Here is a 56,809-nt window from a genome sequence, read left to right on the forward strand (position 1 = left end):
GCAACAACGTGCGCCTGCGCGTGCGCGTGTTCTGCCCGGACGACAATGCGCCCACGCTCTGTTCGATGATGGATACCTGGCCGGGCGTGAACTGGTTCGAGCGCGAGGCGTTCGATCTCTTCGGCATCGTTTTCGAAGGCCACCCCGATCTGCGCCGCATTCTCACCGACTACGGTTTCGTCGGCCACCCGTTCCGCAAGGATTTCCCGGTCACCGGCCACGTGGAAATGCGCTACGACGAAGAACAAGCCCGCGTCGTCTACCAACCCGTCACCATCGAGCCGCGCGAGCTGACCCCGCGCATCATCCGCGAGGAGAACTACGGTGACCGCTGAAATCCGCAACTACTCGATCAACTTCGGCCCGCAACACCCTGCCGCGCACGGCGTATTGCGCCTGATCCTGGAGCTCGACGGCGAAGTGGTGCAGCGCGCCGATCCGCACATCGGCCTCTTGCACCGCGCCACCGAAAAGCTTGCCGAAACCAAGACCTGGCTGCAGAACCTGCCCTACATGGACCGGCTCGACTACATGTCGCCGCTCTCCAACGAGCAGGCCTACTGCCTGGCCGTGGAAAAGCTGCTCGGCATCGAAGCGCCGGTCCGCGCACAGTACATCCGCGTGATGTATGCCGAAATCACCCGCCTGTTGAGCCACCTGCTGTGGCTGGGCGCGCACGGCATCGACCTCGGTGCGATGACGATGTTCATCTACTGCTTCCGCGAACGAGAAGACCTGCTCGACATGGTCGAGGCGGTTTCCGGCGCACGCATGCACGCGGCCTACTTCCGTCCCGGCGGCGTTTACCGCGACCTGCCCGATTCGATGCCGAAGTACGAAGAATCGAAGCTGCGCAACAAGGCCAAGCTGCAGCGCATCAACGCCAACCGCGACGGCTCGCTGCTCGATTTCATCGAAGACTTCACCAACCGCTTCCCGGCCCGCATCGACGAATACGAAACGCTGCTCACCGACAACCGAATCTGGAAACAGCGCACCGTCGGCATCGGCGTGGTCGATCCGGACCGAGCCAAGGCGCTCGGTTTCTCCGGCCCGATGCTGCGCGGCTCCGGCATTGCCTGGGACTTGCGCAAGAAGCAACCGTATGAAATCTACGACCGGCTGGATTTCGACATCCCGATCGGCAAGAACGGCGACAGCTACGACCGTTATCTGGTGCGCGTGGAAGAACTGCGCCAGTCGAACCGTATCATCCGCCAGTGCGTGGACTGGCTGAAGAAGAACCCCAGCCCGGTCATCACCGAAAACCACAAGATCGCCCCGCCCAAGCGCGACGCCATGAAGTCGAACATGGAAGAGCTGATCCATCACTTCAAGCTCTTCAGCGAGGGCATGCACGTGCCGCTGGGCGAAGCCTATGCCGCCATCGAACACCCGAAGGGCGAGTTCGGCATCTACCTGCTTTCCGACGGCGCCAACAAGCCCTACCGCATGAAGATCCGCGCGCCGGGCTTCTGCCATCTTTCCGCGCTCGATGAGCTTTCACGCGGCCACATGCTGGCCGACGTGGTCGCGATCATCGGCACGCTCGATATCGTTTTTGGCGAGGTGGACCGCTGATGCCTCAACTGCTCTCCAATGAAGCGCGCGCGCTGATCGACCGCGAAGTAGCCAAGTATCCGGCCGAACACAAGCGCTCGGCCGTCATGGGCGCGCTGCGCATTGCCCAGACCGAACACCGCTGGCTCTCCGAAGAACTCGTCGCCGAAGTCGCCGACTATCTACAGATGGCCCCGGTCGCCGTGTACGAAGTCGCGAGCTTCTACAACATGTATGACCTCAAGCCGGTCGGCAGGTACAAGCTCACAGTCTGCACCAACCTGCCCTGCGCGCTCTCGGGCGGCGTCACGGCTGCCGAATATCTCAAGCAGAAGCTTGGCATCGGTTTCGGTGAGACCACGGCGGACGGCAAGTTCACGCTGGTCGAAGGCGAATGCATGGGCGCTTGCGGCTCGGCACCGGTGATGCTCGTCAACAATCACAAGATGTGCGCGAGCATGACCCCGGATGAGATCGACAAGAAACTGGGAGAACTCGAATGACCGTTTACGTCAAAGGCATCGTGTTCGAGAACGTCGATTTCGACCTGCCCCGCTGCTGGAGCATCGACCAGTACATCCAGCGCGGCGGCTATGCGGCACTGAAAAAGATCGTTGCCGAGAAGATCGCCCCCGAAGCCGTCATCGAAGAGGTCAAAGCCTCCGGCCTGCGCGGGCGCGGCGGTGCGGGTTTCCCGACCGGCTTGAAATGGACTTTCCTGCCCAAGGGTTATGTCGGCCAGAAATACCTCGTCTGCAACACCGACGAAGGCGAACCGGGCACCTTCAAGGACCGCGACATCCTCGCCTACAACCCGCATGCAGTGATCGAGGGCATGATCCTCGCCGCGTGGGCAACCGGCGCAACCGTCGGCTACAACTACATCCACGGCGAAATCTTCGAGCTTTACCAGCAATTCGAAGCCGCCATCGAAGAGGCACGCGCAGCAGGTTTCCTCGGCGACAACATCCTTGGCAGCAGCTTTTCGTTCCAGTTGCATGCGCATCACGGCTATGGCGCCTATATCTGCGGCGAAGAATCGGCGCTGCTCGAATCGATTGAGGGCAAGAAAGGCCAGCCGCGCTACAAGCCGCCGTTCCCGGCTGTGGTCGGTCTCTACGGCAAGCCGACCATCATCAACAACACCGAAACCTTTGCCTCGATCCCGTGGATTCTGCGCAACAGCGGCCAGGAATTCCAGGCACTCGGCAAACCCAACAGCGGCGGCACCAAACTGTTTTCGGTATCCGGGCATGTGAACCGCCCCGGCAACTACGAGATCCCGCTCGGCACACCGTTCGCCGAACTGCTGGACATGGCCGGCGGCATGCGCGGCGGCAAGAAGCTCAAGGCGGTGATTCCGGGCGGCTCGTCCGCCCCGGTGCTGCCCGCCGACATCGCGATGAACCTCACCATGGATTTCGACGCCATCGCCAAGGCCGGCTCGATGCTGGGCTCCGGCGCAGTCATCGTGATGGATGAGACCGTGTGCATGGTCAAGGCGCTGGAACGGCTCTCGTACTTCTATTTCGAGGAATCCTGCGGCCAGTGTACGCCTTGCCGCGAAGGCACCGGCTGGCTCTACCGCATCGTGCACCGCATCGAACACGGCGAAGGCCGCCCCGAAGATTTGGAATTGCTGGCCAGCATCGGCGACAACATTGCCGGGCGCACCATCTGCGCCTTGGGCGATGCCGCGGTGCTGCCGGTACGCGGCATGCTCAAGCATTTCCGCGACGAATTTGAATACCACATCGCCAACAAGCGTTGTCTGGTTGGTTGATAAGGAAAAACCTTCCACCACAAAGAACACGAAGGACACAAAGGGAAAGCAATTCGACTCCAAAGCAAAATTGCTTGAAGACGGCGTTACCCCTCACGGTCAACGCTAAAACTTCCAGTTTTCTTGGTGATCTTTGTGTACTTCGTGGTGAGACGGTTTTTTGATCTGAATATTGAGAAACGGATAGCCGATCATGCTGGAAATTGAAATCGACGGCAAAAAGACCACGGTGGCTCCAGGCAGCACGGTCATGGATGCGGCGCGCGCGCTGGGCGTCCATATCCCGCATTTCTGCTACCACAAGAAGCTCTCGATTGCGGCGAGCTGCCGCATGTGCCTCGTGGAAGTCGAGAAAGCGCCCAAGCCGCTGCCGGCTTGCGCGACTCCGGTCACCGCCGGCATGGTCGTCAAGACCCACTCCAATGCCGCCGTCACCGCCCAGAAGGGTGTGATGGAATTCCTGCTGATCAACCATCCGCTCGACTGCCCGATCTGCGACCAGGGCGGCGAATGCCATTTGCAGGACATCGCGGTCGGCTACGGCGCGGGCGAATCGCGCTACCGCGAAGAAAAGCGCATCGTACCGAACAAGGATCTCGGCCCACTGATCACGACCGAAATGACGCGCTGCATCCACTGCAGCCGCTGCGTGCGCTTTACCGAGGAAGTCGCCGGTTATCAGGAACTGGGCTTGGCGCATCGCGGCGAGCATTCCGAAGTCATGCCCTTCCTTGGCAAAACGGTGAACTCGGAAATTTCCGGCAACGTGATCGACCTCTGCCCGGTCGGTGCACTCACCAGCAAGCCGTTCCGCTACACCGTCCGTGCTTGGGAATTGTCGCGCCGCAAGTCAATCGCCCCGCATGATGGCTTGGGCTCCAACCTGATCGTGCAGGTCAAGAACCACAAGGTCATGCGCGTATTGCCGCTGGAGAACGAAGCCATCAACGAATGCTGGCTCTCCGACCGAGACCGTTTCTCCTACGAAGCGCTGAACTCGGCCAGCCGTGCTACCAAGCCGCAGGTCAAGAAAGACGGCCAGTGGATCGAAACCGACTGGCAAAGCGCGTTAGAACTCGTTGCCGGCAAGCTGAAAGACACCGTTGCCGCGCATGGCCGCGACAGCGTGGCTGCGCTTGCCACGCCGAACAGCACCGTCGAAGAGTTGTTCATGCTGCGCAAGCTCATGGCGGGTTTGGGCGTGGAACAGGTGGAAACCCGACTGCGCGCGGCTGATTTCCGCCTGCACACCGCCGGCGCCACCTGGCTCGGCCAATCCATCGCCGAACTCGCGCAAAGCGATGCCGTGCTCGTGATCGGCTCGAACATCCGCAAGGAACAACCACTGCTGGCGCAACGCCTGCGCCAGTCGGCCAAGCGCGGCATGAAGCTCTCCGTGCTCAATCCGGCCCGCTACGACCTGCTGGCTCCGCTCGCAGGCGAACTCATCGTGCGTCCGGATCAAATGGTCGAGGCATTGCTTACTGTACTCAAGGCAGCCTGCGAAGCCGCAGGGAAAACCGCTCCAGCGCATATCGATCTTTCCAGCATCGAAGTCTGCGACGCTTCCCGCTCGATTGCCGCCACACTCACCGCCCATAGCGCCATCCTGCTCGGCAATCTCGCCGCACACCATCCGCGTTATGCCGAACTCCACGCCGCCGCCGCAGCACTGGCCGAGTTGAGCGGCGCCAAGCTCGGCGTGATGAGCGAGGCCGCCAACACGGTCGGCGCGCAACTGATCGGCGCGGAAACTAGCGGCAATCTCTTCGCCAGCCCGAAAAAGGCATTGATCCTGCTCAACGCCGAAGTGCAATTCGATTGCCACAACGCGACCGAGGCTCTGGCTGCCGTGCGCGCTGCCGATTTCGTCGTCGCGCTCAATCCGTTCGCGGATGGCGTGAAGGATTACGCGGACGTGATCCTGCCCGTTGCGCCGTTTACCGAAACCTCCGGCACCTTCGTCAACATGGAAGGCCGCGCGCAGAGCTTCAACGGCGTGGTACGCCCCTTGGGCGAAACCCGCCCGGCGTGGAAGGTGCTGCGCGTGCTCGGCAACGTGCTGGGCTTCAATGGCTTTGACTACGAAAGCTCCGAAGCCATTCGCGACGAAGCTTTGGCCGGCGACATCGCGCCGCGCCTGTCCAACGCACTGAAAGCCCCTGTCGCCGTGAAAGCGCAAGCGGCTTCGGGCCTCGTGCGCCTGGGCGAAGTGCCGCTCTACCAGCTCGACGCACTGACCCGCCGCGCACCGGCGCTGCAGGCGACTGCCGACGCTGCCGAGCCGGCGCTGCGAGCCAATGCCGCAACCCTGGCAGGATTGAGCCTCAAGGCAGGCGATTCGGCCTGCGCCGCGCAAGCCGGTGGCAAGGCGCTGTTGTGCGTACGGGAAGACACAACGCTGCCCGACGGCGTGATTCATATTGCCGGCAGCCACCCATTGACCACCGGACTGGGCGGCCTGTTCGCGCCCGTCACCGTAGAGAGGGCCGGATGATGGAACTGCAACAACTCCTGCAACTGCCCCTGCAGCTCATGACGCAGTATCTGGGCACCGATCTCGCCTTCGTTGGCTGGTCGCTGCTCAAGATCGTCTGCGTTATCGGCCCGCTGATGGGGGGCGTCGCCTACCTGACGCTGGCCGAGCGCAAGATCATCGGCATGATGCAGATCCGTATCGGCCCGAACCGCGTCGGCCCGTTCGGCCTGCTGCAACCGGTCGTCGACGGCGTCAAGCTGGTTCTCAAGGAAATCATTACCCCGTCCGCTGCCAACACCGGCCTCTTCTATCTCGGCCCGGCGATGGTGATGATCCCGGCGATGGCGGCCTGGGCCGTGGTGCCGTTCTATCCCGGCTTCGTTGTCGCCGACATCAACGTCGGCCTGCTCTACATCATGGCCATCACGTCGATGGGCATTTACGGCGTGATCATCTCCGGCTGGGCATCCAACTCGAAGTACGCCTTCCTCGGCGCAATGCGCGCCGCTGCACAGGTCATCTCCTACGAACTGGCGATGGGCTTCGCGCTGATCGGCGTAATGATGGTTTCGGGCAGCCTGAACCTGACCGAAATCGTTGAGCAACAGGGACGTGGCATTGCCGGCGGCTCGATCCTGTCGTGGAACCTGATCCCGCTCGCTCCGCTCTTCGTGGTGTATTTCGTTTCCGGGCTTGCCGAAACCAATCGCTGCCCGTTTGATGTCGTCGAAGGCGAATCTGAAATCGTGGCCGGCCACATGATCGAATACTCGGGCATGACCTTCGCCCAGTTCTTCCTGGCCGAATACGCAAACATGATCCTGATCTCGGCCATGGCCTCCGTGCTGTTCCTCGGCGGCTGGCTCTCGCCGTTCCCGGCCAGCATCCCGGTACTCGGTGCGCCGTGTTTCCTCTGGTGGGTTGCGAAGGTTGCGTTCCTGCTGTTCTGCTTCCTGTGGTTCCGCGCCACCTTCCCGCGCTACCGCTACGACCAGTTGATGCGGCTGGGCTGGAAAGTGTTCATCCCGGTCACGCTGGTCTGGATCGTGCTAATCGGTGCCTGGATGCAAACCCCGTTCTCCATCTGGAAATAAGGATAGGCTGACATGGAGAAAATTTTGCGACTCATCAAGACCTTCCTGCTGTGGGAACTGCTGCAGGGGCTGGCTGTGACCTTGCGCCACCTGTTCGCCCCCGCAATCACGGTGCAGTACCCGGAAGAAAAAACCCCGCTCTCGCCGCGTTTTCGCGGCCTGCATGCGCAGATGCGCTACGACGACGGCGAAGAGCGCTGCATTGCCTGCAAGCTGTGCGAGGCCGTCTGCCCGGCCATGGCCATCACGATCGAATCCGCCGAGCGCGAAGACGGCTCGCGCCGCACCACGCGCTACGACATCGATCTCAACAAGTGCATCTATTGCGGTTTCTGCGAAGAAGCCTGCCCGGTCGATGCCATCGTGCAGACGCCGATCTTCGAATACCACGGCGAAAAACAGAGCGACCTGTACTACACCAAGCCGATGCTGCTGGCGATCGGCGACCGTTACCGCGATGACATCCTCCGCTGCAAGGCGGCCGATGCCAAATACCGCTGAGGTTCCAACATGACTCTTGCCCTGTTCTACCTCTTTGCCGCCATCCTCGTCCTTGCCGCGCTGCGCGTGGTGACGGCCCGGAACCCGGTGCACGCAGCGCTGTCGCTGGTGCTGTGCTTCTTCACCGCCGCGATGCTGTGGATGCTCATCAAGGCCGAATTCCTCGCTATTTCGCTGGTGCTGATCTACGTCGGCGCGGTCATGGTGCTGTTCCTGTTCGTGGTCATGATGCTCGATATCAACTTCGAATCGCTGCGCAAGGGTTTCTGGCGTTTCTTCCCGGTTGCCGGCACGGTCGCCGCCATCATGCTCGGCGAAATGCTGCTGGTGCTCACCAGCCGTTACGCCAACCTCTCGGCTGCCCGCCTGCCGGAGCCTGCCGCCGGGTTCAACAGCGCCAAGGCGCTGGGCAAGCTGCTCTACACCGAGTATTTCCTGCCGTTCCAGCTCGCAGCCGTCTTGCTGCTGGTCGGCATGATCGCCGCAATTGCCCTCACGCACCGCCAGCGCAAGAACACCAAGTTCCAGGATCCGGCCGACCAGGTCGCGGTCAAGGCCGCCGACCGCGTGGTCGTGCTCAAGATGGAAGCCGAAAAGCCGGCCCACGCCGAAACGGATACCACCCACACCGGGGAGAAAGCCTGATGCTCTCGCTCACCCACTACCTTGGCCTCGGCGCCGTGCTGTTTTCGATCAGCGTGTTCGGCATCTTCATGAACCGCAAGAACCTGATCGTGATGCTGATGGCCATCGAACTGATGCTGCTCGCCGTGAACATGAACTTCGTCGCGTTTTCGCAGTTCATGGGCGATCTGCACGGCCAGATTTTCGTGTTCTTCATCCTGACCGTGGCCGCCGCCGAATCCGCAATCGGCTTGGCGATCCTCGTGGTGCTGTTCCGCAACCTGCGTTCGGTAGAAGTGGAACAACTCGACAGTCTGAAGGGATAAACCGATGACCATGCAGACAATTTACCTCCTTATTCCACTCGCTCCGCTGCTTGGCGCGCTCATCGCCGGCCTGTTCGGCTGGGCGATCAGCCGCCGCGCAGCCCATGTCGTCACCATTGCCGGGGTTGGCATCTCCTTCCTGCTCTCGGCCTACGTGCTTAAAACACTGCTCTCCGGCGGCGACAGCTTCAACGGCAGCGTCTACACCTGGCTGACCGTGGCCGGGCTGGAATTCAACGTCGGCTTCCTTGTCGACCGCCTGAGCGCGATGATGATGTGCGTGGTGACTTTCGTGTCGTTGATGGTCCACGTCTACACCATCGGCTACATGCATGAAGATCCAGGCTACGCGCGCTTCTTCAGCTACATCTCGCTCTTCACCTTCTCGATGCTGATGCTGGTGATGAGCAACAACTTCGTGCAGCTCTTCTTCGGCTGGGAAGCGGTCGGTCTGGTGTCGTACCTCCTGATCGGTTTCTGGTTCAAGCGCCCGACGGCGATCTTCGCCAACATGAAGGCCTTCCTGATCAACCGCGTGGGCGATTTCGGCTTTCTGCTCGGTATTGGCCTGGTGCTGGCCCACTTCGGCTCGCTCGATTACGCCGAAGTGTTCAAGGCGGCCCCCTCCGTACAAGAGGCTACGATCACGTTATTCCCCGGACATGCCTGGTCCCTGATGACCGTGACCTGCGTACTGCTCTTCATCGGCGCGATGGGCAAGTCGGCGCAGTTCCCGCTGCACGTCTGGCTGCCCGATTCGATGGAAGGCCCGACCCCGATCTCCGCGCTGATCCACGCCGCGACCATGGTCACGGCCGGCATCTTCATGGTGGCGCGCATGTCGCCGCTGTTCGAGCTTTCCGACGCCGCGCTGAACTTCATCCTGGTCATCGGCTCGATCACGGCGCTGTTCATGGGCCTTCTGGGCATCATCCAGAACGACATCAAGCGCGTGGTGGCATATTCCACGCTGTCGCAGCTCGGCTACATGACCGTCGCGCTCGGTGCTTCCGCCTACCAGGCCGGGGTATTCCACCTGATGACGCACGCTTTCTTCAAGGCGCTGCTGTTCCTCGCCGCCGGCTCGGTCATCATGGGCCTGCACCACGACCAGGACATCCGCAACATGGGTGGCTTGCGAAAATACATGCCGATCACCTGGATCACGTCCCTGATCGGCTCGCTGGCGCTGATCGGCACACCGTTCCTCTCCGGCTTCTATTCCAAGGATTCGATCATCGAGGCGGTGCATTTCAGCAAGCTGCCCGCCGCCGGATTTGCCTACTTCGCCGTCATGGCCGGCGTATTCGTGACTGCGTTCTACTCGTTCCGCATGTACTTCCTCGTCTTCCACGGCAAGGAGCGTTTCGGCAAGGCCAGCCACCATGGCGACCATACCGACGAGGAAGAAGCCACCGACCATCATCACGGCTTGACGCCAGGTCAGAAGCCGCACGAATCGCCGTGGGTCATCACCCTGCCCTTGGTACTGCTCGCCATTCCGTCCGTAATCATTGGCGCCGTAGAAATCGAACCCATGTTGTTTGGCGACTTTTTCAGTGATGCCATTTTGATTTCCGGCAACCACGAAGCCATGGCCAAGCTGGGCGAAGTGTTCCGCCTGCATGGTGGCGTAACCGGCATGGGCACCCACGCTTTCATCACCCTGCCCTTCTGGCTTGCTCTAGCCGGAGTGGCCTTGGCCTGGTTCTTCTACCTGAAGCGACCGGATATTCCGTCCGCGATCCGCAAGGCTGCCGGCCCGCTCTACTCGCTGATGGAAAACAAGTACTACATGGATCATCTCTACATCAATGGCTTTGCCGCTGCGGGTCGTGGTATTGGCGTGATCTTCTGGAAGCTCGGCGACACGATCCTGATCGACGGCCTGTTGGTCAACGGCTCGGCCAAGGTTGTGGAATTTGGCGCGGGCCTCGTGCGCCGCATCCAGACCGGCTACCTCTACCACTACGCTTTCGCGATGATCGTCGGCGCGATCATCCTGCTTTCTTGGTGGCTGGGCGGCATTTTGCCGGCCCTGCGCTGATGAACTGAACGGAACAGAACAACATGACAGGACATCTTCTCAGCCTTGCCATCTGGCTACCCGTCGTTGCGGGTATGCTGGTACTCGCCACCGGCAACGACCGCCACGCCAACGTCGCGCGCTGGCTGGCGCTTGCAGGCGCACTGGCGAGCTTCCTCGTAACGCTGCCGCTTTATACCGGCTTCCAGTCTCTGCACGGCGGTCCGCAGTTCGAGGAAATGCGCCCGTGGATTGCCAGCCTCAACATCAACTACCACCTGGGCGTGGATGGCCTTTCGATGTGGTTCGTGCTGCTCAACAGCTTCGTCACACTCATGGTCGTCATCGCCGGCTGGCAGGTGATTCAGGAACGCGTGGCGCAATACATGGCGGCCTTCCTGATCATGTGCGGCCTGATCAACGGCGCGTTTGCCGCGCTCGATGCGATGCTTTTCTACGTGTTCTTCGAAGCGATGCTGATCCCGATGTATCTGATCATCGGCGTCTGGGGCGGGCCGCGCCGCGTCTATGCCGCGCTCAAGTTCTTCCTCTACACGCTGCTTGGCTCGCTGCTCACACTGGTTGCCCTGATCTACCTCTACCAGAAAGCCGGCGGCAGCTTCGAGATCGCAGACTTCGTGCGCGCCGAATTGCCACTCTCCGCCCAAGCCCTGCTGCTGGTCGCGTTCTTCTTTGCCTTCGCGGTGAAAGTGCCGATGTGGCCAGTGCATACCTGGTTGCCCGATGCCCACGTCGAGGCGCCGACCGGCGGCTCGATGGTGCTGGCCGCGATCACGCTGAAACTCGGCGCCTACGGCTTCCTGCGGTTCGCATTGCCGATCCTGCCCGATGCCTGCCGTGAATACGCCTGGCTGTTCATTGCGCTCTCGCTCGTCGCTGTGATCTACATCGGCCTCGTGGCGCTGGTGCAGACCGACATGAAAAAGCTGGTCGCGTATTCGTCGATCTCGCACATGGGTTTCGTGACGCTGGGTCTGTTCATGTTCGCCAAGGGCGAGCTCAACCAGTACGCAGTCGAAGGCGCGATCATCCAGATGATCAGCCACGGTTTTGTCTCTGCCGCGATGTTCTACTGCATCGGCGTGATGTACGACCGCGTACACAGCCGCAAGATCGCCGACTACGGCGGCGTGGCCAACCGCATGCCGATCTTCGCCGCCTTCATGGTGCTGTTCGCAATGGCCAACTCCGGCCTGCCCGGCACTTCGGGCTTCGTCGGCGAATTCATGGTCGTGCTCGGCGCGGTACAGGTGAACTTCTGGTATGCGTTTGCCGCGGCCACCACGCTGATCTTCGGCGCTGGCTACACGCTGTGGATGGTCAAGCGCGTGATCTTCGGCGAGGCGGGCAACGCGCATGTGGCCGAGCTGAAGGACGTCTCGCCGCGCGAATTCCTCGTGCTGGCCGTACTGGCCATCAGCGTACTGGGCATGGGCCTTTACCCGCGCCTGTTCGGCGATGTACTGCACGAATCCACCAACGACCTGATCCGGGCCGCAGCAGTCAGCAAGCTCCCGAAAAACAATTTGCCGCTGCCGGGCGCCGATGCCGCCGATCTTTCCGACAGCCCTCTTCCGAACAAGGTTAAACCATGAGCTGGACACAACTTAATCTTGCCGTCGCCACGCCGGAAATCTTCCTGCTCGTTGCTGCGCTGATCGTTCTGTTGAGCGATATTTTCCTCAACGAACGAAACAAATCCATCGCCTATGGCCTGACGCTCGCCGCATTGGCAGGCACCGCATACCTGTTGCTGCAATCGGCGGGCCAGTCTCCCCGTCCGGGCTTCAACGGCATGTTCATCGCCGACCCGCTGTCGCAGGCCGCCAAATTCGGCATGGTGATTGGCGTGGCGCTGATGCTGGTCTATGGCCGCAGCTACGCCCGGCTGCGCGGCATTTTCCGCGGCGAACTGTTCGCGCTATCGCTCTTTGCCCTGCTCGGCATGATGGTCATGGCTTCCGGCGCGAACTTCGTCACGCTGTACATCGGTCTGGAGCTGCTTTCGCTCTCGCTCTACGCGCTTGTCGCCATGCAGCGCAACAACGTGCACGCGACCGAAGCGGCAATGAAATACTTCGTGCTCGGCGCGCTGGCATCGGGCCTGTTGCTCTACGGCATGTCGATGGTCTACGGTGCGACCGGCGCACTCGACATTCCGACCATCTCGCAGCGCATCACCGTACACGGTGCCAACAACCTGCTGGCGATCTTCGGCTTGGTATTCATCGTCACCGGCATCGGCTTCAAGCTCGGTGCGGTGCCGTTCCACATGTGGGTGCCCGATGTCTACGACGGTGCCCCGACACTCCTGACCCAACTGATCGGCTCCGCCCCGAAACTCGCGGCCTTTGCCTTCACCTTCCGCCTGCTCGCCGAAGCGCTGGCCGGCTACAAGCCGGACTGGAGCAGCATGCTCACGATCCTGGCCGTGCTCTCGCTCGTCGTCGGCAACGTGGCGGCCATCGCCCAGACCCGCCTCAAGCGCATGCTGGCCTACTCCACCATTTCTCACATGGGCTTCCTGCTGCTGGGCTTCATGGCTGGAACACGCGATGGCTACGCAGCAAGTTTCTTCTACGCCATGAGCTACATGCTCACTGCCGCCGCCAGCTTCGGCATGATCATGCTGCTCTCGGGCAAGGATTTCGAGGCCGACCAGATCGCCGACTTCAAGGGACTGGCCAAACGCGACCCGTGGTTCGCCGCCATGATGCTGATCGTGATGTTCTCGATGGCGGGCATCCCGGTCTTCGTCGGCTTCTTTGCCAAGTTCGCGGTGCTCAAGGCCGTAATCAGCACCGGCGCGATCTGGCTGGCCGTGCTGGCGGTGGCCTGCTCGCTGATCGGCGCGTTCTACTACCTGCGCGTGGTCAAGGTGATGTATTTCGACGAGCCGGAAAACCAGGCCCCGATCGCTGCAGCGCCGGACAGCCGCATCCTGCTCTCGGTCAACTGCCTGCTATTGCTGCTTCTGGGTCTACTGCCGGACCGGTTGTTGACGGTATTGACCGAGGCGGTGCAGCGCTCGATGCTGCCCTAGCAATTTAATGGCACTTTCCGCTTGATCTGCTCAACCTGCCAATTGCAGCTTCCACAAAGCCGCAGTTGGCAGTTTCTCGTTAAGCGGCACAGGTACGGGCTCAAACCCATTCATGCGGCTTGGCTATCCCTCGCGACATCCGTTGTATCTCGAAGCAAACGGCGCAGCAACGCGTTCGTAGCTACTACGCTCACAGAGCCAAGAGCAATCCCCCCGGCTCCATCCAATATGTAATGCCAGCCAAGAACAACGGTTGCGCTCCAGACCAGAAGAACCCAGGGCACCGTCACGACCAGGGTCCAGCGTTTTGCTGCGGCAAGCCAGTATGACGTCACCGCGACCATGGCCACGTGCAGACTGGGCATGGCCGAAACGCCTCCCAGCAACACTCCGCCGTGCTCGATGGCCTGCTCAGGTGGTTGAGCCATGACCGATGAAACAAGTTGCATGGCTTGCCGGGTAATTGAATGATCGAGATAGCCAAACAATTCCGGCTTGAAAAAAGCCGGCCCCATTACGGGATTGACCACGCCCAACAGGCGCCCGATATAAAAGAGGACGATCATTGAAACGCAATAATACAGAACGAGGCGTGCGCCCCTGCCCAGCAACACCAGTACAAAGGCCGCAAAAAATTCGATCGGCCAACAACCATGATAGAGCGTGTCCCAAGCCGTGACATTGATCGGCAACCGGGTGAGCCACAACAGCACGTCCTTTTCGATTTCCCACAGATACGGATCGCGCCAACTGGTGACGGGGCCAAGCAGCTTCAGGCTGATCAGTGTGATGTTGGAAGTTCCCAGCAAAGCAAATGCCGTCAGCACGATCAGAACCAACGGTGTCAGTCCGCATGTGAAAAAACGGAATTTTCTTACGGTCTCAACGGTGATTCGCCCGATTCCCGAGAACATCTGCCGACGCTGCAAATTCTCGCAAATCACGCCCAGCAAAATCAGCGCCCCATCCCAAATCACACCGAAAAAGACCAGAAAAAAGAATGCAGCCACAACGACAAAATGGCCATCGTTGAACCACAAGCTGAAAGGCGCACCTACAAACTGTGAAATCAAATAGGTCAAAGACATACAGATGGCATAGGTGCCAAACACAATCCGTAAACATCGACCGTCCAGATTAGTTTTTTCAGCCACCTTCCCACCCTGTAAAAATCAATCCGGTAACCACTTGCGAGCCGCCCACACATTCAACATGGCTATTGCGACCCCCGCCACCACATCTGCCGGAAAATGTGCGCCCACCGAAACACGAGAGATACACACCAGCCACACCCAAACCAGCATTGCATTTTTCCCGGCGCGGGGAAGCTTGGACATGAGCGATGCCGCCATCAGTACAATGTAGGCCGCGTGACCGGAAGGGAAAGAATGATTTGCATCCGAGTTACCCAGCAGCGTGATTCCCTGCCCCTCCAAGACCGCCCAAGGGCGAGGAAAATCCAGAGCAACCTTGAGAGCAGGAACCATGACCATGGATGTCACGATATAGCATAGGGAAAAAACCACCACATTGCGCACAGGCATCAACTCGGGCTTCTTCCATGCCAGTAAAAGTGCGGCTGCCATGTAATAAGGAAATAGTCCGGGATGCCCAAGCCACGAGGCCGCAAGCATGACTTGGTCCAAGACCGGGGCATGTATCTTGTTGACCCATAAAAACAGGGCTTTGTTCAAACCAAACCAGTCATAAAAAAAGCTGTCATATTGATTCATGCTTGCTCCACTTCACCCACAGCGGCGCCAGAATATTGACATAATCATCGGTCCATACGTCCACGTCAGGAAGTCCATCAAGCTCCCCCAGCACAGTCCATTTCCCATCCGCCGATAGCGGCGCCAAGCGATCCGGTTGCCGGGCCAGTACGACAACCCAGGGATCGATATTCAGCCGTCCGGCGTCCTTGCCTGGCTGCAGGGTTGCGGCGGCAGCCAACCCGCGCGCCTTGGCGGCGGCCTTGAGAATTGGCCGCAAATCGTAATAGCGATTGGAAACATGGAACACCAGTACGCCGTCCTCCGCAAGACGAGACAGGTAGACATCCAGCGCTTCCAGCGTCAACAAATGCGTTGGCACACCGTCGCCGGAAAAGGCATCAATGAAAACAACATCATAAGGACGATGCCCCTTGAGCGCTTCACGGCCCAGGTTCAGGCGCGCATCGCCCACCTGGATGCGGACTTGGGCAGGCGTATTTTCCAGATACGAGAACCAGCGGCGGGCAAGCAGTTCCATATCCGGGTCGATTTCAAAGATGGCGATATCTTCGCCAGCGCCAAACCAGGGCGTCGCCCCGCCGGCACCCAACCCTACCATGGCCACGCGCGCCGGACGGTGACGCACCGAGACCGCCTGCTCCAGCGCCCCGCCCGCGTAGTAGTAGCCCAAAGGCTCGTGGTGCCGTTCCGGGTTGAGGTATTGCAAGCCATGCAGCGTTGCGCCATGGACCAGCATCCGGTACGGCGCGCCCTCCTGGGACTGGCGGTCGATAATTCTGGAAAGACCATAGAAATTGCGTAAAGAATAAACTTCCGGGGCATACCAGAATGACATGCCAAGCGCCGTGCAGCCCAGCATCAGCAGCGCCAAGCGCCCTCCTCCTTTCAGCAAGGTCGTGGCTTGCCACCAGGCAAGCATGCCCGGCTGCCAACTGGCAAAGACGACAACCAGTACAGACAAGGGATACTCCAGTAACCCGGTAAACAACAGCGGCGCCACCAGGCTCACCAGCAAGCCGCCGATCCAGCCTCCGACGGCAATCGTCAAATAAAAGCCGGTTAATTGGACTGGATGCGGACGCAAGCCATAAAGCCGTTCGTTGGCAATGACGCACAAGGCATAGAAGCCAAGCAGGATTAAAGGCAACGCCCAAATACCGAACCCCGCGAAACGGGCAGCCAAAAGCGCCAGCAGCGCCATCTCAATCAGCCAGAAATGGAGGCGGGAAACGATAGCCCCCTGCCGGTCGCGGAAAGCAACGATGAAGCTCCCCAGATACAGCGCCAACGGCAGCACCCAAACCATGGGGAAGGAACCCACTTCCATGGCAATCACATTGGTGGCTGCGAGCAACAGGGCCGATGGCCCGGCGCTCAAGGCCAGCCAGTGCAGAACGACCAACTTGCCTGGCCGGGAAACGGCATCTTCATCGGTCCTGCCGGCTTCACACCGAGGTTTCAGCAGCATCCAGGCCCATGCCGTCACCCCCATATAGAACAGATAACCAAGGCTCCATGCCCAGCGTTGCACCGTCACGCCGAACAGCGGTTCCACCAGAAATGGATAGGAGAAAAGTGCGGCCATCGCGCCCAGATTCGATATGCCATAGAGGAAAAAAGGTGGCGAACGACCTGGATTGGACGACGCACCATACCACCAGCTTTGCGCCACCACCGCGCTGGTACTCAGAACAGCAAACGGCAGGGAAACATGCACCAGTAACGCAGCAACCAAGGTGACAATCGGCGCCTTCGGTGCAACTTCAGAAACAAAGCCCAGCGGCCACTGAAGCAAAGGCAAAAACAAAAGCAGAAGGTGCCAAGCGCCGATACGTGGCGCCAGCAGATGGGCATACAGATAACCCAACAACAGCAACGCCTGAAACACCATCAGGCTAACGGTCCATACATGCACCGCACCGCCGAAAAACGGGGTCACCAACCGGCCGACAATCGGCTCCAGGCTGAACGCCAGGAACGCGCCAAGAAAAACCATCGCGCCAGCGGCGAATCGCAGCAGCCGATTTTCTCCGGCCAACGCCGACGCGGCTTCGACAGGATTCGCCGTGGTCATTCAGCACCTCTTTCTGGCCGCCCCGTTACGCCATTTGCTGGCAACCCAATATGGGTTTGCACATGGCTATTGGTTCGAAGTAGCCTCACTGACTGCGAAATAAAAACCGCCTCTGCATTGGGCGAGTAGCGCATGCGTTTGGCCTCATTCCCGCCGAAAATCAGGATGTAATCGTAGTGGCTTTTGAGCCTCTCGTATGTCGGCGGAGACGTGCCTGGCGCATCGGTTCGGGCCAACGCGGCGAGCGGAACATACGGAATCTGGTAGGCGACTCGAAATGGCTGGAATGGCCAAATGTAGAAATTCGATAGAAAAGCCGCGCGATCGATAATGCTCCAGGCCCCTGCGTGGGGTGAAATGGACAGCGACTCCGAACGCCCGTCCAGCACGACAGAGGCAACCGTCGCCCCTTCCGAAATCCGGGCCAGGGCAGTCCTGATACGCTGATATTGCGTGTCCCGCGATACCCACTCTCTGGCTGTTTCCGCGCTGATCAGCGCCACGGCCACGGCGATCACGCCCAGCACTACCTTAGGCCGCAACCTGGTGTTCTCACCAACTTCCAGACCACACCACACCATCAGGCCAAGCGCCGGAATCAGCCGGATATCGACCATGTTGGAACCGAATCCGGCATGCGGAAGCACGATGATGGCGAGCGCGAGCATGCCGGCCATCCACCGAACGGGCATGGCCAGCTTCAGTATCCGTTCGCGAAAGCCGACATAGAGCGCAAAAACGAGGAGAAAACCGAATACGGACTGGCCCAGCACGTAACCAGAAATACAGATCGACGGCGAAAGCGCCAGGATCGTTGCCTTGTGGGCGAACCAGACCAGCGCGGCTTGCAGCCATGAACCCGTGAAGGGTACCGGAACATAGCTTCCGGCTGAATTCGATACCAGCAGGTGAAGCAGCGCCACCGGAATAAACTGCAACAGGGCCAAGAACGGGGCCTGCCATGTCGACCGGCCGATAAGGCCACGCCGGGCGCGGGCGCATCCCAGCTCATAGCCCAGCACGCCAACGGCATAAACGCCCAGCGCGCTCAGGTGGCAGAAATAAATCAGGACGCAGCCTGCCGCAAACGCCATCCAGAGCCAGAAACCAGCACGATGGCGGGCGCAGATCCAGGCAGCAAGTAGCCAGAACGCCAAACCAAGACCAAACAGGTAGTTGAATAAACCCATCTGAAACATGGCGTTGTGGGCGAATAGCAGCACGCCCAGCAACAAATAACTGACCCGGCCCGTCACGGCACGGCCCAATGCCACGGCACCCGAACTCACCAGCAGCGTGGCAAACGAGGCAAACAGCTTGAGCGCAAGTGCTGCGCCCATCCATCCGGCCAATAGGGGCACCACGATGTCCATCGCCAGATTGGTGCCCATTTGAAACGGTCGAAGTGCGTAGTAGCGCTGCAATATCCCGGATTCCGACCAATGCATCAGCACATGCATTCGTGCCAGATGGTTGGGGAAGTCCATGATGTCTGGATGCTGCACCCAATACAGCGGAACCTGCGTCACGGCAAACAACGCAAGAAACCAGGCGATAAATTGCGGAGCAGCCGGCATTTGTTGAACCTGTATCTTCAGTGGGAAGGGCTAGTAGTCAGTCACACAGATTCTGCTATGTTCGGCGTGCCCCGCATCCCCATTCGCGCTGTCGCTTATCCTCGCCATAGCCATGCTATGGCTGCGGTTCGCTTCGCGCGCATGGGGCGCGGATGCGCGCCTCGGCATCCACGCAAACCTGCGTGACTGACTACTAGATTTCGCGATCAATGATGTAACGCGGTCGAGCTTTGCTCTCCATGTAAATCTTCGCGACGTATTCGCCGATCACCCCCAGGCTGAGCAACTGGATGCCGCCAAGAAAGAACATCGGCACCAGCGTCGACGCCCAGCCGGGGACGCCCACGTTGTTGACCAACCGCTCCCACAAGGTCCAAAGCCCGCCGGCAAAGCTCAAGACCGATACACATAGCCCGAACCACATGATGGCGCGCAGCGGCGCCACCGAAAACGAAGTCACGCCTTCCAGAGCAAAGGCGACCATCTTCTTCAATGGATATTTGGTTTCGCCAGCCAAACGCGCACTTCGGTCGTAATGAACGATGGCGCTGTCGAAGCCCAGTTTGGGAATGATTCCGCGCAAAAAAATGTTGCGCTCACGGTACTGCCTCAGCACATCGATTGCGCGGCGCGACAGCAGGCGATAGTCGGCGTGGTTGAAGACGATCTCCACGCCCAGACGAGCCAGCAGCCAATAATAGCCCTCTGCGCTGAAGCGCTTGAAGAACGTGTCGGTCGTACGGCGACGGCGCACGCCATACACCACATCGGCGCCCCCCCGGTGCGCGGCCAGCATCGCGCGCATTGCTTCGGGATCGTCCTGCAGGTCTGCGTCAATACTGATCACCGCATCGCCTGGCACCGTGAACAGCCCGGCCAGAAGCGCGTTCTGATGCCCGCAGTTGCGTGAAAGTTTGATGCCGTGCACCTGCGGGTTCGTGGCGGCCAGTTCCTCGATGAGCGGCCAGGTCCGGTCGCGCGAACCGTCGTTGACAAAGTACAGCGCACTATCGTCGCTGACCTCGCCTTGCGCCTGCAGATCGGCCAGCAATGCAAGCAGGCGTCGTGCGGTTTCAGGCAGTACCGCTTCCTCGTTGTAGCAGGGCACGATGATAGCCAGGCGTGTCATGTTCGCTCTCCTTCCATGCGGTTGAGCCGGTTTGCGAACACCCACCAGCGGCAACCAAGATAGCCGACCACGGTATAAGGCAGCACCGCACCCGCTTGAGCCAATACGGCACTCACCCCCCAGCGCATCAATCCCAGCAATACCGCAACGTTTATCAGCCAAGCCAGCAGCATGACCGATGCAAACCGGAGTACGTGTGGCAGCAACGGGCCGCGCTGGCGGAAGGTCCATTGCCGATTCAGCCCGAAACTGAGCATGAGCCCAATGGCATAGCCGGTTGCATTGGCTGCCACTTCGCCCAATCCCAACGCACGCGCGCCATAGATGAACGCCAATCCTGCGAACGTATTGGCCATCCCCACCACGACAAAGCGCCAAAAGGTGCGGCGCGGGTGGGCTGTTGTCATCTCTGCGCGCACAGCCGGTACTGCGCCCCCAGCGGCAGGCGCGTCAGCATCCGTTCCAGGGGACGCAGGGCACTCAAGGCACCGGGAAAGAAAATGCGGTACGCCAGCGAAATACGATCGAAACCGGCAGCCCGTAGGCGCTCATGCAGCGTCCCTGCCCGGATCAGCACCGCGTTGGCATCGAACGGGCAGGTATTCACGGCATGTCGCGTCAGCGGATTCAACGGGTTGTGCTCGAACACGAACAGACGCCCCTCATCGGTCAGCACCCGACGCAACTCGCGCAACAGGGGGATGTGATCCTCGCTATCGATGTGATGAAAAACACACGCCGCGAAGGCTACATCGAAGCTGCCCGCCGGAAAGGGAATCGTGACCCCATCGAAGATGCAGTAATCCGCAGAGCCCGGATGGCGCTCTCGGGCAATATCCAGCGAACGCTGAGAGACGTCCAGGCAGGTAAGCGATGCCTCTGGAAAAGCCTCGCTCCAGTGGGGCACCGAAGCGCCGACGCCCGCGCCAAAGTCCAGGATGCGACTGGGAGGCTGTTCGGTACACAAGTGCGCCACATCCTGCACCTTGTAACGGGCAAAGTACGCGGGCGTTTCACCGGAGAGCCGGATATTGCTGGCATGTTGCTGTTCATACTCATCGGCGAAACGGTCGAATTCTGCTTTATCCATGATGGCCCTCTAGCGAGAAGTGCCGTTGCTGTCGCGAACATGGACTACCGCAACCGCATCCGTATACACGCGCCGCCAACCCGGCAAGCGGTCGAGCAATGCCAGCGCCGGCGTACCCGGATCAAGCAAGGTCCAGCCGATGCGGTAGTCCTCCAGCAGACGCGGCAAGCTCTGCGACTCACGCAGTTGCATGGCATCGACATAACGTTTCATCAGCGCATCGCCGTACATGTCGGCGCGACCGTCAACGAACACCGGCACCCCACGATAGATCAGGTATCCACCGAAATGGTAGGCGTTGAGAACAGGGCCTGAGGCTCCCGCTTGCATGGCGGCTGCTACGGCAGCCTCAGGCGTGGTTTTGCTCATGGGCGCAAAGCGGTTCGATTGCAAAAGCATCCCGACCAGCAATGTCGCCAGCAATCCGGCGGTGGCAATTGCGCCCCATCGAGCGGGCGCCGCAAGTGCACGGAACACACGATCAACCGACTCAGCATCGCGTTCGTTTCCTTTCGTAGCGAGCCACTGGCGTGCCAGGGGGGCGGCGATCAGGAAAGGCGTCACCAAGCCGAGTACAGCCACATGGCGCTGGTGTTTGAGCGCGAGATGGGTCAGCCCCAGCATGAGCAGCAGGCGCAGCCAAGGCAGGCGCATGCGGCCCGCGCACCCGATAGCCAGCACCAGAATCAACCAGAGTTCCAGCATCTGAAGGCGATGAAAATTGGGCGAAAGCCACTCTTGAATTACATCCAGAGCTACGGTCATATTCATTAACTGGAATGGAAACACAAGTCCATGCCAACCCCATGGCGTAAACATCGCAACAACGACTGACAAACCCACAAAACTCCCCCAGAGCCTTGCCGCAGCACGTCGGTGTCCGGCCGGGCGGGCCAGTACCGCATCAAACGCCAGCGCCGAACCCAGTGTGATTCCGAGGGTAAAGCTGCCATGCAAATTGGCCCACAGCGGCATCAACAGCAGCAGCCACCAAGGTGGATTACGGCCATGCTCGCCCGCATTGACGAGCGCACCCACCCAGACGGCCAGCACCGGCCAGACAAGAACATGAGGACGCGCCAGCAGATGGCTCATCATCATGCCGGCAGCAAACGCCGTGAACAGCAAGGCATGCACCGGCTCCATGCGCGCCAGCAGAAAACGCGTCACATAGGCCAGCGTACCGGCAAATACCAATGCAACGAGAACAACCAGCCCTGCCCACCCAGCGGCTTGGTGCACGCCGGTGAGCACCAGCTCGGACAACCATTCGTGCGCGGTCCAGGCCACGCCGGGCATTGAATGCGAAAACGGATCGCTCTGCGGCACGGTTTGATGCTCGATCATCCAGCGCCCGACTGCCAAGTGCCAGTAGGTATCGCCGTCGGCCAGGATGGCATTGAAGCGCATGCTGCCGAGCACGCCGACGACGGTCAAAAAAGCAACCAGTAAGGGCCATGACACGCCGAAGGTTCGTACGGAGGAAGGTGCGGAGTTCAACGCACTGTCAACGTCAGGCATAAGTTGATTACTCTCGCAAGGAGGTCTTAAGCCAGTCTAGGTTCTGTTGACGTGGGTTACAAATCTGCGCTGAGTCGCTTTTTACCTGCCTCGCAGTCGGGCTGCTGTACCGCAACATTCTCCTTGCATAAAACGTAAAGGGGGCTAGCGTAAAAATGTGCAGGAGACTTATCCCGCCTAAAAGAACGATAAAGCAATGCATTCGTTTTACCACCCAGGGAGACTGTAAACGTTGTCGCACAACGTTGTTTTTCATTCCATTAAGGAGAGCATCATGAAAACCTTGAGCACAAGTATCACTCGCTTCTTGAAAGAAGAAGAAGGCGTAACAGCCATTGAATATGGCCTGATCGCTTCGTTGATTGCTGTGGTGATCATTACTGCCGTGGCATTGGTGGGGACAAACTTGAATGCTGTCTTCAGTTACATTGCCGGGAAGCTGACCACTCCGTAAATGGTTTGCTCCACGCAGGATATGGCTCCTACATTTTCTGCGTGGGGGCGGTCTTTTTTGGTTAATCGCATACCAAGAGGCCTCGCTATGAAAAGAATCTGCTTGTTCCTGCGCACTTTTTGCAAGGATCAAGAAGGCGTAACCGCCATCGAGTATGCGTTGTTAGCCTCCCTGATCGCGGTAGCCATTCTGGGCGGCCTGATGGCATTGAGCAGCTCGCTGCAAGAGATGTGGACCAGGATCGCCGACTGTGTCTCAAACCCGTCAGGCTGCGCGTCGTAATCGCGAATTTCGCGGTTCACGGGAAGCTCAACGGGAAACCCAATCCCGTCGGGAGGATAGATGGATAGCGTGAAGGCTGGCGTACTGGGGCTGCTGCTAGTGATCGCAGCCTGGGGCGACATAAAGCGTCATCGCATTCCTAACATCCTGATCCTGACGGGATTGGTTTTGGCCATTCTCCTTGGAGCTTGGCAGGCCGGGTTTCCCGGCTTACTGAGCGCAGGGGGAGGTTTTGCCTTGGGATTAGCAGCATTTTTACCTTTTTACCTGCTGCGCGCGCTAGGTGCAGGCGATGTCAAATTGATGGCCGTGGTTGGCGGTTTTCTGGGGCCAAGCGGATTGCCGGGTGCAATCCTTGGCACTTTTCTCGCCGGCGGAGTGATGGCATTAGCGCTGGCACTACATGCCGGCAAACTTGGCCAGATGCTGAAAAACATCAAAGCCATGCTGACCAACGGCATGATCGACGTAAGTCTCAAGCAAATGCCGATCATGGAAGCCGGACCGCAATCGGTCGGCAAATTGCCCTATGCCGTGGCCATCGCCACAGGCACGCTGGGGTTTCTGGTTTTACGCTACATCGGCTGGATGTAAACAGCTTCAAAGTTCGGCCAGCATGCCGTTTGCAGATTTTTGAGTGCACAGCAGCAAAATCTGGTCTAGCGTGAAATAACGATGAAATTCCAGAACGGCAGATGACAAAAAACTGTCTGCTGTCGAAATAAAAACACACAGGTGGAGAAAATAATGATGATGTCCACCAGAAACATATGGCGAGAGGAAGTTGCCGAGGCCAGCCAAGCCCCAACCCTGATCCCCCCGCAACCCCGCAACGTCGGGGATACCGGCCTGAACTTTCTGTTCCAGGTAGAGCTGCTGACCAAAGTCCTGTTCATGCGCGGTCAGTTGCGTCTGGTTGAAATCGCCGATCACCTCAAACTGTCGATCGGCGTACTCGAACCGCTCTTGGCCTTTTTGCGCACCGAGCGCTTGTGTGAAGTCTCCCGCAGCAGCGGCACGGATACCTCGACTTCCTACACCCTGACCGACTTGGGGCGCCTGCGCGCTGAAGATTTCCTGCAAAAAAGCCAGTACGCCGGCCCGGCCCCCGTCAGCCTGGAAGACTATATCCGGCAAATCCAGCAACAATCCGTTTCGAACATGGTGGTGACGCATGACGACATCGTCAAGGCGTTCGAAGGGATAGTCGTAAAGGAAAACATTCTCAAACAGTTTGGTGCGGCCATGAACTCGGGGCGTGCGATTTTCGTTTATGGCCCTGCCGGCAGCGGCAAGAGTTTCATTTCGGAACATCTGGTCGGTCTACTCTCCGGCGATGTGGCCGTTCCCTATGCCGTGGTCGTGGATGAAGCCATCATCCAGGTATTCGATCCGCTGGTGCACAGGCCAGTCCCGCAGACCGAGGCCAATATCAGTCTGGACGGCAAACGCGCCTGCGATCCGCGTTGGGTGCGATGCCATCGTCCCGTAGTCACCACCGGGGGCGAGCTCACGCTGCCGATGCTGGACCTGGATTTCGATACCAGCACGCGCTTTTATCAGGCCCCTCCGCAGGTCAAAGCCAACAATGGCCTGCTGATCATCGATGACCTTGGCCGCCAACTGACACCCGTGCTTTCACTGCTCAATCGCTGGATCGTGCCGCTGGATCGGCATGTGGATTACCTGGCACTGCATACCGGCAAGAAATTCATGGTGCCGTTCGACGTGATCGTGGTCTTTTCCACCAACATGAAACCGCAAGATCTGGCCGACGAAGCCTTCCTGCGCCGCTTGGGTTACAAGATCTATGTCGGCGCGCTTGAAGAACAGGACTATCGCAACATTGCCAGACAAGTCTGCACGGAAATGGACGTGCCATTTTCCGAAGACGGCCTCGATTACCTGCTGCAAGAACTCCACCACAAGGAAGGCCGGCCCCTTTTTGCCTGCATTCCGCGCGACATCATCGGCCAGGTTCGGGATATCGCACGCTACAGCAACAAGCCACCGGAAATGACACCGGAATTTTTGGATTGGGCCTGGAGCAATTATTTTGCAAGGGACTATGAAAAACCGACTTGATGAGTTTGCGCGCACAGGTCGCTCAGGCGGGCGCACCAACAGGCAATCACCTGTAGCAGTAAAACCCGTCTCGAACGACCGGTGTACAGCAACTTCACTTGAGAAAGTTTCCCGGAACACCTGAGATCTCAACGATTAGCAAGGGGAAGAGAGATGAAAAACACGAGAGCAGTGATAATGATCGCGGTCTCGCTGATCATCGGGCTGGCTGCCGTTTTCCTGGCATCTAACTGGGTCAGGCAGCAAGGATCGCTCACCACCAGCAAAGTGGTCGTTGCCGCCAAGGATCTGAGCTTGGGCACACGCCTCACCCCTGAGACGTTAACCCTGGTCGAATGGCCCCGAAACAGCATTCCGCCCGGCGCAATGCAGGGCGAAGAAGCGCTGGGCAAGATGCTCAAGGATCCGACTTCCCTGGAACCGCGTGTACTGAAGGTCACCGTACTCAAGGGCGAGCCGATTCTGGAACCCAAGCTTGCGCCTGTCGGGACGAAAGGCGGACTATCGGCCGTTATCGGCGAGGGCAAGCGCGCCATCACCGTCCGGGTCAACGATGTCGTCGGCGTGGCAGGCTTTGCCCTGCCAGGCAACTACGTTGACGTGATCGTCAATACCGAATCCGAAAGCGCCAAGGGCAACAACACCAAGGACAAGACGATCTCCAAGATCGTGCTCGAACGCATTCTGGTGCTGGCCATCGCGCAAGAGGCTGGGCGGGATGAAACCAAGCCCAAGGTGGTCAATGCCGTTACGCTGGAAGTCACGCCGGATCAAGCTGAAAAACTGGATCTTGCACGCAGCATCGGCTCCTTGTCGCTGGTTCTCAGAAATCAGGTGGATGCCTCTCCGGTCACTACGGCGGGCGCATTCAAGCGCGATCTGCTAAGCGGCACCCCTGAACAGGCTGCCGCTCCGCAACCCCAAAGCGCAGAAAAACCTGTTGTAAAAAAAGTCGTTCCTCGCAAACCGGCCACCATCAAGGCTCCGGCCAGAGACAAGGTGGAAGTGATCAAGGGTACGACCAAATCGAGCAGTGAGTTCTGACAGTCCAGCGGTGCTGGAGCTAGCCTCCCACCTGTAAATCAGATTGCTCGCAAGGGTCGAATTCTTAAAGTCTTTGAATCGGGAGAGTTGAAATGGGCAAACAGGAAATGCAGTACACCATGCAGCCAAAGGCCGGCATCAAGGCTCTGGCCGTTGCACTGGGAATGAGCTTGTGGTTGACCTCGCCCCTGCAAGCGGCCGAACCATCCCAGGCCAAACCGGCCAAGAAGCCAGCCGCAGCCAAGCGCACGGCACCGGCAAAGGAAGCATCCCAGATGCCAAGCGGCCCGATTGAGTTCGCATCTCACATCACGGCCACTGTGGGCAAGTCGACACTATTGCGACTACCCGCACCAGCAACCCGCGTTTCGATAGGAAGCCCGGATATTGTTGACGTGGTTCTACTCAACCCTCGCGAGATTTATCTACTCGGCAAGAAAGTCGGGGCAACCAACCTGACGCTGTGGAGCAAATCCGGCCAGAGCACCATCGTTGATGTTGCGGTGGGGCTGGATACCGCCTCTTTGCAAGCCAGGTTGCAGCAGCTCCTCCCCAAAGAGCGCAATATCAAGGTATTTGCGGCATCGGATACCATCGTACTCAGCGGCACGGTAGCCGACGCAACGAAGGCTGATCGCGCAGTCGCTTTGGCCGAGGCGTTTGCCGGCAAAAAAGTGATCAACATGCTGAGCGTATCCTCCGTGCAGCAAGTGATGCTGGAAGTAAAAGTAGCCGAAATCAACCGGACCGATCTGGACAAGCTGGGGCTGAATTTCTCCTGGCAAAGCGGCGCCAACTTCCTGTACGGCATCGTTGGCGGCAATTCGGGCATTCTTTCCAGAACGCTTGGCAACACACGGGCAACCAGCGCGACCGGTCTGGCCACAACCCTGCCCAACATTTTTGGCACGGACGGCACCGCGCCCGGCAGTGTCAGCAATGTCTCTGCATTAGTCGATGCCCAGAAAAAGGATAGCCTGGTCAAGATCCTGGCCGAACCTAACATCGTGGCCATCAGCGGTCAGGAGGGCAGCTTCCTGGCTGGGGGCGAAATACTGATCCCGGTACCTCAGTCGAACGGCACCATCACCATGGAAAGCAAACAGTTCGGCGTTGGTTTAAGAGCCACACCAACCGTACTGGATGAAGGAAGAATCAATCTGCGGGTACAACCGGAAGTCACTGATCTGGTCGGGTTTACTTCTGTCGCCAGTACCGGTCTGGGTAGCAACACACTGGTACCCACACTGACCACTCGCCGCGTATCGACCACGGTTGAATTATACGAAGGCCAATCCCTGGCCATCGGCGGCCTGTTGCAGGACAACACCCGCGGATCGATCAACCGCTTCCCGCTGCTGGGCGACATTCCGGTCTTGGGCGCGCTGTTCCGCAGCACGGAATACCAGCAGGCAAAAACCGAGCTGTTGATCATCGTCACGCCGCGTCTCGTCAAACCGCTTGCGCCCAACTATGCCCTGCCGACCGACGCACACAAGTCGCCTTCCAAGTCCGATCTATTCCTGGATGGCAAGCTTGAGGGCAAGAGCGAAAGCAAGCCAGCCGCAGCACCGCAGACCGAAGCGCCAGCAGCCACGGGGAATCCGCAGCCGACCCCTGCCCCCAGCGGCTTCCAGATGAAATGAAGGAGACTGCCATGCGAAACCTGTCCATCAAATTGATTCTTGCCGGGCTGGGAATCTGTGCTGCCCTGGCGGGCTGCGCCAGCTCTACGCCGGTTCTCGACAGCAAATTCGGCGATGCCGTCACCGCAGCCAAAGCCCAGCAAACACTGCATCCGGATGCGCCGCTGAACAAAAAAGCGGCAACCGGGCTGGACGGCAAGGGTGCTGACACTGTAGTCGACAAGTATCACAAATCCTTTGAAACGCAGCAGCCTGCAACCAATACCTTTACGATCGGCATCGGTTCGGGAAGCAGCGGCAGCACTACAAGCAAGTAGCTGCACAAACGCCTGCAAGGAGGTGATCGAGATGAAAAACCTGACTCGCCCTGTGCCCGATTCCATGCGGCGCCAACACGGCGCGGTAGCCATCATTGTCGGCCTGTCCCTGTTCATTCTGGTGGGCATGCTGGCGCTGGTGCTGGATCTCGGTCACCTCTACGTCGCAAAAACGGAATTGCAGAATGCCGCAGATGCGGCTGCGCTGTCCGGCGCAAAAGAACTGGATGGCACTGTAGCGGGGATAACGCGCGCGCAAAATCAAGCCATCCAGACCGCCGGGTTGAACAAATACGACCTCAATGCAACCGCAGTAACCATCAATGCAGCCAATCTCATGGTCGGCAGTTGCCCGGATGACGGCTGCATGGTGGCCATCAGCAGTGTCACTTCAAGTACCTTGGCCGCAGATAAAACCTTTCTCAAGGTCGACACGGGGCAACGCTCGCTGGATGCCTGGTTTGCCCCCATCTGGAACACCCTGCAGACGCAGACCTACGGCATGGCGGTAGCCGGGAAATACACGGTCGATGTTGCTCCCATTGCCGTCTGCAAACTTGAGGATCCGGGCACAACCAATGAATTGGGCTATGAACGCGGTGTTACCTACAAAGTCAGCGATTCCAACCCATTGGGGCCAGGCACCATGTACTGGCTTGATCCAGAATCGAATATTCCGGGGAACTGCCCTGTCACCAGCACAAACGACACGCTTCCCTATGTTTGTACAGGCAGAGTCAGCTATACCCCGATAGTCGGCCAGACCGTGAATACCAACACCGGTATTTCCGATCCGCAACTGGAGGCCGTTGATTCCCGCTTTGGGGTTTTCAATTCCAAAAACAAGTGTGACCCAAGCACCGCGCCGGCCGATACCAACGTTAAAGAATATATCTATGACAGCGCCACCGCCGGCTCGCCGCGAGACTGGATGGGAACCGATCCCACACAGCAAAGCATCCGCTTCATCACCGATGCAGCCGGAAAATACAGACCAGTTCCATATGGCACCCCGCGCGCGCCCACGGATTACGGCGTCCTGTGGTCAGCTTTCCGCCCCACAGGCGCAACAACGGCCCAATGGTCATCGCTGTACAGTGGACAAAGCGCCACCAGCTATCCAGAGCCTTCGCCTTATGCCCAAACCTCCGGGAATTTCTTTACAGCCCCGACAAGCGCAAGCAAATCCGGAAGACGCGTAATGAACATGACCATCCTGGAATGCACAGCCGCTGGTGGCGTTTGCCGAACCGCAACAGTTCTAGGCGTTGGCAAGTTTTTCCTGCAGAAAAAGGCGAACACGCCTTCTGACAAGGAAATTTATGTCGAATTCGGCGGATTGCTGCCCAACCCGCTTCCGACTGGCGAAATCCGGCTGTATCGATAAGGGGAATCCAAATGGGCACTCAGCACATGGTATCGATCAAGCGTAGAGAGCACGGCGCTGCGGCCATCGAATTCGCGCTGCTCATTGTTTTTCTGCTGATCATCGTGACAGGTCTCATCGAGTTCGGCAAAACCTTCTGGTATTACGATGCCCTGGTTAAAAGCACGCGCGATGCCGCGCGGTTTCTGACCGATTCGCGGACCACCCCGCCCTTGGCTCCCAGCGAAGGGGGGCGGATTGCGTTGGCCAAGCAAATCGTGGTCAACGCCGCCAGCGCTGCCAATATTCCTGATTTCAATACCGGCCATGTGGCGGTGGAATGCGATCCCGACTGCGCCGCACCAAACTATGTGACGGTACGCATCAATGCCTATCCCGTGACGATCGGTGGCTGGGTTCCAGTGTTCACACCCAACGGAACAACAAGCTGGACCGGCTCGCTCTCCCCCTATACCACCATGCGCTATATGCGTTGAGGAGAGCGCCATGAACACCCTGCCACGACTCCTCCACAGACTGCGCCAGCATCGCCAGCAAGGCGCATCGGCCGTCGAATTTGCTCTGGTTGCCATCGTGTTCTTCACCCTGTTGCTTGGCATCATCGAATTCGGCCGGGTGTTTTACGTCTGGAACAGTGTTCAGGAGGTCACCCGTCGAGCAGGACGGGAAGCCGTGGTGCGCTGGGTAGATCAGGACGCCACGATAAAAAGCCTGGCCCTGTTTGACGGAACAGCCTTGCCAGCAGGCGCAGAAGTGGCCGCGGCCAATATCAACATTGAATATCTGGACGTGAATGGCGCCGTCCTGACCACGCTACCCAGCGACCCCTCTGCCAATATCGCGGCATGTTTGGGTAATACGCCCACCTGCATTGCAAGCGTTCGTGTCTCCATTAGCGGGGCAAGCTATGCGCCCATGATGGGATTGTTTACCTTTTTGGCAATCCCCATTCCTGCATCTACGGTCACCATGCCGGCAGAAAGCATGGGATACCACCTATAAAGCAAGTAGAAAGGCCGTTTTCGGGAGAGCATCATGAAAATCGTCGCCGTTTCACATAACCAGCACAATCTGGATGAACTGCGCCGCCTTCTTGTTGCCGACAGCAGCGCGCTTGATGCTTCCTTTTTTACCGGTGGTGTATCCCAGGCAGAATCTGCAGTCAATCAGGCACACCCCAATCTGCTGATTTTCGATGCGGCCCACGCCAATCAGGCCCAACTGGCAGGGATCGAACTCATCAGCCTGCACCATCCCGACATGGCCATCATTCTGCTGACCGAATCGCAATCGCAGGAATTCCTGACCGAAGCCATGCGTATTGGCGTGCGCGAAGTGCTTTCGCTGCCTTTGTCCAGCCAGTCACTGCGCGATGCCATCTGGCGGATACAGAAACGCAGTGCGCTGATGCATGCCACCAACCACAAAGGCAAGGTGCTGGCATTTCTGGCCTGCAAGGGCGGCAGCGGCGCAACCTTCCTCGCGGTCAACCTGGGCTATATCCTGGCGGCAGCAGAAGGAAAGCGCGTTGCCCTCCTGGATCTGAACCTGAATTTCGGTAATGCCTCGCTGTTCGTGTACGACCATCCGCCCACCACGACACTTGCCGATCTATGCAACAACATCCAGCGTCTGGATGCATCTTTCCTGGCATCTAGCATGGTTCAAATATTGCCCAATTTCGGCATTCTAGCCGCACCGGAAAGTCCGGAGCGCGCCACGGAAGTCAAGACAGCGCACCTTGATGCACTGATCGAGCTGGCAACCCGGCATTACGACTTCGTCATTCTCGATGCTTGCCGCAGCCTGGATGCGGTCAACGTACGGGCCCTGGATCGAGCAGACCTGGTTTTCCCCGTTCTGCAGGAAACCTTGCCTTTCATTCGCGATGCGAAGCGCCTGCTGGCCACATTCAGATCACTGGGATACGGCCAGGAAAAAATTCATCTCATCGTCAACCGCTACGAAAAAGGTGGCGACATTCGCCTGGAGGATGTCGAACACACGCTGGGCATGAAGGTGGCCCATACCATTCCGAACAGTTTCAAAGCCGTTTCCGCATCGGTGAATCAGGGGATCGCTGTCATGAAGATCGCACCGCACGACACGGTCACCAAGGCGCTGGAGCAGATGGGAAAAACCTTGCTTGAAGTACCCGATGACAAGTCCGGCAACTGGCTGACTCGTCTGTTTGGTTAATAGAACGGCGCACAGGCATGCATGCCCTGCCTGGCCAATTTGAGATTACTGAGGGGACGATCATGTCACTAAGGGAACGTCTGGAAACCATTCAACACGATACCGTACTGGCCCCGGTTTCGCCCCAGCAACAGGCCGGCTTCTACGACAACCGCGCCTATCAGGAGTTGAAGTCGCGCATTCACCGCAAACTTCTGGACCGCGTGGATCTTGCGGTCATGGAAACGCTCTCGACCGAACGACTACTGGAAGAGTTGCGGATCATGGTCGAGCGCCTGCTGGCAGAAGAAACCGAGCCCATCAACGATACGGAACACAAAACCCTGATCCGCGACATTCAGCACGAAGTGCTGGGCCTGGGTCCGCTTGAGCCACTGCTCGCCGACAGCACCATTTCGGACATTCTGGTCAACACCTACAAGCAGGTCTATGTGGAACGCCGTGGCAAACTGGAGTCCAGCAATGTGACCTTCGACAGCGATGCCCACTTGCTGAAAATCATCGACAAGATCGTTTCCAGGGTGGGCCGGCGCATCGATGAATCCAGCCCCATGGTCGATGCCCGTTTGCCAGACGGTTCACGGGTCAATGCCATCATTCCGCCACTGGCAGTGGACGGGCCACTGCTCTCGATCCGCAAGTTTGCCGTGACGCCCTTGCGCATGGACGACGTTCTTGCCCTGAAAAGCCTGACGCCGGACATGGCGGAAATCATTGAGGGGCTGGTCAAGGCACGCGTCAACATGCTGATTTCCGGTGGCACCGGCAGCGGTAAAACCACGCTGCTCAACATCCTGTCCGGATTTATTCCGCCTACAGAACGTATCGTGACCATCGAAGACGCAGCCGAGTTGCAATTGCAGCAACCTCACGTCGTCCGGCTGGAAACACGCCCGCCCAACATTGAGGGCAAGGGAGAGGTCACCCAGCGTGCATTGCTCAGAAACAGTCTGCGCATGCGCCCCGACCGTATCATCGTTGGGGAAGTTCGTGGCGCAGAAGTACTGGACATGCTGCAGGCCATGAATACGGGCCACGATGGTTCGATGACTACCATCCACGCCAACACCTCACGTGACGCGCTAACGCGACTGGAAAACATGATTGGTTTGGGTGGCCTCATCCTGCCGCCCAAAGCCATGCGCCAACAGATCAGCTCGGCGCTTAGCGCTCTGGTTCACGTTTCCCGGCTATCCGACGGGAAACGCAAGATCATGAGCATCGAAGAAATCACCGGTATGGAAGGTGACATCATCACGACCCAGGAAATTTTCAAGTTTGAACAAACCGGCATTTCGCCGGAAGGCGTCGTTGTCGGTCATTTCCGCGCCACAGGCATCCGGCCCAAGTTTGCCGAAAGATTGCGTGTTCATGGCATTCGCTTGCGTGACGAGATGTTCGATCCGACGCGGCTATACGAATAGGAGCCAATCATGGACTACCTATATTATGCCTTCGTCGTACTAGGTTTCTTCGCCGTGGTGTTGTTCCTGGAAGGGGCATACCTGACCTGGAACACCTACAGGGGGCCGGAAGCCAGGCGTATCGAAGAACGGCTGCGGGCCTTGTCTGCTGGCAGCGATAGCGGCACGCAGGAGCTGTCCATCGTCAAGAATCGTCTGCTCAGTGAGACGCCAGCCCTTGACCGGTTATTGATGCAGATTCCGCGCATCCATCACTTGGACAGGTTGCTGCTGCAATCGGGGATGCGCATCAATGTGGCCGGTTTCTTCGGATTGAGTCTCCTGGCCGCAGGCTTGGGGCTCACCGTCTCCGCAATCCTTTCATTCAGCGCATTTTTCATCGTTGCAATCATGATCCTGGCAGGCTTCCTGCCGCTCTTCATGGTCCTCAACAGTCGACAAAAACGCCTCGACGCCCTCGAACAACAATTGCCCGACACGCTCGATCTAATGGCTCGCGCATTGCGGGCCGGGCATGCGCTGCCAGGAGCACTGAAAACGGTGGGCGAGGAAATGCCGGAACCGATTGCCGGAGAATTTCGCATCACGTTTGACGAGCTCAATTACGGCATCCCGCTATCGGAAGCCTTGAATAATATGGCCTCCCGCGTACCCGTCACCGATTTGCGCTATTTCGTGATTTCCGTACTGATCCAGCGTGAAACCGGGGGCAATCTGGCTGAGCTTCTCGACAACATCAGTGCCTTGATCCGCGCTCGCTTCAAACTGCTTGGCGCAATTCGGGTACTGTCGGCGGAAGGCCGATTGTCAGCCTGGATTCTTACGATACTGCCTTTCGCTTTGGCCGGCGTCATTCGAATCATCCATCCCCAATTCATTGGTGTGTTGTGGTCCGACCCTTTCGGCAGAAAAATGGTTTTCGGTGCTTTGATCCTCATGCTCCTGGGCATTTTCTGGATGTGGCGCATCATCAAGATCAGGGTCTAAACCAATAAATACATGGAACAGGTGGGCTAAATCATGACTACCTTGCAAATCATCTATCTGTCCGTCGTTTTCCTGGCGGTCTTTGTGGTCGCGATGATCATTCTGTCGCAACTGGGGCCGCGCCCGATCCAGCAACGGTTGGAGCAGCTCGCCGAACCGAAGCTGACTCCAGCTTCGGAAGCCCCCGCTCCGGTCTGGGTTCAGCACATTGTGAAATTGAGCGGTCCGATCGCCAAGCTTTCCCTGCCCGCCGAAGGCTGGGAGAAATCAACGTTGCGGATTCGTTTCATGACGGCCGGTTACCAGACATCTTCCGCACCGGTATTGTTTTTTGCCGCCAAAACAATCCTGACATTGCTTCTTCCTGGCGTATTGCTGCTTTACAGCGGGATCTCCAGGGCTGCAATCAATCAGCACGTATTTCTCTTGCTTATCGTCCTGCTGGCTGCAATCGGCTATTTCTTGCCCAACGTACTCCTGGAACGACAGATTGCCTATCGCAAACGGGAAATATTCGAACACTTTCCCGATGCTATCGATCTGATGACCGTCTGTGTCGAAGCCGGCTTGGGACTGGATGCGGCAATCGGCCGGGTCGGGGAAGAAATGCGCCTGACGAGCCCCACACTGGCAAACGAATTGCACCTCGTCAATCTGGAGTTGCGGGCTGGCGCCTCGCGGGCTCAAGCGCTCAGAAACCTGGCGCTGCGCACCGGGGTTGAAGAAGTCGACACCCTCGTTGCCATGCTGATTCAGGCTGATCGTTTCGGCACCAGCGTGGCCGATTCGCTGCGCGTGCATTCAGACAGCCTGCGCACCAAGCGCCGCCTGCGCGCCGAGGAAGCCGCGGCCAAGATACCGCTCAAGCTACTGTTTCCATTGATTTTCTGTATTTTCCCTTCCATGCTTCTTGTATTGCTCGGACCTGCATTCATAAGCATTTATCGCGTATTGCTGCCAACACTGGCAGGGCAGTGATCCTAATCAAGACAGGAGCGCTCAACATGAAAACGCAAAAAATTCTTCTACCGATGGTTTGTTGCCTGCCTTTCCTCGGCAGTTGCTCGATGCTGCAAACCGCCAGCAACAAGCTGTGGGGGAGCAATCCGGTTTACAGCGTCAACAAAACCACCGAAACGCCCGACTCCCTGTACCAACAAGGGCGCTACTACCAGGGACAACAGCGCTACGAACAAGCCGCAGTGGCATACCGCAAGGCCCTGAGTACAGATCCCGGTTTTGTCGAGGCACGCAATGGGCTTGGCGTCATCCTGGCCTTGCAGGGCCGCCTTGACGAGGCCGTCAAGGAATTCCAGACTGCCATCAAGCTCGCGCCCGCTGCCGCGCATATCCACAACAACCTGGGGCATACGCTCTATCTGCAAGGCAATTACGCCGCCGCCGTCACGGCACTGGAGCAAGCCTTGGTTCTTGCGCCGGACAATCGGGGTACGTTGAGCAATCTCAACCTGGCCTATGCCAAAACCGGCAACCCCGGCTATACCCCGCCCGCCAACGTCTCCGGCACGAATCTCCAGGTAGAGGGCTCACCATCGCAGGCTGTAGCCACAACGCAAGATCCGCCACCACCGCAAACGCAGACCGGTAGAGATAATGCTCCGCAGCTCATACCAATAGAGTCCCGAGGACAGCTGGAAGCAGTTCAACTTGCACCAAACATCTACGAAATACGGGAACGTGCACCTTTGCCGCAAACATCCAAAGTGCAAATCGATGCGCCAACCAGGAAAACAGCAGCAACGGCCACTCCCGCTCAATTGCGCCTGGAAATTTCCAACGGAAACGGCGTAAACGGATTTGCCAAAAAAGTCAGCACTTATCTTGGCAAGCAGGGTTATCCAACCTCACGGCTGACCAACCAGAAACCGTTCCAGGTGGAAGTAACCCAGATCCAGTACCGCCCCGGTTTCCGGGATGAGGCGCAGCGTCTCAAATCCAGCTTGCCGGGAAATATGGAACTGGTTCAAAGCGACAAGCTTCGTCAGAACATTCAGGCGCGATTGCTGCTGGGCAAGGATGTCGCTGCCAATGTCGCGCAATTTGAATCCCGTCCTGCGGTTCACGTTGCGAAGAATGACCCGTCCCCCAAAGGGGGCGCCTCCGAGAAGTAGATTTTCATCAACGGTTGGCCTGCAACCAGCCTGGATGATGTTCAGCAGTAGCAGTACAAGCGCATGGCAACCACAATGGAAAGGAGTAGTACATCATGTCCGAAGAAAAACACATCATCGAACCTCAACGGCTGGGCATCTGGGTCGCAGCAGCTTTTATTCTGGCGCTACTGGCACTGGTTTTGTCCCTGATCAACTTGAAGCGTACCGGCGAAGGATTGCTGATCTCCCAAACAGAAATTCTTTTGTTAAACAATAAAATAGAAGCGCTACAAAAGAATGCCGCAATGCCTGCTGCACCAGCGATGCAAGAAAAAGCCGCTAAACCGCAAAACTGAAAACCATTCCATTCAGCCCCCTCACCGGCAATGATCCAAGAATTCCCGGTGAGGAGGTTTGAGCGCGCGTAGCGTTTGTGCTTGCCAAACAGAGAGGTGTTCAGTAGAATGCCGTTCTCTCGTTAGGCACGTAGCTCAGCTGGTTAGAGCACCACCTTGACATGGTGGGGGTCGTTGGTTCGAGTCCAATCGTGCCTACCAACGAATACAAAGGAATCAAGCCCATGTTCCGAACTCGCACCACTACCGAGACCACTATCCGGTAGCCGTGCATTGGGCTTGATTCAGACAGAAGGTGCGGCGCAAGCCGCACTTTTTTTTTGCCGTTTTGAATATTGATTGCAGGTGATGACTATGCCCGTCGTAACGCTTCCCGATGGCTCCCAGCGCAGCTTTGATGCCCCCCTGACCGTTGCCCAGGTTGCCGCCAGCATTGGCGCCGGTTTGGCTCGAGCAGCCCTGGCCGGCAAAATCGACGGCACGCCAGTCGACACCAGCTACCTGATCGACCGTGACGTACAACTTGCCATCATCACCGACCGCGATGCCGAAGGCGTGGACATCATCCGCCACTCGACAGCTCACTTGCTGGCCCAAGCCGTCAAAACCCTGCTCCCGGATGCCCAAGTCACCATCGGCCCGGTCGTCGACAACGGCTTCTATTACGATTTCTCCTACAAGCGCCCGTTCACGCCGGAAGACCTCGCCGCCATCGAAAAGAAGATGGCCGAGCTTGCCAAGGCAGATACCCCGCTGGAACGCCAGGAAGTCACCCGCGACGAAGCCGTGGCCTATTTCAAGTCGATCGGCGAAAAATACAAAGCCGAGATCATCGAATCCATCCCGGCCGACCAGATCCTGTCGCTCTACAAGCAAGGCGAGTTCACCGATCTTTGCCGCGGCCCGCACGTACCGTCGACCGGCAAGCTGAAAGTATTCAAGCTGATGAAGGTCGCCGGCGCTTACTGGCGCGGCGACAGCAAGAACGAGATGCTGCAACGCGTCTACGGCACCGCATGGGCCAAGAAAGAAGATCTCGACCAGTACCTGCACATGCTCGAAGAAGCCGAAAAGCGCGACCACCGCAAGATCGGCAAGGCGCTCGACCTCTTCCACATGCAGGACGAAGCGCCCGGCATGATCTTCTGGCACCCGAAGGGCTGGAGCCTGTGGCAGTCGATCGAGCAATACATGCGCCGCGTACTGACCGCACACGGCTACAACGAGATCCGCACCCCGCTGATGATGGACCGCGTACTGTGGGAAAAATCCGGCCACTGGGAAAACTACCACGACCTGATGTTCACCACCGAGTCAGAAAAACGCGATTACGCCGTCAAGCCGATGAACTGCCCGGGCCACATCCAGGTATTCAACAGCGACCTGCGCTCCTACCGCGACCTGCCGCTGCGCTACGCCGAATTCGGCTCCTGCCACCGCAACGAACCGACCGGCAGCCTGCACGGTATGATGCGCGTACGCGGCTTCACGCAAGACGACGCCCACATTTTCTGCACCCCGGAGCAAGTACAGGACGAATCCGCTGCCTTCATCGAGTTGTTGCAGAAGGTCTACAAGGCTTTCGGCTTTGAAGACATCATCGTCAAGCTCTCTACCCGCCCGGAAAAGCGTGTCGGCACCGAAGAACAATGGGACCGCGCCGAAGCCGCGCTCGCCTCCGCCCTGGACGCCAAGAACCTGGCCTACGAACTGCAACCGGGCGAAGGCGCCTTCTACGGACCGAAGATCGAATTCTCGCTCAAGGATTGCCTTGGCCGGGTTTGGCAATGCGGCACCCTGCAGCTCGACTTCAACCTGCCTGTGCGTCTGGGCGCGGAATATGTGGACGAGCACAGCACCCGCGTGCACCCGGTCATGCTGCACCGTGCGGTTCTTGGATCAATGGAACGCTTCATCGGCATCCTGATCGAACACTTCGCCGGAGCCTTCCCGTTGTGGCTTGCTCCGACCCAGATGGTGGTCATGAATATTTCCGAGCACCAGGCCGATTACGCACAGGAAGTCGTGGCACAATTGAAGATTGCCGGCCTGCGCGCAGAAGCCGACTTGAGAAACGAGAAAATAACCCGTAAAATCCGCGACAACAGTCTGCTGCGCCTTCCCTATCAATTAATTGTGGGGGACAAGGAAAAAGAAGCAGGCTTGGTGGCCGTGCGTAGCCGCACCGGTGAAGACCTGGGTCAAATGACGGTCGCAGCGCTGATTGAGCGCCTGCAAACCGAGCTGAATCCAGCCTGATCCGGCGACATCCGCACGGTTTTTGTTTTGACTTGATTTGGAGAACTGCGATAGCTGCCCAGGAAAAAGAGCCGCGGATCAATGGTGAGATCACCGCGCGCGAAATTCGTCTGCAAGGCCCGGAAGGTGAACAACTTGGCATCGTGAGCCTTTACGATGCATTGCGTCAGGCCGAAGAGGCCGAACTGGACCTGGTGGAAATTGCGCCCACCGCGCAACCACCTGTTTGCCGCTTGATGGATTACGGCAAATTCAAGTACCAGAACGCCAAGAAGCAACACGCGGCCAAGCTCAAGCAGAAGCAGGTCCAGATCAAGGAAGTGAAGTTCCGCCCAGGAACGGACGAGAACGACTACCAGATCAAGCTGCGCAACGTCATCCGTTTCCTGGAAGACGGCGACAAAGCCAAGATCACCTTGCGCTTCCGTGGCCGTGAAATGGCCCACCAGGAAATCGGCATGGCGCAACTCAAGCGCATTGAAGCCGATTTGGGTGAACTGGCCGTTGTAGAGCAGTTCCCCAAGCTCGAAGGTCGCCAGATGGTCATGATGCTGGCGCCGAAGAAAAAGGTCTGATGATTTAAACCGGACTGGCAGCTACGTCCGGCAAGGCAGTCCAACTGCCGGTAGCTGCAAACAAAAGCGTGGTGGCGGGCACCAAAGACTTTCTCCGGAAAGCGCCTGTCGCCGGACTAAACAGTATTAGGAGCATTTCCATGCCCAAGATGAAAACGAAGAGCGGCGCCAAAAAGCGCTTCATCGTTCAAGGCAGTGGCGGCATCAAGCGCAGCAAAGCGTTCAAGCGCCACATCCTGACCAAGAAAACCACCAAGAACAAGCGCCAACTGCGCGGCACCCAACAAGTGACCGCCTGTGACATGGGTCACGTACGCGCCATGTTGCCCTACGCATAACTAAAGGAGAAGACACATGCCTCGCGTTAAACGTGGTGTAACGGCTCGTGCCCGTCACAAAAAAGTTCTGGCTCTTGCCAAAGGCTATCGCGGCCGCCGTAAAAACGTCTACCGCATTGCCAAGCAAGCGGTGATGAAGGCAGGCCAATACGCCTACCGTGATCGTCGTCAGAAAAAGCGCCAATTCCGTCAACTCTGGATCGCCCGTATCAACGCGGCTGCCCGTGAGTGCGGTCTGGTGTACAGCAAGTTCATGAACGGTCTGAAGAAGGCCGGTATCGAAGTGGACCGCAAGGTTCTGGCCGACCTGGCCGTGTTTGACAAGCCGGCATTTGCCAAGTTTGTCGAGCAAGCCAAGGCCAGCCTCGCCTGATCCAGCGCTGTACTGAAAGGGAGGCTTGCTGCCTCCCTTTTTTATTACCCTCCTTTTTAGATAACCTCTTCTGGCCACGACCATGACCGATAACGTCCAAGCCATCCTGGAACAGGGGCTCGCGCAACTTGCCGCGACCCACGATCCGCAGGAACTCGAAAACGTCAAAGCGCACTACGTGGGCAAACAGGGCACGATCAACGCGCTCCTGAAACAACTGGCCACCTTGCCGCCGGAAGAAAAGAAAACCTTCGGCGCGACCGTCAACCAGGCCAAGCAGGCCTTTGAGGCCGCGCTCAACGCCCGCCGCGAAGCTCTGGCCGCCGAAAAACTCGCCGCCCAGCTCGCCGCCGAAGCGCTCGACATCACCCTGCCCGGCCGCAGCAACCCGCAAGGCGGACTGCACCCGGTCACGCTGGTACAGCAGCGCATCGAAACCCTGTTCGCTTCGCTCGGCTTCGAAGTCGCCGACGGACCGGAAATCGAAACCGATTTCCACAATTTCGAAGCCCTGAACATCCCCAAGGACCACCCGGCCCGCGCCATGCAGGATACCTTCTACGTCGAAGGTTCCACCCCGGAAGCGCCACTGGTCCTGCGTACGCACACCTCGCCGATCCAGGTGCGCTACATGCTCGACAACGCCCCGCCGATCAAGATCGTCGCCCCGGGCCGCGTCTACCGCGTCGATTCCGATGCCACCCACTCGCCGATGTTCCACCAGATGGAAGGCCTGTGGGTCGATGAAAACGTTTCGTTCGCCGACCTCAAGAGCGTGCTGATCGACTTCCTGCGCAAGTTCTTCGAGCAGGACGATCTGCAAGTGCGCTTCCGCCCCTCGTTCTTCCCGTTCACCGAACCGTCCGCCGAAATCGACGTGCTGGGCAAGCGCGGCTGGCTGGAAGTCGGCGGCTGCGGCATGGTGCACCCGAACGTGCTGAAGAATGTCGGCATCGACAGCGAAAAGCACACCGGCTTTGCCTTCGGCATCGGTCTCGACCGTTTTGCCATGCTCTATTACGGCGTCAACGATCTGCGCCTCTTCTTCGAGAACGATCTCGGCTTCCTCGAACAATTCAGGTAAGCGGAGGAGAACAACATGCAATTCTCTGAACAATGGCTGCGCACGTGGGTCAACCCGGCGCTGGATTCCGAAGCCCTGGCCCATCTTTTGACCATGGCCGGGCTGGAAGTCGAAGAAAACGACCCGGCTGCACCCGCTTTCACACAGGTGATCGTCGCCGAAGTGCTGACCGTGCAGAAACACCCGGATGCCGACCGCCTCAACGTCTGCACCGTCAACGTCGGCGAAGCCGCACCGCTGCAGATCGTCTGCGGCGCGCCCAACGTGGTCGCCGGCGCCAAAGTGCCGTGCGCGCGCGTCGGCGCCCTGCTGCCCGGCGACTTCGCCATCAAGCAAGCCAAGGTGCGCGGCATTGAATCCGCGGGCATGCTCTGCTCGGCCAAGGAACTCGGCATCAGCGACGAAGCCAGCGGCCTGCTGATCCTGCCGGCCGATGCACCGGTCGGCCAGTCGATCCGCGACTACCTCAAGCTCGACGACCGCCTGTTCACGCTCAAACTCACGCCCAACCGCGCCGACTGCCTGTCGATCCGCGGCATCGCCCGCGAAGTGGCCGCACTGACCGGCGCAGAGCTGAAGCCGGTTGAAATCAAGACCGTACCGGCCACGCACGGCGATACGCGCGCGGTGACGTTGGCCGCCAGCGACGCCTGCCCGCGCTATGCCGGCCGCATTGTGCGCAACGTCAACCAAGCCGTGGCAACGCCGGACTGGATGAAGCAGCGCCTGGAGCGCTCCGGTGTGCGCGCGATTTCCGCGATCGTCGACATCACCAATTACGTGCTGCTCGAACTCGGCCAGCCGATGCACGCCTTCGATCTGGCCAAGCTCAATGGCGGCATCAGCGCCCGCTTCGCCAAGACCGGCGAGACCATCAAGCTCCTGAACGACAAGGAATTGGCCCTCGAAGCCGACATGCTCGTCATCGCCGACGAAGCCGGCCCGGTCGCGCTCGCCGGCATCATGGGCGGCGCGGAATCCGCCGTCGAAGCCGGTTGCAAGGACATCTTCCTGGAATCCGCCTTCTTCGCCCCGGCAGTCATCGCCGGCAAGGCGCGCCGCATCGGTTTCGGCTCCGACAGCTCGCACCGCTTCGAACGCGGCGTGGATTTTGCCAACTGCGTCGCCGCGCTGGAACGCGCCACGCAACTGGTGCTCGATATCTGCGGCGGCGAAGCCGGCCCGATCAATGAAGCCAGCGCGAAACTGCCGGCCCGCAAGCCGGTTGCCCTGCGTGTCAGCCGTGTCGCCAAGGTGCTCGGCGTACAGCTTTCCGCCGACGAGATTCTCGACCTGCTGCGCGGTCTGGGCCTGCCGTGCGAGATCGCCGGCGATGTCATCACCGTCACCCCACCCTCGTTCCGTTTCGACCTCGAAATCGAAGAAGACCTAATCGAGGAAGTGGCCCGCCTGTTCGGCTACGACAACGTGCCGGTACAGCCGTCAGAAACCCGTCTCTTCATGCTGCCACAACCCGGACACCGCCGTGGCAAGGCCGTGCTGCGCGATTTGATGGTCAGCCGCGACTATCAGGAAGCCGTCACCTACGCCTTCGTCGAAGAGCAGTGGGAAGCCGATTACGCCGGCAACAGCACGCCGGTGCGCCTGATCAACCCGATCGCCTCGCAGATGAGCGTGATGCGTTCCACCCTGTTCGGAGGCTTGCTCAACGCCCTGCAGCACAACATCAACCGCAAGCACGAGCGTGTGCGCCTGTTCGAGATCGGCCGCATCTTCAACAGCACCGCAGCCGACCAGCAACCGGAAAAGATCGCCGGCCTCGCCTGGGGCAGCCGCTTTGAAGAACAATGGGGTGCCAGCAAGGACAAGATCGACTTCTTCGACATCAAGGGCGATGTCGAAGCCCTGCTCGCTCCGCGCGTCGCCGAATACCGCCGCGCCAGCCACCCGGCCCTGCACCCGGGCCGCAGTGCCGAAGTCGTCCTCGACGGTAAGGTGATCGGTGTCGTGGGTGAATTGCACCCGCGCTGGGTACAGGCCAACGACCTCGGCAGCGCCCCGGTGCTGTTCGAACTGGAACTGGCAGCCCTGACCACCATCGCCACGATCAGCGCCCAGCCGGTATCGAAATTCCAGCCGGTACGCCGCGACCTGGCGCTGGTTGCCGACGAAACGCTCCCGGCCGAAACCCTCCTCAGGGCGCTTTCCAGCCTCAACCACCCGCTCGTGACCGGCATCAAGCTCTTCGATGTCTATCGCGGCAAAGGCGTGGCGGAAGGAAGAAAAAGCCTTGCATTCAAGGTGTTGTTGCAAGATACTCAGAAAACCCTCACAGAAGAGGACGTTGACGCTGCCATTGCGGGCCTGATCCGCAAAGCGGAGGAATGCGGCGCAACACTGAGAGTCTGAAAAAGAAGTTTGAGAAAAGAAACATGACACTGACCAAAGCAGACCTCGCAGACATGCTGTTTGACAAGGTGGGCCTCAACAAGCGCGAAGCCAAGGATATGGTTGAGGCCTTTTTTGATGAAATCCGCGCCTCGCTCGCCGAGGGCGATACCGTCAAGCTTTCCGGATTTGGCAATTTCCAGTTGCGCGACAAGCCGCAACGTCCGGGCCGCAACCCCAAGACAGGCGAAGAAATCCCCATTTCCGCCCGCCGGGTCGTGACTTTCCACGCCAGCCAGAAGCTGAAGGGCATGGTCGAGCTTCACTATGCAAAGCAGCAGCAACGTAGTTCCAACCACTGAGCTCCCGCCGATCCCGGCCAAGCGCTACTTCACCATCGGCGAAGTCAGCGACCTCTGCGGCGTCAAGCCGCATGTCCTGCGCTACTGGGAACAGGAGTTCACGCAGCTCAAGCCCGTCAAGCGACGCGGCAACCGGCGCTACTACCAGCACCACGAGGTGCTGCTGGTTCGCCGCATCCGCTCGCTGCTGTACGAACAGGGCTTCACCATCAGCGGCGCCCGCAACCAGCTCGCCAGCATCTCCGGCGACCCGGTCGTAGTGGAATATCTGGAAAGCACGGATACCAGCGAAGTCCGCCATGAACTGGAAGAATTGCTGGTTTGGCTTAAAAGCTAGCCAGACCAAGCGGTAGTGGGTATAATCCGCCTCTCTTTCGGAGTGTAGCGCAGCCTGGTAGCGCACTTGCATGGGGTGCAAGGGGTCGCGAGTTCGAATCCCGCCACTCCGACCAATAAAATCAAGGGCCTGTTGATCAATGATCTTCAGGCCCTTGGTCTTTTCTGGCCTTTTATATATTCACCTGCACTTTGGCTTCCGCCATCTCTTTTGTCCGCACCCTTGCAGCTTGCCGTATTGAACTACCAAATCCCCCTCAATGGCTGGCACACCCCATTCGCCCCGATGAAACACATCCAAGTGTCGATGCAATCAAATGGTTGCTCAGCCATTTAACTCAATCCGTGAAAAAAGTGGCAAAAACTTCCCGCAACTCTTCCGCTCTAACGGGACGACCAAATAAATAGCCTTGGAACGCATGACACCCCTGTTTTGCCAGGTAGGCACGCTGCGCCTCTTCTTCAACGCCTTCGGCAATAACGGAAAGTCCCAGGCTTTTCGCCATGCCGATGATCGCATGCGTAATGGCGGCATCATTGGCGGCTGAAACCACTTCGCGAACAAAGGACTGATCGATTTTCAGTTGATCAAGAGGTAGTTTCTTCAGGTATGCGAGCGACGAATAGCCGGTGCCGAAATCGTCCAGCGAGAAACTGACGCCGTGCGCCTTCAATGCGGTCATGCGCCCGATGACCGCTTCGACATCGTCGAGCAGCAGGCTTTCCGTCAACTCCAGCTTGAGTTTCTTCGGATCGGCGCCGGTCTCGTCAAGCGCGAGCAACACCTGTTCGACAAAATCCGGGTGATGGAATTGTCGCGCACTGACGTTCACTGCCACCGTCAGATGCGCCAGTTCCGGCACGCGCTGCCATTCGACAAGCTGGCGACACGCTTCGCGCAACATCCATTGCCCGAGGGCGAGGATCAGGCCGCTGCTCTCGGCAACGGGAATGAACTCGCCGGGCGAAACGATTCCGCGCGCGGGATGATTCCATCGAATCAGCGCTTCGACGGCAAAGACCTGCTGCTCGTGATTGACTTGCGGCTGATAGACGGCAAAAAACTGGTTCTTGCGCAAACCGGCGCGCATGTCGGCCTCCAGCGACATGCGCCGCGCAACCGAGGCCTGGAGGTCTGGATCGAAGAAGCACAGGGTATTGCGACCGGCCTGCTTGGCCTTGTACATCGCCAGATCGGCACGCTTGAGCAATTCATCGATATTGTTTTTCTGGTCGCTGAACAACGTCACCCCGATGCTTGAGGTGCTGTGGTGCTCGCGATTGGCCAGCAAATAGGGCTGATTGAGCGTTTCGAGAATCGTCTCGGCGATGATCTTGCTTTGTTCGGCGGCCTCTTCCGGCACGCTGCTCAGGCCTTCCAGCATCATGACGAATTCGTCGCCGCCGAGGCGCGCAACGGTATCCCCTTCGCGCACGCAGGCCTTGAGTCGTTCGGCAACCAGCTGGAGCAGGGTGTCGCCCTGATCATGGCCAAACGTATCGTTAAGCCCCCGGAAATCATCCAGATCGATGACCAGCAATGCGCCTTCCGTCCCCCGCCGCGAACTGACCGCCATCGCGCGTTGCAACCGGTCCAGCAACAGCCGACGGTTCGGCAGGCGGGTCAACTGATCGTAGAAGGCCAGATACTCGATCCTGGACTCCGCCGCCTTGCGTTCGGAAATATCCAGGAAGGTTGCGACATAATGGGTCACGACGCCTTCGGCGTTCTTGACGGCGGTGATCGTCAGCCATTCAGGATAAATCTCGCCATTCTTGCGTTTGTTCCAGATTTCACCGCGCCATGAACCGGTGGCGAGGATGCTCTCCCACATCGAACGGTAAAACGCGGCGTCATGCCGCCCCGATTTCAGCATCCCGGGGGTTTCTCCCACCATTTCCGCCGCCGCATAGCCCGTGATCTGCTGGCACGCCTCGTTGATGCGGAGGATGTTTTCATCCGTATCGGTGACGAGAATCCCCTCCTGGGCTTCGAAAGCGGCCGCTGCGATACGAAGTTGCTGCTCGGCACGCTTGCGCTCGGTAATGTCGATAATGACGCCGATGACCGCTGGCTTGCCATTGAACTCCATCCGGCGCCCGTGAACCTCGACCTCGATCCGCTCGCCTCCCTTGCGCAAACCGGTGAAGCTGTAGCGCATTTCCGGAACTTCGCCTGCCATGCGGCGACGGATGTTCTCGGCCACCTTATCCCTGTCTTCCGGCACGACGAACTCGCCGACCGACAGCTTGCCGACGATGGCGCTTGCCGATTCATAGCCGAAGATATCGGCAAACCCCTGGTTGGCATACGCGAAACGCCCATCCTGAATCAGGTAGATACCTGCCAGAGACTGTTCGATGACGCCGCGCAACCAGCCGTCAGTGGAAACGTGCTGCAGCGCCACGTCCGACCGGTAAAGACTGTTGAGATCCTTGGCGATCTGTTTGATCTCGCTGATTTCCGAGAGAGCGACTCGCACAAACGGACCCTGTGTCAGATCGTTCGCATGAATGGCATCGAAACGGACATCGATGATGCTACCGTCGGCCTGTTGCAGGGAAAGCTCGCCACTCTGCACGCCACTTCCCTCGCGTGTCGCTTCGAGAACCCGCTGCCAGTACTCTCGCTCATCCGGGATGATGCAAGACAGAAAGCGCTGGCCAAGCAGAGGATCCGGAGAACTGCCGAACAAACACGAGCCATCGGCATCGATTTCGGTGATCACGCCGCTTGTCGTCATGCTCAGGAAGACGGCTGAAGAAACAGCGCCGCTGCGGGTCAGGCGTTGATTCGCGTCGGACAGCCTCTGCCGCATGTCGTCCAGCGAGCGCTGGTGCCGATCCAGTATGCTTATCCGCTCGGCGACTTCCGCGCGCATCCGATCAAGCGCATGGGTCAAGTCAAATTTGACTTGAGAAGAAAGTTTTTTATCGAAAGATTTCCGAGACATCCTTGTCACCAATGTATTAATTGAATGTCAATTACCAGTCTATTCTGCGGGTAGATGGATGTCATCCCGCATAATAAAAAATCGTCGAAACCATGACAAAAGAAGGCAAACTCCTCCGAATTAAATCGTCCCTTCTGGCCGTTTTACATCTCCTCTTTTCTGTCAGGAAACTAAATCATGTGCTACCACGGAAGTAGTCCTGAAAAACAGCGAGACCCATCATGATCCTGCTCCTGACCGGTATTGTTTTGATTGCATTGGGTATTCTTGCCGGTACCGGGCTCGTGCTGGCGCCCTTTGGCCTGATTCCGCCTCCACCTGGCTTGTCCCTGTGGCTGGCATTTCCGGCATTTGTCATCACGGGTTACGTGCTAGTCATTGTCGGCGCCAACCGCCCCAAAATTCGTAAAGTATTCCTTGGCGCTTCGAGTCTGCTGCTTGTACTCGCGCTGGCCGCCGCTGCGGGGCTGGTTCTCGCAGGTGCTTCGATTGTCCAGCCGGCGACAAGCACGCTTTCGCTCTGGTTCGTGCTGGTGATCGCTGGCATTCACGGCGTGACGGGCGCGGCCTCGTATAACCGCACCACGGATGAAGCATGAAATGCGCATCCTGATCCTCGGCGCGGGCGGGAGGGATTTTCACAACTTCAACGTGGTCTATCGCGACGACCCCGGTGTGGAGGTGGTCGCTTTTACGGCAGCGCAGATTCCCGGCATTGCGGGGCGCAGCTACCCGCCGGAGCTGGCCGGTCCGCGCTATCCCGAAGGCATTCCGATCCACGACGAAAAGGAGCTCGCGGCGCTCTGCCGGCAACATCACATCGACCAGGTGGTCTTCGCCTACAGCGATGTTCCCCACTGCCATGTCATGCACCTTGCCTCGCAGGTGCTGGCATGCGGCGCCGATTTCCTGCTGCTGGGGCCGGAGCGCACGCAACTGAAAGCCGCCGTTCCGGTCATCGCCGTATCCGCGGTGCGGACCGGCTGCGGCAAATCGCAAACCACCCGCTATCTTTCACGGCTGTTGAAAGCAGCCGGCCATCGCGTCGCGGTCATGCGCCACCCCATGCCCTACGGCGATCTGGCCCGTCAGGCCGTGCAGCGTTTCGCCTCCATGGCCGATCTGGATACCGCGGATTGCACGATCGAGGAGCGGGAGGAATACGAGCCGCATCTCGCCGCCAGCAACGTGGTTTTCGCCGGCGTCGATTACGCGCGCATCGTTGCGCTGGCGCAGGAGGAAGCCGACATCATTCTCTGGGACGGGGGCAACAACGATTTTCCGTTCCTGCGCCCCGATCTGCATATCGTGCTGGTCGATCCGCTGCGACCGGGGCACGAGCGCACGCACCATCCCGGCGAGGCCGTGCTGCGCATGGCAGACGTGGTCGTCGTCGCCAAGTGCGATTCCGCGGAGCCGAAAGACGTGGCGCGCGTCGAGACGGCCGCTCGCGCACTCAACCCGGCGGCGCGCATCGTCCGCGCGGCCTCGCCGGTGCAACTGGATACCACCCTCCCCCTGAAAGGCCAGCGCGTGCTGGTAGTCGAAGACGGCCCCACGGTCACGCACGGCGGGATGGCATGGGGCGCAGGTTATGTTGCGGCCACGCGCGCAGGCGCCGAGATTGTCGATCCGCGCGCCCATGCCTCGCCGTTGCTGCAGGCCGCCTACGTACAATACCCGCACTTGGGTGCCGTGTTGCCGGCGCTGGGCTATTCGCGCGAACAGCTCGATGCGCTGCGCCAGACCATTGCCGCGACGCCGGTCGATATCGTGATTTCCGCATCGCCCATCGACCTCGCGGCCCTGCTCCGCCCCGACAAACCCGTCGTGCGCGCCCGCTACGAATTTGCGGAGCTGGAAACGCCGGGGCTGGCCGCACTGGTCACGGATTTTCTGGTTTCAATTCCCCGCTGAGGGTGCCTATGCTGATGTTATGGATTCGGCCAAACGGGGAGACCACGCCATGACATCACTGGAACCTCTCCGCCTGAAGGCGGACGAAGAAGACAAGGACGAGCCGCCCGAGCTGCCTCCGTTCCGGCGCTATGAAAGCCAGGGCGTGGTGCGGCAGATTTCCTTCTACCTGTCGGGGGAAATCGGCGCACCGATCCAGTACACAGAACTCCTCTACACGCTACGGACCGCAAGCAAGAGCGATCTGGTCCTGCTGCACCTGAATACGCCCGGCGGCAATTTCGACACCGGCCTGCAGATCATCAACAACATCGGCGCGAGCGATGCGCACGTTGTCACCATCCTCGAAGCGCGCGCCTATTCGATGGGGGCGATGATCTTCCTGGCCGGGGATGAACTCGTCGTCCACGATACCTGCCAGCTGATGTTCCACAACTACTCTTCCGCGCTGATCGGCAAGGGCAACGAACAGCAGGCGCAGGTGATGGCGATCAGCAGATGGTTCGAAAAGGTCATGCGCCAGGTCTGCAAGCCCTTCCTGACCGACGACGAGGTGGCACGCATCCTGCGCGGCGAGGACATCTGGATGGATTCCGACGACATCCGCCGTCGTCTGGCCCATCTGCAAAAAGGCGAGCCCTCGGTCAAACAGCGGAAAAGCAAAACGCCCAAAACAGCGGAGGAAAAAACGCCTCCCACCCCCGACAAGGCGTGATTTTGCGCCATCCCGTGCTGGTCGCGGTATGATGGCGGCCATTCACGTTTTATCCATGCATCATGTCGAATATCAAACTGATCGTAGGTCTTGGCAACCCCGGCGCGGAATACGCTCAGACCCGCCACAACGCGGGCTTCTGGTTTGTCGATGAGCTTGCCCGCGCGGGCGGGGCCTCATTGCGTCACGAATCGAAATTCCACGGGCTGGTCGCCAAAGTGCGTCTGGAAGGGCGCGAAGTCTGGCTGTTGCAGCCGCAGACCTTCATGAACCGCAGCGGCCTGTCGGTCGTATCGCTGGCGCAGTTCTACCGCATCCTGCCCGATGAAATCCTCGTGGTTCACGATGAACTCGATATTCCGCCTGGCCAGCTCAAGCTCAAGCAAGGCGGCGGCAACGGCGGTCACAACGGGCTGAAAGACACCCAGGCGCACCTGTCCACGCCGAATTTCTGGCGCTTGCGCGTCGGCATCGGCCACCCCGGCAACAAGAACGAGGTGGCGAGCTTCGTGCTCAAACCGGCGCGGCGCGAGGAGCAGGAGCTGATCGACGACGCGCTCAACCGCGCGCATGTCGTACTCCCCAAAATGCTCGCCGGCGACATGGGCGCGGCGATGCAATTGCTGCATACCGATGAAGCGAAAAAGCGCCCCAACAAACCGAAACCGGAATAGACGTCATCCTAAAAACCTCCGTTGACCGCTTTTCCCCATGGAACCACAGATGAATGCTTGGCTTGACCGGTTTTTTACTCTTCACCTTCCGGGTGAGCGCGCTACGCATCCGCAAGCGGCACTGGCGGGACGCATGGCGTCGTTGCTTCTCGTAGCAGGGGATGGCCCTGCGTCCTCGTCGCGCCTAGCCATCCGCCCCGCCAGCACCACTATCGAACACGTCCAACTGAGGTTTTTAGGATCATGCAATCCATCCTGATCGCCAACCCCAAGGGCGGCAGCGGCAAATCGACGCTGGCGACCAATCTGGCCGGTTACTTTGCCTGGGAGGGCGAACAGGTCATGCTCGGAGACATCGACCGGCAGCAGACCTCGCGCCACTGGCTGCGTCTGCGCCCGGAGAATTTCCCGGAAATACAGGGTTGGGAGCTGAAAGACCGCGAACCGGCGCGCCCGCCCAAAGGCACGACCGTGGCCGTACTCGACAGCCCGGCCGGGCTGCATGGCAAGAAGCTTGATGCCGCGCTCAAGGTCGTGCGCCGGGTGCTGGTGCCGGTACGCGCCGGCTTCTTCGACATGTGGGCCAGCGAAGATTTCTTCCGCCAACTGGCCGAAGAAAAATCGGTGCGCAAGGGCGAGGTCAAGATCGCGGTCGTGGGGATGTGCGTCAATCCGCGCACCCGTAGTGCGCAGGAGCTTGAAGCGTTTCTTGCCAACTTTGACTTGCCGGTGCTCTCGCACCTGCGTGAAACCCAGCTTTACGTACAACTGCAACCCAAGGGCCTGACGCTGTTCGACCTGCCGCGTCCGCGTTACGAGCGCGACTATACCGAGTGGCAGCCGATCGTGAACTGGCTGAACCCAGCATGAATCTTCAGGAACAGAACCCTCCCCGCATCCCCGTCAATCTCGTCACCGGTTTCCTCGGCGTGGGCAAGACCACGGCTCTGACAAAGCTTCTGGCCGACAAGCCGGCCGACGAATACTGGGCCATCGTGGTCAACGAATTCGGCGAAGTCGGCATCGACGGCGCCACGCTTTCGACGGCCGGTGACGGCCTGCAGGTGGCCGAAGTGCCGGGCGGTTGCGTCTGCTGCACCACCAGCCCGATGCTGCGCACTGCCCTCAACCGTCTGGTGAAAGAGCGCCGTCCGGACCGCCTGCTGATTGAGCCCTCCGGCTTGGGCCATCCCGCCGGCATCGTCGATCTGCTGCGCGATCCGTTCATGGCCAAGACTTTCGAAGTGCGCGCCGTCATCACGTTGCTCGACCCGCGCCATCTCGACGACCTGCGCTACACCGGCCACGAAACCTGGCGCGACCAGATCCAGCTCGCCGATGTCTTGATCCTCAACAAGTGCGATCTGGCCGACGCGGCCCAGATCGAACGCGCGCAGGCGATGAGCGCGGCACTGTTTCCGCCCAAGCTCGCGGTGCAGACTTCGGTCAACGGCGAATTCGATCCGGCGCTGCTCGATCTGGAGCTGCACCCCGAACGCTGGCCGGAGCCGGGCGCTCCGCATGCGCACAGCACCAACGCGCCACGCCTTGCCCGGCGCAAGACCAAACCGGAGAACGCCGCCGAACCGGAAAGCTGGCCGGTACGCAAACAGCAATCGAGTCTCGGCAGCCACAGTTGCGGCTGGATCTTTGCGCCGGAAACACTGTTCGACAGCGCGGCAATGGCCAATCTCTTCGAATCACTCAGTCAGGCCGAAAAACTCGGGCTGGACGGGCTCACCCGCGCCAAGGCCGTCGTTCACACCGAGCGCGACTGGTACCGCTTCGACTGGGTGGACGGCATGCCGGGCGTGATGCCGGCGGCGTGGCGGCGCGACAGCCGGCTGGAATTGATCGTGCAAGCCCCCGCGGCCCCCGACTGGTCGGCCGTCGAGCAGCTCGTTTTGGCCGCCCGCATCGGCGCTGCCTAGCCAATCTGGTATCCTGTCCAGTTATCCGCACAGCAACAGCACTCATTACCCATGTCCCTTTTCACCTCCCTGCGCTTTCTCACCACCGTCAACGACCTGCGGCAACTGCCGCAGGAAGGGATCGAGGTCGCTTTTGCCGGCCGCTCCAACGCCGGCAAGTCCAGCGCCATCAACACGCTGGCCAACCATACGCGGCTGGCTTTCGTCTCCAAGACGCCGGGGCGCACCCAGCACATCAACTATTTCGATTTCGGCAACGAGCGCCGCTTGGTCGACCTGCCCGGCTACGGCTATGCCGAAGTGCCTGCCGCGGTGCGCGCGCACTGGGAAAAGCTGCTCAGTTACTACCTGATGACCCGCACAAACCTGATCGGCCTGGTGCTGATCATGGATGCCCGCCGGCCGCTGACCGAACTGGACCGGCGCATGATCGACTGGTTCCGCCCGACCGGCAAGCCGATCCATTGCCTGCTGACCAAGGCCGACAAGCTCACCCATCAGGAACAGATCAAGACCCTGCGCGCGGTCGAAACCGAGTTCGCCGAAGATTCGATGATCACGGTGCAGCTCTTTTCCAGCCTGAAAAAGAAAGGGGTGGAAAAAGTGGAAGAAATCGTCGGCGGCTGGTTCGATGCCGTCAGCTACGAAATGGAAGAAGAACCGCAGATGGATAGTGAAAAATAGTTTCTTGATTTTTTCGGTTTGCCACCTACTATCAGTTCAGGCGCCACCCCGCGCCTCCCGCTTCTCCTCCCTGAGCGGGGTTCCGGCTGGTCCGGAACGTCTATGGCCCCGGTCTATCTCCCTTTTGGACCGGGGTTTCTTTTTGCCTGCAAATTCCGATAGATGCTCCTTTCGTTGCGCAGACACCTTGTTATTTTTTGCGACCACCCGTTATCATGCGTAGTGGTTTGCGCACATCGTTGCGTGTGTTTCATGTCAGGTTCGGTTGGCATTGGATTCACCCCCAATGCGCGATAACGGAACCGTAACCCGCTGTATGCTATCTTGCCGGGCGGAAGCCGTTTGCAGGCAGGAAACCAGTCACACAAAGGAGTGGATCGATGTCCGATATTGCCGGTGTGAAAGTGATGGTGATCGACGACAGCAACACCATCCGCCGTAGCGCCGAGATATTTCTCGGCCAGGCAGGATGCGAAGTCATCCTTGCCGAAGACGGCTTCGATGCACTGGCCAAGATTGCCGACCACCACCCCGATCTGATCTTTGTCGACGTGATGATGCCGCGTCTTGACGGCTACCAGACCTGCGCCCTGATCAAGAAGAATCCCCGTTTCAAATCCACTCCCGTTGTCATGCTGTCGTCGAAGGATGGCTTGTTCGACCGTGCGCGTGGACGCATGGTCGGGTCGGACGAATATCTGACCAAACCATTCACCAAGGACAGCCTGCTCGCGGCCGTCAGCGCCCATACGCGCGGGGCCTGAGTGGAGCCACTCAAAAACCATCGGAGTTGAACATGTCCATTAAAAAAATCCTGATCGTTGACGATTCCCCGACAGAACGCCATTTTTTGGGCGAATTGCTCACCAAGAACGGCTTTCAGGTACAAACCCTCGAATCGGGCGAAGAAGCTGTCGCCCGTACAGCGGAAATCATGCCGGATCTCATTCTCATGGATGTCGTCATGCCCGGCATGAACGGCTTTCAGGCTACGCGCGCCATCAGCAAGGAAGAGGTCACCAAGCACATTCCGATCATCATGTGCACCTCCAAGAATCAGGCTACCGACATTGTCTGGGCCAAGCGCCAGGGGGCGGTTGAATATGTCGTCAAACCGGTAGACCCCCAGGAACTGCTGGCCAAGATCGCGGCTCTGTAAAAGTCCTGTCAACCACGGAGGCGTCATGGCCAAGCGGTTCAATTTGCGCGAATACCAGGAAAACATGCTGGTGCGCCTGCAGGAAGCCACGGCAACGGCCCAAGCCGATGCCCGCTTGGGAGTGGAAATTGGTGGACGCCAATGGCTCGTCAAACTGGCGGATGTCGCCGAAGTTCTGCCTGTGCCGAACATTGCCGAAGTCCCTTTGGCACGCCCGTGGCTCAAGGGGGTTGCCAACGTACGCGGTAACCTGATGAGCGTGATCGATCTGCAGGCCTTCTTCAACGAAGGCTCGCAGGCACTCTCGCAATTGTCGCGCATTTTGCTGATTCAGCCGCGTCACTTGCCCCATGCCTCAATTTTGGTGGGGCGAATGCTCGGGATCAGGCATTCCGACGCAATGACCGTCACCCCTCTGCCAGCAGACGTCCCGGCCTGGATTACGTCAACATACAAGGATGACAAGGGGCAGGTCTGGCAGGAACTGGATATCGAACACTTGGTCAACGACCCCGCTTTTCTGCAAACGGGGATTATCGCCTGATCCAGGAAACAATAATCGTGCGAAGCAACCCGCACGCACGAGGCAAGAGCGCAGTCTACCAATTACAACATTATCGAGCGCCGCAAGGTCGCCGGAGGAGTCTTGAGCATGGCTGGTCTGAACACGATCATTGATATGTTCTCGCGCAAGGGGGGAAGCAAAACCGTCAATCCACTCAACACGAGCTGGATCATGGAAAAGATGGAAATTTCCGGCGGGGACGAAAAAGCACTCAAGCCGCTTCCCGTGATCGGCAACCTGCCGGCCCGGATGCAAATGGCCGTCCTGCAGCTTGGTACCCTGGTCGCTGCGCTGTTGTTCCTGGCCACAGTTCTGCTGGCCTTCCAGGCTTCCAGTCAGACCGCTGCCAACCGCATCATGGCCAAGGATCTGGAAATGCTGTCCCTGCGCCTGCCTCAAAGCATGGCCAAGGCGACAGGAGGCAGCACGGAAGGGTTCGAAGCGCTCGAAAGCGCTTTCGGCCGCTTCGGCTCGAACCTGGAAACGCTGGAAAATCGCTCGGGATTCCTGACCGGCAAGCCGGACGAACTGGGCGAAATCCACAAGACCTGGAGCGACTCTTTCACGCCTGGCCAGAACAAACCGTCCGTGGCAACCATTCTCGCGCAAAGAGAAGTGCTGGTTGCCATGGGAATGCAGATCACCCAGATCAACGCCGGTGACGCCGCTTTCGGCGCACTGGTCAAGGAAGTCGCGGGGCGCAACCCGGCTGCCGCCCAGTTGCCACAGATCGGCGCACTGATGGTCCGCCATGCGAACGATGCGCTGTCTTTCGACACGGCCAAACCGGGATGGACCGCGCCGCTTGTTGCAAGCATCGATCTCTTTGACAAGACCGCTGCCAACCTGAACGGAGGGGACAAGGCCCGACTGACCGAAGCGTTCAAGCCGTACGCCCAGCTCAAGGACATCGTGGTCCGCAACACCGCAGCGCTGGAAAGCGTGCGTCTGACCAGCATCGCCATCACCCGCGATTCGGAAACCCTGCTCGAAAAATCATCCAGACTGGCAGCCGGCTATGGCGAAGGCATCATCTCGTATGTATTCCTGGTCTTGAGCGTGATAGAAGCCGTAGCCCTCCTGGGCTTCCTCTACCTCCTGGTCCGCGTTTTCAATCAGGAAGCCGTTCGCCGCCGCATGCAGTCCGAAGCAGAAAACCGCCGCAACCAGGATGCCATTTTGCGCCTGCTGAACGACATGGCCGACCTCGCAGACGGTGACCTGACCGTGCGCGCCGCCGTGACCGAAGACCTGACCGGCGCCATTGCCGACTCCATCAACTTCACGATCGATGAGTTGCGCTCCCTGATTACCGAGATCAACCGTGCCACCGAGCAGGTAACGCGCGCTACCGGTCAAGCGCACCAGATTTCCAGCGATCTCTACACCGCTGCAGAACGCCAGTCGCACGAGATCGTGGAAACCAACCAGGCCGTCAGCCAGATCGTGCGCTCGATCCAGGGCGTGACCACATCGGCAACCGAATCGTCCAAGGTGGCCCATGCCTCGCTGTCCGCTGCCGAACAGGGCGCCGAGGCGGTGAACAACCAGATCAAGGGCATGAACGAAATCCGCGAACAGATTCAGGAAACCGCCAAGCGAATCAAGCGGCTGGGCGAATCCTCGCAGGAGATCGGCGAAATCGTGGAACTGAT

The 56,809-nt window shown here is 59.0% G+C and carries 57 protein-coding genes and 2 tRNA genes (2 of these 59 only partly in view); 49 read left to right on the top strand and 10 right to left on the bottom strand.

The window, feature by feature from the left end:
* The 12 genes from BMZ36_RS03840 to nuoN form a co-directional block, all read left to right on the top strand.
* A protein-coding gene (locus BMZ36_RS03840; RefSeq protein WP_091191611.1) for an NADH-quinone oxidoreductase subunit C crosses the window boundary here: on the top strand, nt 1-335 show its 3' portion. It extends 259 nt beyond the left edge of the window; the window shows 335 of its 594 coding nt (coding positions 260-594); its start codon lies beyond the left edge, outside the window; the stop codon is at nt 333-335.
* Nucleotides 325-1,581, top strand: coding sequence for an NADH-quinone oxidoreductase subunit D (locus tag BMZ36_RS03845; protein WP_091191614.1), 1,257 nt, complete (start codon nt 325-327; stop codon nt 1,579-1,581). The genes BMZ36_RS03840 and BMZ36_RS03845 overlap by 11 nt, the downstream gene beginning before the upstream one ends.
* 8 nt (nt 1,582-1,589) lie before the next feature.
* Nucleotides 1,590-2,063: an NADH-quinone oxidoreductase subunit NuoE gene (gene nuoE, locus BMZ36_RS03850; RefSeq protein ID WP_091191797.1), complete on the top strand. Its 474-nt coding sequence runs from the start codon at nt 1,590-1,592 to the stop codon at nt 2,061-2,063.
* Nucleotides 2,060-3,343: an NADH-quinone oxidoreductase subunit NuoF gene (nuoF, locus tag BMZ36_RS03855; protein WP_091191617.1), complete on the top strand. Its 1,284-nt coding sequence runs from the start codon at nt 2,060-2,062 to the stop codon at nt 3,341-3,343. Before nuoE ends, nuoF begins: the two co-directional genes overlap by 4 nt.
* A gap of 193 nt (nt 3,344-3,536) precedes the next feature.
* Nucleotides 3,537-5,840 (top strand): NADH-quinone oxidoreductase subunit NuoG, encoded by a 2,304-nt coding sequence (nuoG, locus tag BMZ36_RS03860; RefSeq protein WP_091191619.1) that lies wholly within the window; start codon nt 3,537-3,539, stop codon nt 5,838-5,840.
* On the top strand, nt 5,840-6,916 hold the full coding sequence (gene nuoH, locus BMZ36_RS03865; RefSeq protein WP_218142626.1) for an NADH-quinone oxidoreductase subunit NuoH: 1,077 nt from the start codon (nt 5,840-5,842) through the stop codon (nt 6,914-6,916). The genes nuoG and nuoH overlap by 1 nt, the downstream gene beginning before the upstream one ends.
* A 12-nt stretch (nt 6,917-6,928) precedes the next feature.
* On the top strand, nt 6,929-7,417 hold the full coding sequence (gene nuoI, locus BMZ36_RS03870) for an NADH-quinone oxidoreductase subunit NuoI (RefSeq protein WP_091191621.1): 489 nt from the start codon (nt 6,929-6,931) through the stop codon (nt 7,415-7,417).
* Between the two features lie 9 nt (nt 7,418-7,426).
* Complete coding sequence (locus BMZ36_RS03875) at nt 7,427-8,062, top strand: NADH-quinone oxidoreductase subunit J (RefSeq protein ID WP_091191623.1); 636 nt, start codon at nt 7,427-7,429, stop codon at nt 8,060-8,062.
* Complete coding sequence (nuoK, locus tag BMZ36_RS03880; RefSeq protein WP_091191625.1) at nt 8,062-8,367, top strand: NADH-quinone oxidoreductase subunit NuoK; 306 nt, start codon at nt 8,062-8,064, stop codon at nt 8,365-8,367. Before BMZ36_RS03875 ends, nuoK begins: the two co-directional genes overlap by 1 nt.
* A 4-nt stretch (nt 8,368-8,371) precedes the next feature.
* Complete coding sequence (gene nuoL, locus BMZ36_RS03885) at nt 8,372-10,414, top strand: NADH-quinone oxidoreductase subunit L (protein WP_091191627.1); 2,043 nt, start codon at nt 8,372-8,374, stop codon at nt 10,412-10,414.
* Nucleotides 10,415-10,437: 23 nt separating this feature from the next.
* Complete coding sequence (locus BMZ36_RS03890) at nt 10,438-12,009, top strand: NADH-quinone oxidoreductase subunit M (RefSeq protein WP_091191630.1); 1,572 nt, start codon at nt 10,438-10,440, stop codon at nt 12,007-12,009.
* Nucleotides 12,006-13,457: an NADH-quinone oxidoreductase subunit NuoN gene (gene nuoN, locus BMZ36_RS03895; RefSeq protein WP_091191632.1), complete on the top strand. Its 1,452-nt coding sequence runs from the start codon at nt 12,006-12,008 to the stop codon at nt 13,455-13,457. Before BMZ36_RS03890 ends, nuoN begins: the two co-directional genes overlap by 4 nt.
* 110 nt (nt 13,458-13,567) lie before the next feature.
* On the opposite strand, the gene BMZ36_RS03900 is transcribed toward nuoN, so the two are convergent.
* The 8 genes from BMZ36_RS03900 to BMZ36_RS03935 form a co-directional block, all read right to left on the bottom strand.
* On the bottom strand, nt 13,568-14,611 hold the full coding sequence (locus BMZ36_RS03900; protein ID WP_143085963.1) for a phosphatase PAP2 family protein: 1,044 nt from the start codon (nt 14,609-14,611) through the stop codon (nt 13,568-13,570).
* 18 nt (nt 14,612-14,629) lie between these two features.
* Nucleotides 14,630-15,190 carry a phosphatase PAP2 family protein gene (locus BMZ36_RS03905; RefSeq protein ID WP_091191636.1) on the bottom strand — a complete coding sequence of 187 codons (561 nt, stop codon included), beginning with the start codon at nt 15,188-15,190 and terminating at the stop codon, nt 14,630-14,632.
* The gene (locus BMZ36_RS03910) at nt 15,177-17,267 is read right to left on the bottom strand and encodes a fused MFS/spermidine synthase (RefSeq protein ID WP_091191638.1); all 2,091 of its coding nucleotides are present in this window, start codon (nt 17,265-17,267) and stop codon (nt 15,177-15,179) included. Before BMZ36_RS03910 ends, BMZ36_RS03905 begins: the two co-directional genes overlap by 14 nt.
* On the bottom strand, nt 17,264-18,844 hold the full coding sequence (locus tag BMZ36_RS03915; protein WP_091191640.1) for a hypothetical protein: 1,581 nt from the start codon (nt 18,842-18,844) through the stop codon (nt 17,264-17,266). Before BMZ36_RS03915 ends, BMZ36_RS03910 begins: the two co-directional genes overlap by 4 nt.
* A 193-nt stretch (nt 18,845-19,037) precedes the next feature.
* Nucleotides 19,038-19,973: a glycosyltransferase family 2 protein gene (locus BMZ36_RS03920; RefSeq protein WP_091191642.1), complete on the bottom strand. Its 936-nt coding sequence runs from the start codon at nt 19,971-19,973 to the stop codon at nt 19,038-19,040.
* Nucleotides 19,970-20,380 (bottom strand): GtrA family protein, encoded by a 411-nt coding sequence (locus tag BMZ36_RS03925; RefSeq protein ID WP_091191644.1) that lies wholly within the window; start codon nt 20,378-20,380, stop codon nt 19,970-19,972. The genes BMZ36_RS03920 and BMZ36_RS03925 overlap by 4 nt, the downstream gene beginning before the upstream one ends.
* On the bottom strand, nt 20,377-21,063 hold the full coding sequence (locus BMZ36_RS03930) for a class I SAM-dependent methyltransferase (RefSeq protein WP_091191647.1): 687 nt from the start codon (nt 21,061-21,063) through the stop codon (nt 20,377-20,379). The genes BMZ36_RS03925 and BMZ36_RS03930 overlap by 4 nt, the downstream gene beginning before the upstream one ends.
* A 9-nt stretch (nt 21,064-21,072) precedes the next feature.
* On the bottom strand, nt 21,073-22,527 hold the full coding sequence (locus BMZ36_RS03935; RefSeq protein ID WP_143085964.1) for a hypothetical protein: 1,455 nt from the start codon (nt 22,525-22,527) through the stop codon (nt 21,073-21,075).
* A gap of 331 nt (nt 22,528-22,858) precedes the next feature.
* On the opposite strand from BMZ36_RS03935, the gene BMZ36_RS03940 reads away from it, so the two are divergent.
* The 3 genes from BMZ36_RS03940 to BMZ36_RS03950 all read left to right on the top strand — a co-directional run bounded on the left by BMZ36_RS03940 (nt 22,859) and on the right by BMZ36_RS03950 (nt 23,914).
* On the top strand, nt 22,859-23,038 hold the full coding sequence (locus tag BMZ36_RS03940; protein ID WP_091191653.1) for a Flp family type IVb pilin: 180 nt from the start codon (nt 22,859-22,861) through the stop codon (nt 23,036-23,038).
* 87 nt (nt 23,039-23,125) lie between these two features.
* The gene (locus tag BMZ36_RS14790) at nt 23,126-23,320 is read left to right on the top strand and encodes a Flp family type IVb pilin (RefSeq protein WP_091191656.1); all 195 of its coding nucleotides are present in this window, start codon (nt 23,126-23,128) and stop codon (nt 23,318-23,320) included.
* A gap of 60 nt (nt 23,321-23,380) precedes the next feature.
* Entirely contained in the window at nt 23,381-23,914 is a 534-nt protein-coding gene (locus BMZ36_RS03950; protein ID WP_091191659.1) for an A24 family peptidase, read from the top strand.
* Between the two features lie 6 nt (nt 23,915-23,920).
* Here the strand turns inward: BMZ36_RS03950 and BMZ36_RS14710 are convergent, their stop codons facing one another.
* Nucleotides 23,921-24,253 (bottom strand): hypothetical protein, encoded by a 333-nt coding sequence (locus BMZ36_RS14710; RefSeq protein ID WP_245747764.1) that lies wholly within the window; start codon nt 24,251-24,253, stop codon nt 23,921-23,923.
* Here BMZ36_RS14710 and BMZ36_RS03955 point away from each other — a divergent pair.
* The 23 genes from BMZ36_RS03955 to BMZ36_RS04065 all read left to right on the top strand — a co-directional run bounded on the left by BMZ36_RS03955 (nt 24,215) and on the right by BMZ36_RS04065 (nt 44,671).
* Nucleotides 24,215-25,405 carry a DUF8689 domain-containing protein gene (locus tag BMZ36_RS03955; RefSeq protein WP_245747765.1) on the top strand — a complete coding sequence of 397 codons (1,191 nt, stop codon included), beginning with the start codon at nt 24,215-24,217 and terminating at the stop codon, nt 25,403-25,405. The genes BMZ36_RS14710 and BMZ36_RS03955 overlap by 39 nt on opposite strands.
* Before the next feature lie 153 nt (nt 25,406-25,558).
* Nucleotides 25,559-26,449 carry a Flp pilus assembly protein CpaB gene (gene cpaB / locus BMZ36_RS03960; RefSeq protein WP_091191661.1) on the top strand — a complete coding sequence of 297 codons (891 nt, stop codon included), beginning with the start codon at nt 25,559-25,561 and terminating at the stop codon, nt 26,447-26,449.
* A 92-nt stretch (nt 26,450-26,541) separates the two neighbouring features.
* Nucleotides 26,542-28,095 (top strand): type II and III secretion system protein family protein, encoded by a 1,554-nt coding sequence (locus BMZ36_RS03965; RefSeq protein ID WP_218142623.1) that lies wholly within the window; start codon nt 26,542-26,544, stop codon nt 28,093-28,095.
* 11 nt (nt 28,096-28,106) lie between these two features.
* Nucleotides 28,107-28,412, top strand: coding sequence for a hypothetical protein (locus tag BMZ36_RS03970; protein WP_091191806.1), 306 nt, complete (start codon nt 28,107-28,109; stop codon nt 28,410-28,412).
* Nucleotides 28,333-29,799: a pilus assembly protein TadG-related protein gene (locus BMZ36_RS03975; RefSeq protein ID WP_143085965.1), complete on the top strand. Its 1,467-nt coding sequence runs from the start codon at nt 28,333-28,335 to the stop codon at nt 29,797-29,799. The genes BMZ36_RS03970 and BMZ36_RS03975 overlap by 80 nt, the downstream gene beginning before the upstream one ends.
* A gap of 11 nt (nt 29,800-29,810) precedes the next feature.
* The gene (locus BMZ36_RS03980) at nt 29,811-30,275 is read left to right on the top strand and encodes a TadE/TadG family type IV pilus assembly protein (RefSeq protein WP_218142624.1); all 465 of its coding nucleotides are present in this window, start codon (nt 29,811-29,813) and stop codon (nt 30,273-30,275) included.
* Between the two features lie 10 nt (nt 30,276-30,285).
* Nucleotides 30,286-30,801: a TadE/TadG family type IV pilus assembly protein gene (locus BMZ36_RS03985; RefSeq protein ID WP_091191668.1), complete on the top strand. Its 516-nt coding sequence runs from the start codon at nt 30,286-30,288 to the stop codon at nt 30,799-30,801.
* 33 nt (nt 30,802-30,834) lie between these two features.
* Nucleotides 30,835-31,998, top strand: a complete 1,164-nt coding sequence (locus BMZ36_RS03990; RefSeq protein WP_091191671.1) for a CpaE/TadZ family protein — start codon at nt 30,835-30,837, stop codon at nt 31,996-31,998.
* A 62-nt stretch (nt 31,999-32,060) separates the two neighbouring features.
* Nucleotides 32,061-33,422: a TadA family conjugal transfer-associated ATPase gene (locus BMZ36_RS03995; protein ID WP_091191808.1), complete on the top strand. Its 1,362-nt coding sequence runs from the start codon at nt 32,061-32,063 to the stop codon at nt 33,420-33,422.
* A gap of 9 nt (nt 33,423-33,431) precedes the next feature.
* Nucleotides 33,432-34,409 (top strand): type II secretion system F family protein, encoded by a 978-nt coding sequence (locus BMZ36_RS04000; RefSeq protein ID WP_091191673.1) that lies wholly within the window; start codon nt 33,432-33,434, stop codon nt 34,407-34,409.
* A 33-nt stretch (nt 34,410-34,442) separates the two neighbouring features.
* Nucleotides 34,443-35,387, top strand: coding sequence for a type II secretion system F family protein (locus BMZ36_RS04005; protein ID WP_091191676.1), 945 nt, complete (start codon nt 34,443-34,445; stop codon nt 35,385-35,387).
* A gap of 26 nt (nt 35,388-35,413) precedes the next feature.
* Nucleotides 35,414-36,541 (top strand): LytR C-terminal domain-containing protein, encoded by a 1,128-nt coding sequence (locus BMZ36_RS04010; protein WP_143085966.1) that lies wholly within the window; start codon nt 35,414-35,416, stop codon nt 36,539-36,541.
* A 95-nt stretch (nt 36,542-36,636) separates the two neighbouring features.
* Nucleotides 36,637-36,879, top strand: coding sequence for a hypothetical protein (locus BMZ36_RS04015; protein ID WP_091191682.1), 243 nt, complete (start codon nt 36,637-36,639; stop codon nt 36,877-36,879).
* A 124-nt stretch (nt 36,880-37,003) separates the two neighbouring features.
* Nucleotides 37,004-37,080 (top strand) — tRNA-Val (locus tag BMZ36_RS04020).
* A 153-nt stretch (nt 37,081-37,233) separates the two neighbouring features.
* Complete coding sequence (gene thrS / locus BMZ36_RS04025) at nt 37,234-39,138, top strand: threonine--tRNA ligase (protein WP_091191685.1); 1,905 nt, start codon at nt 37,234-37,236, stop codon at nt 39,136-39,138.
* Between the two features lie 32 nt (nt 39,139-39,170).
* The gene (gene infC, locus BMZ36_RS04030) at nt 39,171-39,713 is read left to right on the top strand and encodes a translation initiation factor IF-3 (protein ID WP_444542564.1); all 543 of its coding nucleotides are present in this window, start codon (nt 39,171-39,173) and stop codon (nt 39,711-39,713) included.
* Between the two features lie 140 nt (nt 39,714-39,853).
* Nucleotides 39,854-40,051, top strand: coding sequence for a 50S ribosomal protein L35 (rpmI, locus tag BMZ36_RS04035; protein WP_091191689.1), 198 nt, complete (start codon nt 39,854-39,856; stop codon nt 40,049-40,051).
* A 16-nt stretch (nt 40,052-40,067) separates the two neighbouring features.
* Nucleotides 40,068-40,424 (top strand): 50S ribosomal protein L20, encoded by a 357-nt coding sequence (rplT, locus tag BMZ36_RS04040; RefSeq protein WP_091191692.1) that lies wholly within the window; start codon nt 40,068-40,070, stop codon nt 40,422-40,424.
* A gap of 82 nt (nt 40,425-40,506) precedes the next feature.
* Nucleotides 40,507-41,508 (top strand): phenylalanine--tRNA ligase subunit alpha, encoded by a 1,002-nt coding sequence (pheS, locus tag BMZ36_RS04045; protein ID WP_091191694.1) that lies wholly within the window; start codon nt 40,507-40,509, stop codon nt 41,506-41,508.
* A gap of 15 nt (nt 41,509-41,523) precedes the next feature.
* Nucleotides 41,524-43,878: a phenylalanine--tRNA ligase subunit beta gene (gene pheT, locus BMZ36_RS04050; RefSeq protein ID WP_091191696.1), complete on the top strand. Its 2,355-nt coding sequence runs from the start codon at nt 41,524-41,526 to the stop codon at nt 43,876-43,878.
* A 23-nt stretch (nt 43,879-43,901) separates the two neighbouring features.
* Nucleotides 43,902-44,219 (top strand): integration host factor subunit alpha, encoded by a 318-nt coding sequence (locus BMZ36_RS04055; protein ID WP_091191813.1) that lies wholly within the window; start codon nt 43,902-43,904, stop codon nt 44,217-44,219.
* Nucleotides 44,185-44,556, top strand: coding sequence for a MerR family transcriptional regulator (locus tag BMZ36_RS04060; protein ID WP_091191699.1), 372 nt, complete (start codon nt 44,185-44,187; stop codon nt 44,554-44,556). The genes BMZ36_RS04055 and BMZ36_RS04060 overlap by 35 nt, the downstream gene beginning before the upstream one ends.
* A 38-nt stretch (nt 44,557-44,594) precedes the next feature.
* Nucleotides 44,595-44,671, top strand: a tRNA-Pro gene (locus tag BMZ36_RS04065).
* Between the two features lie 222 nt (nt 44,672-44,893).
* Here BMZ36_RS04065 and BMZ36_RS04070 read toward each other — a convergent pair.
* Nucleotides 44,894-47,437 carry a sensor domain-containing protein gene (locus BMZ36_RS04070; RefSeq protein ID WP_177187767.1) on the bottom strand — a complete coding sequence of 848 codons (2,544 nt, stop codon included), beginning with the start codon at nt 47,435-47,437 and terminating at the stop codon, nt 44,894-44,896.
* Between the two features lie 293 nt (nt 47,438-47,730).
* Here BMZ36_RS04070 and BMZ36_RS04075 point away from each other — a divergent pair, with 293 nt between their 5' ends.
* From BMZ36_RS04075 to BMZ36_RS04125, 11 genes are all read left to right on the top strand, one after another.
* Nucleotides 47,731-48,108 carry a hypothetical protein gene (locus BMZ36_RS04075; RefSeq protein ID WP_091191703.1) on the top strand — a complete coding sequence of 126 codons (378 nt, stop codon included), beginning with the start codon at nt 47,731-47,733 and terminating at the stop codon, nt 48,106-48,108.
* 1 nt (nt 48,109) lies between these two features.
* The gene (locus BMZ36_RS04080) at nt 48,110-49,426 is read left to right on the top strand and encodes a cyclic 2,3-diphosphoglycerate synthase (RefSeq protein ID WP_218142625.1); all 1,317 of its coding nucleotides are present in this window, start codon (nt 48,110-48,112) and stop codon (nt 49,424-49,426) included.
* A gap of 49 nt (nt 49,427-49,475) precedes the next feature.
* Nucleotides 49,476-50,141: a Clp protease ClpP gene (locus BMZ36_RS04085; RefSeq protein WP_091191816.1), complete on the top strand. Its 666-nt coding sequence runs from the start codon at nt 49,476-49,478 to the stop codon at nt 50,139-50,141.
* A 62-nt stretch (nt 50,142-50,203) separates the two neighbouring features.
* Entirely contained in the window at nt 50,204-50,815 is a 612-nt protein-coding gene (gene pth, locus BMZ36_RS04090) for an aminoacyl-tRNA hydrolase (RefSeq protein WP_091191706.1), read from the top strand.
* A gap of 243 nt (nt 50,816-51,058) precedes the next feature.
* Nucleotides 51,059-51,685 carry a nucleotide-binding protein gene (locus tag BMZ36_RS04095; protein WP_177187768.1) on the top strand — a complete coding sequence of 209 codons (627 nt, stop codon included), beginning with the start codon at nt 51,059-51,061 and terminating at the stop codon, nt 51,683-51,685.
* A complete protein-coding gene (locus tag BMZ36_RS04100; RefSeq protein WP_091191710.1) occupies nt 51,682-52,746 on the top strand; it encodes a CobW family GTP-binding protein in 1,065 nt (354 codons plus the stop codon). Before BMZ36_RS04095 ends, BMZ36_RS04100 begins: the two co-directional genes overlap by 4 nt.
* A 51-nt stretch (nt 52,747-52,797) precedes the next feature.
* Nucleotides 52,798-53,430, top strand: coding sequence for a ribosome biogenesis GTP-binding protein YihA/YsxC (yihA, locus tag BMZ36_RS04105; protein WP_091191712.1), 633 nt, complete (start codon nt 52,798-52,800; stop codon nt 53,428-53,430).
* 380 nt (nt 53,431-53,810) lie between these two features.
* A complete protein-coding gene (pilG, locus tag BMZ36_RS04110; RefSeq protein ID WP_091191715.1) occupies nt 53,811-54,194 on the top strand; it encodes a twitching motility response regulator PilG in 384 nt (127 codons plus the stop codon).
* A gap of 32 nt (nt 54,195-54,226) precedes the next feature.
* Entirely contained in the window at nt 54,227-54,589 is a 363-nt protein-coding gene (locus BMZ36_RS04115; protein ID WP_091191717.1) for a response regulator, read from the top strand.
* Nucleotides 54,590-54,614: 25 nt separating this feature from the next.
* Entirely contained in the window at nt 54,615-55,133 is a 519-nt protein-coding gene (locus BMZ36_RS04120) for a chemotaxis protein CheW (protein ID WP_091191720.1), read from the top strand.
* A 108-nt stretch (nt 55,134-55,241) separates the two neighbouring features.
* On the top strand, nt 55,242-56,809 hold the 5' portion of the coding sequence (locus tag BMZ36_RS04125) for a methyl-accepting chemotaxis protein (protein WP_091191722.1). Its footprint extends 496 nt past the window's final position; only the first 1,568 of its 2,064 coding nucleotides appear in the window; the start codon lies at nt 55,242-55,244; its stop codon lies off the right edge, out of view.

The organism is Formivibrio citricus, from assembly GCF_900115065.1.
Taxonomy (GTDB): Bacteria; Pseudomonadota; Gammaproteobacteria; order Burkholderiales; family Chitinibacteraceae; genus Formivibrio; species Formivibrio citricus.

Excerpts from the sequence above, each read along its gene's own strand:
- nuoN (WP_091191632.1), top strand. The coding sequence starts at position 12,006 with ATGAGCTGGACACAACTTAATCTTGCCGTCGCCACGCCGGAAATCTTC.
- BMZ36_RS03930 (WP_091191647.1), bottom strand. The coding sequence starts at position 21,063 with ATGGATAAAGCAGAATTCGACCGTTTCGCCGATGAGTATGAACAGCAA.
- BMZ36_RS04005 (WP_091191676.1), top strand. The coding sequence starts at position 34,443 with ATGACTACCTTGCAAATCATCTATCTGTCCGTCGTTTTCCTGGCGGTC.
- BMZ36_RS04080 (WP_218142625.1), top strand. The coding sequence starts at position 48,110 with ATGCGCATCCTGATCCTCGGCGCGGGCGGGAGGGATTTTCACAACTTC.
- BMZ36_RS03970 (WP_091191806.1), top strand. The coding sequence starts at position 28,107 with ATGCGAAACCTGTCCATCAAATTGATTCTTGCCGGGCTGGGAATCTGT.
- BMZ36_RS03950 (WP_091191659.1), top strand. The coding sequence starts at position 23,381 with ATGGATAGCGTGAAGGCTGGCGTACTGGGGCTGCTGCTAGTGATCGCA.
- yihA (WP_091191712.1), top strand. The coding sequence starts at position 52,798 with ATGTCCCTTTTCACCTCCCTGCGCTTTCTCACCACCGTCAACGACCTG.
- BMZ36_RS03990 (WP_091191671.1), top strand. The coding sequence starts at position 30,835 with ATGAAAATCGTCGCCGTTTCACATAACCAGCACAATCTGGATGAACTG.
- BMZ36_RS03955 (WP_245747765.1), top strand. The coding sequence starts at position 24,215 with ATGCGCGGTCAGTTGCGTCTGGTTGAAATCGCCGATCACCTCAAACTG.
- BMZ36_RS04015 (WP_091191682.1), top strand. The coding sequence starts at position 36,637 with ATGTCCGAAGAAAAACACATCATCGAACCTCAACGGCTGGGCATCTGG.
- BMZ36_RS04060 (WP_091191699.1), top strand. The coding sequence starts at position 44,185 with ATGCAAAGCAGCAGCAACGTAGTTCCAACCACTGAGCTCCCGCCGATC.
- BMZ36_RS04100 (WP_091191710.1), top strand. The coding sequence starts at position 51,682 with ATGAATCTTCAGGAACAGAACCCTCCCCGCATCCCCGTCAATCTCGTC.
- BMZ36_RS03985 (WP_091191668.1), top strand. The coding sequence starts at position 30,286 with ATGAACACCCTGCCACGACTCCTCCACAGACTGCGCCAGCATCGCCAG.
- BMZ36_RS04085 (WP_091191816.1), top strand. The coding sequence starts at position 49,476 with ATGACATCACTGGAACCTCTCCGCCTGAAGGCGGACGAAGAAGACAAG.
- nuoL (WP_091191627.1), top strand. The coding sequence starts at position 8,372 with ATGACCATGCAGACAATTTACCTCCTTATTCCACTCGCTCCGCTGCTT.
- nuoI (WP_091191621.1), top strand. The coding sequence starts at position 6,929 with ATGGAGAAAATTTTGCGACTCATCAAGACCTTCCTGCTGTGGGAACTG.
- nuoK (WP_091191625.1), top strand. The coding sequence starts at position 8,062 with ATGCTCTCGCTCACCCACTACCTTGGCCTCGGCGCCGTGCTGTTTTCG.
- pheS (WP_091191694.1), top strand. The coding sequence starts at position 40,507 with ATGACCGATAACGTCCAAGCCATCCTGGAACAGGGGCTCGCGCAACTT.
- rpmI (WP_091191689.1), top strand. The coding sequence starts at position 39,854 with ATGCCCAAGATGAAAACGAAGAGCGGCGCCAAAAAGCGCTTCATCGTT.
- nuoF (WP_091191617.1), top strand. The coding sequence starts at position 2,060 with ATGACCGTTTACGTCAAAGGCATCGTGTTCGAGAACGTCGATTTCGAC.
- BMZ36_RS03905 (WP_091191636.1), bottom strand. The coding sequence starts at position 15,190 with ATGAATCAATATGACAGCTTTTTTTATGACTGGTTTGGTTTGAACAAA.
- BMZ36_RS03980 (WP_218142624.1), top strand. The coding sequence starts at position 29,811 with ATGGGCACTCAGCACATGGTATCGATCAAGCGTAGAGAGCACGGCGCT.
- BMZ36_RS03920 (WP_091191642.1), bottom strand. The coding sequence starts at position 19,973 with ATGACACGCCTGGCTATCATCGTGCCCTGCTACAACGAGGAAGCGGTA.
- cpaB (WP_091191661.1), top strand. The coding sequence starts at position 25,559 with ATGAAAAACACGAGAGCAGTGATAATGATCGCGGTCTCGCTGATCATC.
- BMZ36_RS03995 (WP_091191808.1), top strand. The coding sequence starts at position 32,061 with ATGTCACTAAGGGAACGTCTGGAAACCATTCAACACGATACCGTACTG.
- BMZ36_RS04070 (WP_177187767.1), bottom strand. The coding sequence starts at position 47,437 with ATGCGCGCGGAAGTCGCCGAGCGGATAAGCATACTGGATCGGCACCAG.
- BMZ36_RS04075 (WP_091191703.1), top strand. The coding sequence starts at position 47,731 with ATGATCCTGCTCCTGACCGGTATTGTTTTGATTGCATTGGGTATTCTT.
- pheT (WP_091191696.1), top strand. The coding sequence starts at position 41,524 with ATGCAATTCTCTGAACAATGGCTGCGCACGTGGGTCAACCCGGCGCTG.
- BMZ36_RS04010 (WP_143085966.1), top strand. The coding sequence starts at position 35,414 with ATGAAAACGCAAAAAATTCTTCTACCGATGGTTTGTTGCCTGCCTTTC.
- rplT (WP_091191692.1), top strand. The coding sequence starts at position 40,068 with ATGCCTCGCGTTAAACGTGGTGTAACGGCTCGTGCCCGTCACAAAAAA.
- nuoH (WP_218142626.1), top strand. The coding sequence starts at position 5,840 with ATGGAACTGCAACAACTCCTGCAACTGCCCCTGCAGCTCATGACGCAG.
- pth (WP_091191706.1), top strand. The coding sequence starts at position 50,204 with ATGTCGAATATCAAACTGATCGTAGGTCTTGGCAACCCCGGCGCGGAA.
- BMZ36_RS03915 (WP_091191640.1), bottom strand. The coding sequence starts at position 18,844 with ATGCCGGCTGCTCCGCAATTTATCGCCTGGTTTCTTGCGTTGTTTGCC.
- thrS (WP_091191685.1), top strand. The coding sequence starts at position 37,234 with ATGCCCGTCGTAACGCTTCCCGATGGCTCCCAGCGCAGCTTTGATGCC.
- BMZ36_RS03875 (WP_091191623.1), top strand. The coding sequence starts at position 7,427 with ATGACTCTTGCCCTGTTCTACCTCTTTGCCGCCATCCTCGTCCTTGCC.
- BMZ36_RS04115 (WP_091191717.1), top strand. The coding sequence starts at position 54,227 with ATGTCCATTAAAAAAATCCTGATCGTTGACGATTCCCCGACAGAACGC.
- pilG (WP_091191715.1), top strand. The coding sequence starts at position 53,811 with ATGTCCGATATTGCCGGTGTGAAAGTGATGGTGATCGACGACAGCAAC.
- BMZ36_RS03910 (WP_091191638.1), bottom strand. The coding sequence starts at position 17,267 with ATGACCACGGCGAATCCTGTCGAAGCCGCGTCGGCGTTGGCCGGAGAA.
- BMZ36_RS03925 (WP_091191644.1), bottom strand. The coding sequence starts at position 20,380 with ATGACAACAGCCCACCCGCGCCGCACCTTTTGGCGCTTTGTCGTGGTG.
- BMZ36_RS04095 (WP_177187768.1), top strand. The coding sequence starts at position 51,059 with ATGCAATCCATCCTGATCGCCAACCCCAAGGGCGGCAGCGGCAAATCG.
- BMZ36_RS03965 (WP_218142623.1), top strand. The coding sequence starts at position 26,542 with ATGGGCAAACAGGAAATGCAGTACACCATGCAGCCAAAGGCCGGCATC.
- BMZ36_RS04055 (WP_091191813.1), top strand. The coding sequence starts at position 43,902 with ATGACACTGACCAAAGCAGACCTCGCAGACATGCTGTTTGACAAGGTG.
- nuoG (WP_091191619.1), top strand. The coding sequence starts at position 3,537 with ATGCTGGAAATTGAAATCGACGGCAAAAAGACCACGGTGGCTCCAGGC.
- BMZ36_RS04000 (WP_091191673.1), top strand. The coding sequence starts at position 33,432 with ATGGACTACCTATATTATGCCTTCGTCGTACTAGGTTTCTTCGCCGTG.
- BMZ36_RS14790 (WP_091191656.1), top strand. The coding sequence starts at position 23,126 with ATGAAAAGAATCTGCTTGTTCCTGCGCACTTTTTGCAAGGATCAAGAA.
- BMZ36_RS04120 (WP_091191720.1), top strand. The coding sequence starts at position 54,615 with ATGGCCAAGCGGTTCAATTTGCGCGAATACCAGGAAAACATGCTGGTG.
- BMZ36_RS03940 (WP_091191653.1), top strand. The coding sequence starts at position 22,859 with ATGAAAACCTTGAGCACAAGTATCACTCGCTTCTTGAAAGAAGAAGAA.
- BMZ36_RS03890 (WP_091191630.1), top strand. The coding sequence starts at position 10,438 with ATGACAGGACATCTTCTCAGCCTTGCCATCTGGCTACCCGTCGTTGCG.